The 57671-nt window shown below is 73.0% G+C and carries 46 protein-coding genes and 1 pseudogene (1 of these 47 only partly in view); 17 read left to right on the top strand and 30 right to left on the bottom strand.

Annotation, left to right across the window (positions count from 1 at the left end; genetic code table 11):
- Positions 1-3013: the 3' portion of an FxSxx-COOH system tetratricopeptide repeat protein gene (fxsT, locus tag ACGFYU_RS06815; RefSeq protein WP_393826189.1), read on the top strand. The gene continues 677 nt to the left of window position 1, outside the view; 3013 of the gene's 3690 nt are visible here — the last part of the coding sequence; the start codon falls outside the window, past its left edge; its stop codon occupies positions 3011-3013.
- 105 nt (positions 3014-3118) lie between these two features.
- A complete protein-coding gene (locus ACGFYU_RS06810; RefSeq protein WP_393826188.1) occupies positions 3119-4132 on the top strand; it encodes a hypothetical protein in 1014 nt (337 codons plus the stop codon).
- On the opposite strand, the gene ACGFYU_RS06805 is transcribed toward ACGFYU_RS06810, so the two are convergent.
- The 4 genes from ACGFYU_RS06805 to ACGFYU_RS06790 form a co-directional block, all read right to left on the bottom strand.
- Entirely contained in the window at positions 4107-6443 is a 2337-nt protein-coding gene (locus ACGFYU_RS06805; RefSeq protein ID WP_393826187.1) for a hypothetical protein, read from the bottom strand. The genes ACGFYU_RS06810 and ACGFYU_RS06805 overlap by 26 nt on opposite strands.
- Positions 6444-6514: 71 nt before the next feature.
- Positions 6515-7624, bottom strand: coding sequence for an ATP-binding protein (locus ACGFYU_RS06800; RefSeq protein WP_393826409.1), 1110 nt, complete (start codon positions 7622-7624; stop codon positions 6515-6517).
- Positions 7625-7626: 2 nt separating this feature from the next.
- Positions 7627-8598: a hypothetical protein gene (locus ACGFYU_RS06795; RefSeq protein WP_393826186.1), complete on the bottom strand. Its 972-nt coding sequence runs from the start codon at positions 8596-8598 to the stop codon at positions 7627-7629.
- A gap of 96 nt (positions 8599-8694) precedes the next feature.
- Positions 8695-9981 (bottom strand): hypothetical protein, encoded by a 1287-nt coding sequence (locus ACGFYU_RS06790; RefSeq protein ID WP_393826185.1) that lies wholly within the window; start codon positions 9979-9981, stop codon positions 8695-8697.
- 397 nt (positions 9982-10378) lie between these two features.
- Here ACGFYU_RS06790 and ACGFYU_RS06785 point away from each other — a divergent pair, with 397 nt between their 5' ends.
- Positions 10379-13414, top strand: coding sequence for a carbohydrate binding domain-containing protein (locus tag ACGFYU_RS06785; protein WP_393826184.1), 3036 nt, complete (start codon positions 10379-10381; stop codon positions 13412-13414).
- Positions 13415-13697: 283 nt separating this feature from the next.
- On the opposite strand, the gene ACGFYU_RS06780 is transcribed toward ACGFYU_RS06785, so the two are convergent.
- The 3 genes from ACGFYU_RS06780 to ACGFYU_RS06770 all read right to left on the bottom strand — a co-directional run bounded on the left by ACGFYU_RS06780 (position 13698) and on the right by ACGFYU_RS06770 (position 17076).
- Positions 13698-15377 (bottom strand): carbohydrate binding domain-containing protein, encoded by a 1680-nt coding sequence (locus ACGFYU_RS06780; protein ID WP_393826183.1) that lies wholly within the window; start codon positions 15375-15377, stop codon positions 13698-13700.
- A 275-nt stretch (positions 15378-15652) separates the two neighbouring features.
- Complete coding sequence (locus ACGFYU_RS06775) at positions 15653-15955, bottom strand: DUF1876 domain-containing protein (protein WP_393826182.1); 303 nt, start codon at positions 15953-15955, stop codon at positions 15653-15655.
- Between the two features lie 11 nt (positions 15956-15966).
- Positions 15967-17076, bottom strand: a complete 1110-nt coding sequence (locus ACGFYU_RS06770) for a mechanosensitive ion channel family protein (protein WP_393826181.1) — start codon at positions 17074-17076, stop codon at positions 15967-15969.
- Positions 17077-17422: 346 nt separating this feature from the next.
- Between ACGFYU_RS06770 and ACGFYU_RS06765 the strand changes: the two genes are divergently transcribed.
- Entirely contained in the window at positions 17423-19729 is a 2307-nt protein-coding gene (locus tag ACGFYU_RS06765) for a family 20 glycosylhydrolase (protein WP_393826180.1), read from the top strand.
- 66 nt (positions 19730-19795) lie between these two features.
- On the opposite strand, the gene ACGFYU_RS06760 is transcribed toward ACGFYU_RS06765, so the two are convergent.
- The 5 genes from ACGFYU_RS06760 to ACGFYU_RS06740 form a co-directional block, all read right to left on the bottom strand.
- A complete protein-coding gene (locus tag ACGFYU_RS06760; RefSeq protein WP_393826179.1) occupies positions 19796-20110 on the bottom strand; it encodes an antibiotic biosynthesis monooxygenase in 315 nt (104 codons plus the stop codon).
- Between the two features lie 50 nt (positions 20111-20160).
- A complete protein-coding gene (locus tag ACGFYU_RS06755; RefSeq protein ID WP_393826178.1) occupies positions 20161-20940 on the bottom strand; it encodes a 3-hydroxybutyrate dehydrogenase in 780 nt (259 codons plus the stop codon).
- 66 nt (positions 20941-21006) lie between these two features.
- Complete coding sequence (locus tag ACGFYU_RS06750; RefSeq protein WP_393826177.1) at positions 21007-21708, bottom strand: class I SAM-dependent methyltransferase; 702 nt, start codon at positions 21706-21708, stop codon at positions 21007-21009.
- A 157-nt stretch (positions 21709-21865) separates the two neighbouring features.
- A complete protein-coding gene (locus ACGFYU_RS06745) occupies positions 21866-23107 on the bottom strand; it encodes a glycosyltransferase (RefSeq protein ID WP_393826176.1) in 1242 nt (413 codons plus the stop codon).
- A 42-nt stretch (positions 23108-23149) separates the two neighbouring features.
- The gene (locus ACGFYU_RS06740) at positions 23150-23692 is read right to left on the bottom strand and encodes an FABP family protein (protein WP_393826175.1); all 543 of its coding nucleotides are present in this window, start codon (positions 23690-23692) and stop codon (positions 23150-23152) included.
- A 142-nt stretch (positions 23693-23834) separates the two neighbouring features.
- Here ACGFYU_RS06740 and ACGFYU_RS06735 point away from each other — a divergent pair, with 142 nt between their 5' ends.
- Entirely contained in the window at positions 23835-24962 is a 1128-nt protein-coding gene (locus ACGFYU_RS06735) for a cation diffusion facilitator family transporter (RefSeq protein ID WP_393826174.1), read from the top strand.
- 9 nt (positions 24963-24971) lie between these two features.
- Entirely contained in the window at positions 24972-25631 is a 660-nt protein-coding gene (locus ACGFYU_RS06730; RefSeq protein WP_393826173.1) for a DUF2278 family protein, read from the top strand.
- Here the strand turns inward: ACGFYU_RS06730 and ACGFYU_RS06725 are convergent, their stop codons facing one another.
- Positions 25632-25880, bottom strand: a complete 249-nt coding sequence (locus ACGFYU_RS06725; protein WP_393826172.1) for a DUF6296 family protein — start codon at positions 25878-25880, stop codon at positions 25632-25634.
- Between the two features lie 102 nt (positions 25881-25982).
- A complete protein-coding gene (locus ACGFYU_RS06720; RefSeq protein WP_393826171.1) occupies positions 25983-26603 on the bottom strand; it encodes an L-threonylcarbamoyladenylate synthase in 621 nt (206 codons plus the stop codon).
- Positions 26604-26986: 383 nt separating this feature from the next.
- Between ACGFYU_RS06720 and fusA the strand changes: the two genes are divergently transcribed.
- Positions 26987-29059, top strand: coding sequence for an elongation factor G (fusA, locus tag ACGFYU_RS06715; protein ID WP_393826170.1), 2073 nt, complete (start codon positions 26987-26989; stop codon positions 29057-29059).
- 41 nt (positions 29060-29100) lie between these two features.
- Positions 29101-29373: a hypothetical protein gene (locus tag ACGFYU_RS06710; RefSeq protein WP_393826169.1), complete on the top strand. Its 273-nt coding sequence runs from the start codon at positions 29101-29103 to the stop codon at positions 29371-29373.
- Here ACGFYU_RS06710 and ACGFYU_RS06705 read toward each other — a convergent pair.
- The 3 genes from ACGFYU_RS06705 to ACGFYU_RS06695 form a co-directional block, all read right to left on the bottom strand.
- Entirely contained in the window at positions 29330-29776 is a 447-nt protein-coding gene (locus ACGFYU_RS06705) for a hypothetical protein (RefSeq protein ID WP_393826168.1), read from the bottom strand. The two genes, ACGFYU_RS06710 and ACGFYU_RS06705, sit on opposite strands and share 44 nt — an antisense overlap.
- Before the next feature lie 292 nt (positions 29777-30068).
- A complete protein-coding gene (locus ACGFYU_RS06700) occupies positions 30069-31136 on the bottom strand; it encodes an amidohydrolase family protein (protein ID WP_393826167.1) in 1068 nt (355 codons plus the stop codon).
- 34 nt (positions 31137-31170) lie between these two features.
- Positions 31171-32472: a cytochrome P450 gene (locus ACGFYU_RS06695; RefSeq protein WP_393826166.1), complete on the bottom strand. Its 1302-nt coding sequence runs from the start codon at positions 32470-32472 to the stop codon at positions 31171-31173.
- 185 nt (positions 32473-32657) lie between these two features.
- Here ACGFYU_RS06695 and ACGFYU_RS06690 point away from each other — a divergent pair, with 185 nt between their 5' ends.
- Positions 32658-33218 (top strand): hypothetical protein, encoded by a 561-nt coding sequence (locus ACGFYU_RS06690; protein ID WP_393826165.1) that lies wholly within the window; start codon positions 32658-32660, stop codon positions 33216-33218.
- A gap of 247 nt (positions 33219-33465) precedes the next feature.
- On the top strand, positions 33466-34245 hold the full coding sequence (locus ACGFYU_RS06685; protein WP_393826164.1) for a polysaccharide deacetylase family protein: 780 nt from the start codon (positions 33466-33468) through the stop codon (positions 34243-34245).
- Between the two features lie 27 nt (positions 34246-34272).
- Here the strand turns inward: ACGFYU_RS06685 and ACGFYU_RS06680 are convergent, their stop codons facing one another.
- Complete coding sequence (locus tag ACGFYU_RS06680) at positions 34273-34686, bottom strand: hypothetical protein (protein WP_393826163.1); 414 nt, start codon at positions 34684-34686, stop codon at positions 34273-34275.
- 113 nt (positions 34687-34799) lie between these two features.
- Between ACGFYU_RS06680 and ACGFYU_RS06675 the strand changes: the two genes are divergently transcribed.
- Positions 34800-35465, top strand: coding sequence for an MSMEG_1061 family FMN-dependent PPOX-type flavoprotein (locus ACGFYU_RS06675; RefSeq protein WP_393826162.1), 666 nt, complete (start codon positions 34800-34802; stop codon positions 35463-35465).
- Between the two features lie 17 nt (positions 35466-35482).
- Positions 35483-36454: a TAXI family TRAP transporter solute-binding subunit gene (locus tag ACGFYU_RS06670; protein WP_393826161.1), complete on the top strand. Its 972-nt coding sequence runs from the start codon at positions 35483-35485 to the stop codon at positions 36452-36454.
- Here ACGFYU_RS06670 and ACGFYU_RS06665 read toward each other — a convergent pair.
- The 4 genes from ACGFYU_RS06665 to ACGFYU_RS06650 form a co-directional block, all read right to left on the bottom strand.
- Complete coding sequence (locus tag ACGFYU_RS06665; RefSeq protein ID WP_393826160.1) at positions 36433-37875, bottom strand: ATP-binding protein; 1443 nt, start codon at positions 37873-37875, stop codon at positions 36433-36435. The genes ACGFYU_RS06670 and ACGFYU_RS06665 overlap by 22 nt on opposite strands.
- Positions 37872-38600: a response regulator transcription factor gene (locus ACGFYU_RS06660; protein WP_393826159.1), complete on the bottom strand. Its 729-nt coding sequence runs from the start codon at positions 38598-38600 to the stop codon at positions 37872-37874. Before ACGFYU_RS06660 ends, ACGFYU_RS06665 begins: the two co-directional genes overlap by 4 nt.
- A gap of 71 nt (positions 38601-38671) precedes the next feature.
- Positions 38672-40048 (bottom strand): MFS transporter, encoded by a 1377-nt coding sequence (locus tag ACGFYU_RS06655; RefSeq protein ID WP_393826408.1) that lies wholly within the window; start codon positions 40046-40048, stop codon positions 38672-38674.
- Positions 39997-41367, bottom strand: a complete 1371-nt coding sequence (locus tag ACGFYU_RS06650) for an MFS transporter (protein ID WP_393826158.1) — start codon at positions 41365-41367, stop codon at positions 39997-39999. The genes ACGFYU_RS06655 and ACGFYU_RS06650 overlap by 52 nt, the downstream gene beginning before the upstream one ends.
- Positions 41368-41470: 103 nt before the next feature.
- Here ACGFYU_RS06650 and ACGFYU_RS06645 point away from each other — a divergent pair, with 103 nt between their 5' ends.
- The gene (locus tag ACGFYU_RS06645) at positions 41471-42484 is read left to right on the top strand and encodes an ArsR/SmtB family transcription factor (RefSeq protein ID WP_393826157.1); all 1014 of its coding nucleotides are present in this window, start codon (positions 41471-41473) and stop codon (positions 42482-42484) included.
- An 85-nt stretch (positions 42485-42569) separates the two neighbouring features.
- Here ACGFYU_RS06645 and ACGFYU_RS06640 read toward each other — a convergent pair whose 3' ends face one another.
- The 3 genes from ACGFYU_RS06640 to ACGFYU_RS06630 form a co-directional block, all read right to left on the bottom strand.
- A complete protein-coding gene (locus ACGFYU_RS06640; RefSeq protein ID WP_393826156.1) occupies positions 42570-43499 on the bottom strand; it encodes an alpha/beta hydrolase in 930 nt (309 codons plus the stop codon).
- 82 nt (positions 43500-43581) lie between these two features.
- Positions 43582-43761, bottom strand: a complete 180-nt coding sequence (locus ACGFYU_RS06635) for a DUF4345 domain-containing protein (protein ID WP_393826155.1) — start codon at positions 43759-43761, stop codon at positions 43582-43584.
- A 72-nt stretch (positions 43762-43833) separates the two neighbouring features.
- A complete protein-coding gene (locus ACGFYU_RS06630) occupies positions 43834-45699 on the bottom strand; it encodes a protein kinase (protein ID WP_393826154.1) in 1866 nt (621 codons plus the stop codon).
- A 220-nt stretch (positions 45700-45919) separates the two neighbouring features.
- Here ACGFYU_RS06630 and ACGFYU_RS06625 point away from each other — a divergent pair, with 220 nt between their 5' ends.
- Complete coding sequence (locus ACGFYU_RS06625) at positions 45920-46546, top strand: DinB family protein (protein ID WP_393826153.1); 627 nt, start codon at positions 45920-45922, stop codon at positions 46544-46546.
- 125 nt (positions 46547-46671) lie between these two features.
- On the top strand, positions 46672-48006 hold the full coding sequence (locus tag ACGFYU_RS06620) for an LCP family protein (protein WP_393826152.1): 1335 nt from the start codon (positions 46672-46674) through the stop codon (positions 48004-48006).
- Here the strand turns inward: ACGFYU_RS06620 and ACGFYU_RS06615 are convergent.
- Together ACGFYU_RS06615 and ACGFYU_RS06610 are read right to left on the bottom strand one after the other, a co-directional pair.
- On the bottom strand, positions 47981-48991 hold the full coding sequence (locus tag ACGFYU_RS06615) for a hypothetical protein (RefSeq protein ID WP_393826151.1): 1011 nt from the start codon (positions 48989-48991) through the stop codon (positions 47981-47983). The genes ACGFYU_RS06620 and ACGFYU_RS06615 overlap by 26 nt on opposite strands.
- 1 nt (position 48992) lies before the next feature.
- Positions 48993-49418 (bottom strand): hypothetical protein, encoded by a 426-nt coding sequence (locus ACGFYU_RS06610; protein ID WP_393826150.1) that lies wholly within the window; start codon positions 49416-49418, stop codon positions 48993-48995.
- Between the two features lie 142 nt (positions 49419-49560).
- Here ACGFYU_RS06610 and ACGFYU_RS06605 point away from each other — a divergent pair, with 142 nt between their 5' ends.
- On the top strand, positions 49561-54003 hold the full coding sequence (locus tag ACGFYU_RS06605; protein WP_393826149.1) for a CHAT domain-containing protein: 4443 nt from the start codon (positions 49561-49563) through the stop codon (positions 54001-54003).
- Positions 54004-54026: 23 nt separating this feature from the next.
- On the opposite strand, the pseudogene ACGFYU_RS06600 reads toward ACGFYU_RS06605, so the two are convergent.
- From ACGFYU_RS06600 to ACGFYU_RS06590, 3 genes and pseudogenes are all read right to left on the bottom strand, one after another.
- A pseudogene (locus tag ACGFYU_RS06600) lies at positions 54027-55432 on the bottom strand (MATE family efflux transporter).
- A 4-nt stretch (positions 55433-55436) separates the two neighbouring features.
- Positions 55437-56465 carry a cysteine synthase family protein gene (locus ACGFYU_RS06595; RefSeq protein WP_393826148.1) on the bottom strand — a complete coding sequence of 343 codons (1029 nt, stop codon included), beginning with the start codon at positions 56463-56465 and terminating at the stop codon, positions 55437-55439.
- A 36-nt stretch (positions 56466-56501) separates the two neighbouring features.
- The gene (locus tag ACGFYU_RS06590) at positions 56502-57290 is read right to left on the bottom strand and encodes a hypothetical protein (protein ID WP_393826147.1); all 789 of its coding nucleotides are present in this window, start codon (positions 57288-57290) and stop codon (positions 56502-56504) included.
- Between ACGFYU_RS06590 and ACGFYU_RS06585 the strand changes: the two genes are divergently transcribed.
- Positions 57270-57536 carry a hypothetical protein gene (locus ACGFYU_RS06585; protein WP_393826422.1) on the top strand — a complete coding sequence of 89 codons (267 nt, stop codon included), beginning with the start codon at positions 57270-57272 and terminating at the stop codon, positions 57534-57536. The genes ACGFYU_RS06590 and ACGFYU_RS06585 overlap by 21 nt on opposite strands.
- The last annotated feature ends 135 nt before the right edge of the window (positions 57537-57671 follow it).

Here is a 57671-nt window from a genome sequence, read left to right as displayed (position 1 = left end):
GCTCGCCGACTGGCTGCTGGCGCGCCGCACGGCACGGTTCACCGACGCCACCGTCGTCCACTTCCCGCGGCACGCCACCTGGGCCGCCTGGCTGCGGGAGCGGCTCGGCGAGCAGGGCGTTCGGACCGAGCTGCGCCGGGGGGACATCTACACGGGCGAGAGCCCCGAGCCCGGCCGGGCCCTGCTCTTCCTCGCCCCGGGCGACGCGGACGACACCCTCCTCGCCCAGATCGGCGCGCTCAACCACACCGACGTACGGATCGTGCTCGTCGACGAACCCTTCCCCAACGCCGAGGCGGCGCACCACGAGCGGATCGACCTGCGCGAGGCCTCCGAGGGCGAGGCGCTGCGCGTGCTGTACGCGGGCCTCGGCCTCGGCCCCGCCCGGCCCGGCGAGGGCGCCGCGGGCGCCCGCTTCCCGCGCCTGCCCGCAGCCACCAACGTCGCCGCGCGCAACGGGAGTTTCGCCGACCGCGACGACCTGCTCACCACCCTGGAGGAGGAGCTGTGGCAGGCCGGCCACGAGGGCGCGGGCCTGGTGCTGCACGGTCCCAGCGGCTGGGGCAAGAGCGAGACCGCCCGGGAGCTGTGCCACCGCTACGGCCCCGGTTACGACGTGGTCTGGTGGGTGCGTTCCTGGGATCCGGACCGCGTCCGCCGGGGACTCGCCCGACTGGCCGCCCTCCTCGGCGCGCCGGAGGACCGGCGCGGCGCGGTGGCCGAGGACGACGGCGTCTCCCGCCTCCTCACCCGCCTTTCGCGCCCCGGCACGGACTCGCTCAGCTGGCTGATCGTCTACGACGGCGTGACGGACCCCGCCGAACTGCGGGGCCTGCTCCCCGTACCGCACGAGCGGGGCCACCTGCTGATCACCAGCAGGAGCCGGCCGGTCGAGCGGCGGCGGGACGACCGCCCGCCGCACCTGACGGCCTTCCCCATGAGCCCCCTGACGGCCGCCGAATCCCACGCCCTGCTGGGCGAACGCGTCGCCGAGCTCACCGCCGAGCAGGTCCAACAGGTCGGCAGCGTCGTGGACTTCGTCCCCCTCGCGCTCCAGGTGGCCGCCCGCTGCCTCGCCGAGCGGGCCGCCGCCCACCGCCGCGACGACCACATGACCCAGGAAGCCTCGGTCCGTGCGGCCGTCGCGGACTTCTGCGCCGCCTACCGCACCGCCAAGACCGAACTCCTCGCCGAGACCGCTGCCGTATCGCCGGTGGCCGTCGTGGTGCGGGTCGCCCGCCGGGTCGCGGAAGGCACCCCCGGCGCCGCCGCCTGGCGGGGCGAGAGTGCCGAACGCGACGCCCTGGGCTGGCTCCTGAGCGCCGCCTCCCTCCTCACGGGCCGCGGCATGGGACTCGATCTCCTCCGCTCCCGCCGCATCCTGTCCGAGCTGGCCCGCGACGACCTGGCCGGACCGGGCCGGCCCCCGGCCGGCACCCTCCTCCACCGGCACCCCGACGAGGTGCAGCTGCCCGACGAGCACATGGTGAGCGTCGCCCTGTGGGCGCTGGCGCAGGTCGGCCTGCTCGACGTCGACTTCGACAACAGGGAACAGCCCCTCGCACAGCACCACGCGCTGCGCGACGTGATTCGCGACGCCATGGACCCCGCCGAGCGGGCCCACGTCGAGTCGGTGCTGCGCGGTGTGCTCGCGGAGTACGGACGGCGGGACGAGAACCTGCCCCCCGACTGGGCGCGCGAGGTGTACTCGCTGCGCCTGTGGGAGGACACCCGGCCCCGGGTGCGCCGCTCACTGCTGCGCCACCTCCAGGCGCTCGCCTCCCGCGGCGAGGCCGTCGACCTCGCCCGCCTCCTCGACATCGCCGACCGGGCCCGCGCCTGCTGGTGGCAGGAGGGCGACGAGCACACACCCGAGTACCTGCGCCTGCTCAACTTCATCGCCCGCGCCCACCGCCTGCGCGGCTCGTACGGCAAGTCCCGGGAGATGTCCCAGGAAGCCCTGCGCGGGCACCGCAGGCTCCTCGGCCTCATGCACCCCCGTACGCTCCTCTCGGCCGACTCGTACGCCGCGACCCTGCGCACACTCGGCCGGTTCGACGACGCCCTGATGCAGTCCAGGCCGACCGTGGAGGGCCTCACCCTGCTGCTCGGCCCGCAGCACCCCGCCACGGTCCAGGTCGAGCACAACCTCGCCCTCACGGAGGCGCTCACCGGGCGGATCGCCGCGGCCCTCGGACGGATGCAGGAGCACTTCCGCCACCGGCAGGCCGTCGGTGGCAAGGACGACCCGGACGCCTGGCTCTCGGCCGATCTCCTCGCCTACCTGTACCGGGCGACGGGGCGCGACGGAGAGTCCCAGGACCTGCTGCGGCAGCGCCTGCGCAGGCACGGCGACACCTGGGACCAGGCACGTCTGGTGACGGAGGTGGGGCTCGCGGTCAGCGAGCGCCGGCTCGCCGACGGGTTCCCCGCCGCCAAGGACCCCCGCTACGGCTTCGAGATGGCCTACGAGCGGGACCAGCGCGCTCTGGAGAAGTTCGTCCGCCGCTTCGGGGCCGACCGCTACGACACCCTGCGCTGCCGGTTCAGCCTTGCCGCCGACCTGCACGCCCTTGGCAAGGCGGAGGATGCCGAACAGCAGGCGCGCGCGTGCGGGGAGGCGCTCGCGGCCCGGTTCGGCGTGGGCCACCCCTGCACGGCGCTGAGCGACGTCCGTCACGGCGTGTACCTGCGGGCCACGGGCGACCTGGAGCAAGCCGAGTCGACGGGCCGTGTCGCTCTCGACCGGCTCACCCACAAACTCGGCCTGGCCCATCCGTGGATCGCCGCCGCGGAGAACTCCCTCGCCGCCACCCTCGGCGCGGCCGGCCGCGGCGAGGAGGCGGTCGCCCTCGCCGACGGCGCCCTGGCCCGGCTGCGCGACCTGGGAGTCGCCCACCGACCGGACGGCCGCCGGGTGCGGGCGCACCACGCGTGGCTCACCGGATCCGAGAGCGCCCGCCCGGTCCCGGCTTCGGGCTTCGACATCGACCTGGAGCTGCCGGAGCTGTAAGAAGCCGTACGGAGGGGTACGAGGTCGTTCAGGCTGTCGCCCCGACAGTCGTCAGGCATCCGCCAGGCATCCGTCAGGCAGTCGTCGAGCGAAAGGCGAGCGCACGTGACAGCCCCCGCGCAGCAGCGCACCGAGATCCTGAAGGAATCCCACTGGACCGCGCAACGGCACGGCCGGATAACGGAGTTGTGTCAGGAGGCGGTCGCCTCGAAGGGATCCGGGATCCGTTCGCTCTCGCACTACAGCAACGGCATCCTCGACTTCGTGGTCTGCCGCACCGAGCGGGGCCCCCTCAGCAGCATGGTGGCCGAAGCCGGCGACGAACTGCAGGACGAGTCGCTGCCCGGCAGCCGGCTGCTGCTGTGCACCCAGGACCTGGGCGGGATCCTGCGCCCCCTGGGAACCGGAGACCTGATGCGCACCGTCGTCGCCAACGCGGGCGGCGGGCTCTGGGGCGGGCGGGTCAAGCCCGGCGAGTTCCTCGCGGGGCTCACCGAGGAGGCCGCGAGCGTCGAGGCCATGGACACCGCGATGAACACCCTCGTCACCCGGCTCCGTACCGAGGTGCACCTGCTGCCGGACGAGCTGCCCGGTGGCAGCCCGGCGGCCGCGCCCGGTCACTCCACCGAACAGGTGTGCCCGCGCGTCGACTTCGGAACGGCCGCCCAGCCGGGATCCGTCGACGAGGAGCGGCTGCGTCATCTCCTGCAGGGCCACCTGAACACCACCGACCTCCAGTACGCCGCCTACTACCGGGACTGGACCCTCGTGTGCGTCGGCGACGTCTTCGACGCCTCCGAACTCGGCCCGCGCTTCCTGAACGTCAGTGTGCGCAGCCGGCGCAGCGCCTACCGCGACCTCTCCCAGCGGCTGAGCGGGCACCTGAGCCGTCTCACCGACGCCCTGCACCTGGTCGCCCCGCCGGAGCCCGGCGGCCCGCCCGTCGACCGGCTGGTGCTCGACGTGCAGGAGGGGGCCGTGTACGTCACCTGGACCTCGCCCAGCGAGTTCGTCGTCGGTGTCACGCTCGACCAGCCGCAGGTCGGGAACGCTGACACCAGGCTGAACCAACTCGCCCGTGCGCTGGGCGAGATCACGACGCGGCAGCCGTCACGCTGAGCGTGCCCCACACCTCCTCCGCGAGGGCCTCGACCGTCCGGGCCGCCGTACGGGGGTGCGGGGGGCCCGCGCTGCCCAGCAGGTGCACGGGTAAGACCTCGACCGCGTACTCGTACTCCCGGCAGATCCGCCGCAGTTCGCCCAGCCGGTCCTCGACCGTCGCCCCCGACACGGCGGTGCGGAGCCAGGCGGAGACGGATCCCCGGAAGTTCTCCGTCAGCGCCCGTACGAGGGTGGCGCAGCCGAGGGCGCCGAGTTCCGCCGGTGTCCCGGCGGCCGGTTGCTCCGAGGTCCCCTTGGCCAGGCGGCGTTCGATCGTGTTCCGGGTGATGACGTCCAGGACGGTGAGGGCCTCCTGGAAGTGGCTCCGTACCGGTGCCGGCAGGTCGGCGGCCGCCGGATCCGGCGCGGGCGCAGCGGGGGGCCGTGCGCCCACCGGCTGCGCCACCGTCTCCTCGTACGGCGCCACGGCCCCCGAGCGGGGCCGCACGCCCCACGAGGCCACCTCGCGGCGCAGTTCGGCCAGTTGGGCGGACTGCTCCTCCAGGCCGCGCCTCACGCGCTCGCCCAGCCGGACCAGGCTCTGTTCCTGGCGTACGTCCGTCAGCCGCCTGTCGAGTTGCAGCAGTGCCGTGTCCACGCTCTGCGCGAAGTCGTCCTGCCGGTAGACCAGGGGCCGTGAGCCGATCGCGCGCCCGAGCCGGTCCTGCATGGGGTTCGAGACGTAGCCCCTGACGACGAGGAGGGCCTCGAACCGCGCCGGACGCACCGCGTTGCGCAGACCGTGCACGTGGGCGACCACCCGCTCCACGTCGCCGGCGACGAGGACGGAGTCGGTGAGGATCACCGCGAGGTAGGCGTCCGGCGCGGGGGAGAGCCAGTACAGCACCTCCTCCGGGGTGTCCGGAGGGGACGAGCGGCGCGCGGGGACCGGGTCGTGCGTCGCGATGCGCCACTGCCCGAGGTCCAGGGCGGCGTGCACGTCCCGCGCGACCTGAAGGCGGGAGACCCTCTCGTGCAGTTCGCGCACCGCCGACAGCACCTTCGCGGCGGTCACCTCCCGCACCGCCCGGCGCTCGCCCTCCTCGCTGAGCTGCCAGGCCTGGCGGCAGGTCTTGAGGACCTCGCGGGGCACCCCCTCGGTCAGCTCGTACAGCAGGCGCAGCGCCTCCGGGCCGAACGGTCCCGCGGGCCGGTCGGCCGTCGTGCCGGAGCCGCCGCCCGCCGCGACGTAGGCCGCCACCAGCCGTCCGGTGTCCTGTTCGTCGAGACCGGACGGCCACAACTGGACCACCCGCTCGTGCACGCTCGGCCGCAGCTCGCGCAGCCCCCGAGGCGAGACGCAGAACACCAGCAGACCGCCCCGGCTCGTGTAGATGTCGACGAGCCGTTCGAAGGCGTCCACGAAGGCGCGCCGGATCTCGTCCGGCCAGTCGAGCACCTTCTCCAGGGAGTCCATGAGCAGTGCGTACGGGCGGCCCACCCGGCCGTGGAGGAAGCCCTGCACGGCCAGCGCGTCGAAGACCCGGTGGATGCCGGCCGTCGCCTGTTCCGGTCCGCCGGGTCCTGCCGAAGGGCCGATGGCCTCGGTGATGCCCCGCTCGCGCAGCGGCTCGGCCGGCTCGCCGCCCCTGAGCCATTCCCAGACCATCCGGGTGAACGGCGGCTCCTGGAGGAGGGCGAGGGCGATCGCGAACCGGCGGTGCTCGGTGACCTCGCCGAGCGTGCCGAGCAGATGGGTGTGGATGATGGTGGGGTCGTAGCGCAGTGCCGAGACCACCTTGCCCGGGTCGAGGGTGCGGTCCCGCAGTCCTGCCGAGACCTCGTCGAGCGGCCCGAGACGGGGATCGCTGCCCTGCGCGTCGACGCGGTTCGCGGTCACGTACGCGTAGTAGTCCCGGACCAGTTCCTCGAACGCGCGCCGCCCCTCCGGGGTGTCGCCGGGGCCGCGCAGGCGGTCCCGGTACATCCGCCCCATGTCCTGGGCCGGCTCGTCGGCGATCCACATCGCCGGGCCGTCCGGCTGCCCGGCGAGCGTGGCGTACACCTCGCGCAGGGCGTGGCTCTTGCCCAGACCGAACCGGCCCACCAGGGCGATCGCCCGTCCCCTGCGGCCGCCGGCCGGCCGTTCGGCGAGATAGTCGACGACCAGGTGCGAGAGCTCGTCGAGGATCGGCGTCCCGATGGTCGCGTTGCCCGAGTCCGCCGCTTCGACCGGTGCGTCCCCGAGGTCGGCCGCGGGGCCGAGGCGCGCGACGGGGATCAGGGGGAAGGGATTGTTGTGCCAGATGTCTCCACTGTCTGGGGCCACGGCGGCACTCCTCGTGTTTTCCGATTGCGGTCGATCCGAGCGGGGGACGGGGGCTCAGTGCGGGAACGGGATCAGGAGTCGGGAGCGGGGCCGGCCTGACGGGGCGGACGGGGTGGATCGCCCGGGGCGGGACCGGGTTCGGGGTGTGCGCGCAGGGCCTCGCGCCGAAGCCCCGGGATGTCCAGCGGGCTGCGGCCGGCCGCGTGCCGGTCCAGTTCGTGGGTGGTGACGCGGACAGGTCGGCCGTCGCGTATCTGGCCGGCGGCCACCGCGTGGCAGGCCTGCCGCAACTCCCGTACGTCGGCGGGCTGCCAGACGCTCGGGGGCAGGTCGTCCGGGTCGGGATGCGCCGCGCGGGCACCCTGGCTGAACTTCGCGGTGTCCCCCGGCTTGAGCCCGCCGAGCATGAGATGGGTGACGGCGTCGTTGGGCAGCAGCGCCTCGATCACCTCGCCCGCCGTCGCGACCGTCTCGTGGGAGATCTCGACGAAGAGGACGATCCGGCTCTGCGCGGCGGTCAGACAGGTGTCGAGGAACTGGGTCCGCAGACCGCCCTGGTCGGTCCAGTCGATGTGCGGAACGACCACGAACAGCAGCGAGTCGTGCTCGGCCAGCACGGTGCTGATCCTGCTGAACGCCTTGAACGGCCGCTCCTCGGAGATCGAGGGGTCGAGCTCCAGGGCCGGGAAATGCGCGCGCAGCGCGGCGATGACCTTCTCCCGGATGTTGGCGTTGATCACCGCGGCGGACGCAATCTCGCCGTTCTCGTCCCTGCTGATGGGGCGGCCGTTGTTGCCGTAACCGGCGGTCATCGCCACGATGTGCTGCGCGATCGGGAGCGGGTTCCCGGCCGCCTCGGCGTCACGGCACATCTGTGCGATGCGCTGCTGCGCCAGGTAGATGCAGTGGTGTATGAGGGTGGTCTTGCCCATGCCCCGGGGGCCGGTCACGACCACCAGACTGCCCTGGTCCACACCGGGGTTGATGACGTCGGCAAACCTGCTCAGGGCCTCGTCGAAGCGCTGCAGCTGCTCCTCCGCGTGGTCCACGTCGACCCACTGGTGCACGTGGTTCTCGTCCTCCCACGCGATCAGGGGGTGGTCGTCCCGCGGCGGGGGCTTCGGGAGGCCCCGTTTGGTGACCGGTACGTGCACGGCGTACGGGTTGCGGTGGATCGGCATGATCACGCGGTCACCTCCGGTGCGGCGCCGGCCGAGCGCTCGCGCAGCGCACGCCATCTCCAGTACGGCGCACGCCGGTTGATCTCCATCACGGCGCGCGGTTGTGTCTCCACCGACTGCCACACCTCCTGGCCGAGCCGGGTGCGATCCTCCGTGCCGAGGACTCCGCCGCCCTGGGCGGCCGGCAGCGGACGGATCAGGGGAAGTTCTTCGGCGAGCCGCCGGGCCGCCGCACGCCGGGAGGCGGGCCCGGACACCTGGGTGAGGACGCCCCGCAGCGCCTCGCGGGCGGTGGCCACCGCGGCGTGGTCCGCCCGGGGGTCGCTCTCGTAGGCCGCCAGGTACTCGCGCACCGCGGTCCGGTAGAGCGCCTCGTGGCTCACCAACTGACGGCTGAGCTGGCGCCGTTCGGACGACACGCGCTCGGAGAACTGGCCGCCCAGGGTCAGCAGCGCGCCGGCCGCCAGCAGGGGCAGGGACTTGAGGAACGTCTGGAACCAGCCCTCCTCCGGTTTCGCCTCGGCCGCGGCGCCCGGGGAGTCGGACGCGGCGGCCATCAGTGCGGAACAGGCCCGTCCGAAGTCCTTCTTGCGGCGCTCCGCCCACAGCTCCGGCGTCATGCTGCCGACGTCGGACACGACGGGCCGGACGGTCCCGTCGAATGTAGGGCCCGGCCGGAGGAAGCCGAGGCGGGTCGCGGCGGTGACCAGGTCCGCGCGGTGCGCGGCGTCGAGGCAGTACACGAGCTGCGCGTCACGCTCCTTCGGACCGCCGGGCGCGGTCCCGGCGTACGCGGGCGTGCCGACGGCGGCCGCGGCGGCCAGCAGGACGAGTACCGCCGCTGCGGCCCTGCCCGGCCCGTACCGTGCGGCTACGGCGCGCCCCGGTCGGCCCGGCGGGCGGCCGGGCGCGCCGCGCCGCGGGTGGCCGCCGCGCGGCGATGCCAGTGGACCGTGCCCCCACCCCTGCCTCATGCGCACTCTCCCCGTCCGGCTCACCGCCCTGTGCGGCTCCTCGTCTGACTCCCCGTGTGCCGGTCCCTGGTCCCCGGCACACGCCCGATCCGCGTGTCACGCCGGGGAATGCCCGTTCGGCAACGGCTCCGACGCCGGCCCGTCCCCCGCCAACACCCCCAACCTCAACGGCTCCTGCGGAGATTTCTCCTCGTGAGGGAGAGGACGCTCCTCGCCGGGGTCGAGTTCCTCGCCGGTTTCGCGTTCCTCCCCGCCGCCCCGCCCCCACCAGGGGCGCGGCGGATGTGCCCGCAGCACCTGCGCGGTGCCGTGCAGCAGGTTGACGGTGATCACGGCGGGCCCGACGGTCGCGACCGTGCCGGGGAAGTCGCGTTCCAGGGTGAGGGCGATGAGGACGGCCGTGATGCCGTTCTGCTGGCCGAGTCCGAGGGCGATCCGGTCCCGCCGGTCCAGGCCGCGCACGAAGAGCGGCATGACCCCCAGCGCCACCACGGCCTGCGCGCCGAACGCCGCCACGCCCAGGACGAACCCCGGCAACAGGTCCACCCCCTGCGCCAGGAACAGGCCGAGCGCGAGGAACGCGGCCAGGAAGGCGCAGCCGACGGCCCGGTCGAGCGCCTTGTCGAACGCCGCCGTGCGCAGGAGGAGACCGGCGACCGCCACCGCGAGCATGAGCATGTTCGCCGCGGCGAGCACCAGCATCGCCACGACCAGCAGACCCGCCAGCGCCACCCCGGCACGCCGTCCCGACGGAGAGGAGGGCAGCCGCGGCGCGGCCCTCCGGCCGGCCCACCACAGCAGCGACACGCCCCCCAGCAGCGCCGCGTTCATCGCGAGACCGGTCGCGTAGCCGCCCGCGCCGCCCCCCGCGGCCGCCGGCGCGCCCTCGTGCCCCGCCGCCGTATAGGCGTAGCCGGCGACGTACAGCGTCAGCAGTACCGTCATCGGGTCGTCGAACGACGCCCAGGCGGACAGCAGGGACCGGGCGCGCGGGGACATGCGTCCGCCTCTGCCGAGCGCGGCGACGGACAGGGGGTCGATCTGGGCCACCGCGATGCCGAGCACCACGTACTCGGGCCGCCCGAACGCCACCACCATCACGCCCGCGATCAGCGAGGCTTTGAGGACGACGCCGAGCGTCACGGCCGCCAGGACACCGGGCAGGTCCTCGCGCAGCGCCTTGAGGTCGATCCCGTACGTGCTCCCGAACAGGCCGATCGCGAGCAGCAGGCCCGCGCCGAAGACGTAACCTCTGGTGCCGACCAGCGCCGAGGGATCGGCCGCGAGGCCGACGACCACGCCGATGATCAGGGTGCCCACTCCGCCGGCCACGATGCCGGGCACGGATTCCGGCAGTCGCCAGGGCAGCACGCGCTTGGACATCGCCACTGCTTCTCCCCCCTCCTGGCGCACGAATTCCGCCCCCGGGGCCTTCCGCTCCATGGGGCAGGAGAATCGTAGGGGTCGCGAGTACCGTATCGAAAGCCGGACTCCAGCCTCTCGTACGGGAGTTGACCCTTACTCCATATGGGTGTGGCCTGGAGCGGCGCGCGCCGGAACCGCCCCGCGCGGCCCTGCTCTGAGGGTGCCCGTCCGTGGACGCCGTCGAACGCGCGCCGGCCGGTTGGCTGATTCGCCGTCCGTGTCGCAGGTCTTTACGCCGCTGTCACGCACCGGTAGCTTCCGCGATGCAAGAACTTGCAGGAAATTCCTGGCAGTTCTTGCATGCGTGCCGCCCCATCCCCGTGTGGCGGCAGCCTCCCCCCACTTGGAGCCGCGCATGAGACGCACACCCCCACGCATCGCGGCGGTGTCCGTGCTGCTCGCCCTGATCCCGGTGCTTCCGAAGCCCGGCGACGCACGCATGGAACCGGCGGCCGCGGTCGCGGACACCGCGACGGTCTTCTACTACACGAAGACCAAGGCCTGGACGACGTACAACCTGCACTACGCCCCCACCGGCGGCCCGTGGACGACCGTGCCGGGCGTGGCGATGGAACGGGCCTGCACCGACTGGGTGAAGAAGACCGTGGACCTGGGCTCCGCGGCCGGACTCCAGGCCACCTTCAACAACGGCACGGGCACCTGGGACAACAACGGCGGCGCCAATTACGCCCTCGGAACCGGGAATATCGCCGTCAAGGACGGGGTCGTCACCCACAGCGACCCGTGCGCGGACACCGGCGGCCCCGGCAACTCCGCGACCGTGTACTACTACACCGGCACCGTCGGCTGGTCCGCCTACAACCTGCACTACGCCCCCGCCGGCGGCCCCTGGACGACCGTGCCGGGGGTCGGGATGGAGCCGGCCTGTACGGACTGGGTGAAGAAGACCGTCGACCTGGGGACCGCCACCGCCTGGCAGGCCACCTTCAACAACGGCAACGGCACCTGGGACAACAACAACGGCTCCAACTACCCGCTGAAGAGCGGCCTGACCACCATCCGGAACAAGGCGGTCACCGCCTCGGCCGCCGACCCCTGCGCCGCCGCCGTCCCCGACACCCGGGCGCCGACCGCGCCCACCGGGGTCACGGCGAGCGTCACCGACACCTCCGTCGTGCTGTCCTGGAACGCCGCCACGGACGACACCGCCGTCACCGGCTACCAGGTCACCCGCACCGGCGGCAGCCAGGGCACCGTCGTCGCCGACACCGCCTCCACCGTCCGCACCGACACCGGGCTGGACGCCCGTACGGCCTACACCTACGTCGTCCGCGCCCGCGACGCCGCCGGGAACGTCTCCGCGGCGAGCACCACCGTCACGGCCACCACCGGCGACAGGCCCGTCGTCGAGAGCGGCCGGCCGCTGGGCGGAGATCCGCGCAAGGACCCCATCTACTTCGTCCTCACCGCCCGCTTCTACGACGGCGACAGCGACAACAACCGGGGCGGCGGCCAGGACGTGAAATCCGGCAACGCCGCCAACCACGACCCCATGTTCCGGGGCGACTTCAAGGGCCTCGTCGAGAAGCTCGACTACGTCAAGGCCCTCGGCTTCTCCGCCCTGTGGATCACCCCGGTGGTCCTGAACCGGTCCGACTACGACTACCACGGCTACCACGGTTACGACTTCTACAAGGTCGACCCGCGCCTGGAGTCCGCCGGCGCCTCCTACCAGGACCTGATCAACGCGGCCCACGCCAAGGGCATGAAGATCTACCAGGACGTCGTCTACAACCACAGCTCGCGCTGGGGCGCCAAGGGCCTGTTCACACCCACGGTCTACGGGGTCCGCGACGCCCAGTGGAGCTGGTACTACGACCGGAAGCAGGACGGCTTCGAGTACGACGGCCTGACCGTCGACCCGGTCTCCGGCAGGTCGTACTACAACGGCGACCTCTGGTCCACGACCGCTCCCAGCGGAAACACCTGCGTCAACTGGGGCGTACCGACCGGCGGGAAGAGCGCCGAGGGCTACACCGTCTACAACTGCCAGTGGCCGAGCCCCACCTCCGGCATGTTCCCGAAGGCGTACTACCACCAGTGCTGGATCGGCAACTGGGAGGGCGAGGACTCGCGCTCCTGCTGGCTGCACGAGGACCTGGCCGACTTCAACACCGAGTCGGCTCCCGTGCAGAACTACCTCATAGGCGCGTACGACAAGTACATCGACATGGGTGTCGACGGCTTCCGCGTCGACACCGCCGTGCACATTCCGCGCAGCACGTGGAACCGCCGCTTCCTGCCCGCCATCCAGCAAGAGGTGACGGCGAGGTTCGGTGCGGACAAGGCCCGGGACTTCTTCGTCTTCGGCGAGGTCGCGGCCTTCGTCAACGACAAGTGGAACCGAGGCTCGGTCAACCACTCCGCGCAGTTCTACACCTGGAAGGAGCGCAAGGAGTACAGCGCGGACGACGCCGCGGCCGCCTTGGAGCAGTACACCTACGAGGAGCAGCTCGGCACCGGCGGCCAGCCGACCTCCGACAACGCCTTCCTGCACGGGAACAGCTACCACGCCCCGGACCACACCCGGTTCTCGGGGATGAACATCATCGACATGCGCATGCACATGAATTTCGGTGATGCCTCCAACGCCTTCAACAACGGCCGCGATTCCGACGACTCCACCAACGACGCCACCTACAACGTCGTCTACGTCGACAGCCACGACTACGGCCCGAACAAGTCGAGCACCCGCTACGCGGGCGGCACCGACGCCTGGGCCGAGAACATGTCGCTGATGTGGACCTTCCGCGGCATCCCGACGCTGTACTACGGCTCGGAGACCGAGTTCCAGGCCGGGAAGCAGATCGACTGCGGACCGACCTGCCCGCTCGCCACCACCGGCCGCGCCTACTACGGAGCAGGCCTCGAAGGCAGCGTCACCGCCTCCGACTTCGGCACGGTCTCCAGCGCGTCCGGGGCGGTCGCCACCACCCTGGCGCAGCCCCTGGTCCGGCACGTCCAGCGACTGGGCCAGATCCGCCGCGCCGTCCCCGCGCTCCAGATCGGTCAGTACTCCACCGAGGGCATCTCCGGGGACATGGCCTTCAAGCGCCGCTACACCGACCCCGGGAGCGGCGTCGACAGCTTCGCGCTGGTCGCGGTGACCAACGGGGCGACGTACACCGGCATCCCCAACGGCACGTACCGGGACGCCGTAACCGGTGACGTGAAGACCGTGGGCAACGGAACCCTGAGCGTTCCCAGCCGGGTCCCGGTGGCTCCAGCCGGTGCAACCGGTCGACGCCGGGGTGGGTTTGGCCGCCGTGGCGTCAGGCTTCCAGGTGACCACGCCGCTGTGCCGGATGCGGGCGGCGGCCTGCGCCTCCCGCTGCATCCGGGTCCGCAGGTCGGCCAGTTCGGGTGCTGAGGCGTCGGTGTAGGCGCGCAGGATCTTGACGGCGACCTCGCGGCCCAGCAGTTCGTCGACCGCTCGGGCGACGACTCCCATGCCGCCGCGGCCGACCATCGCGGTCACCCGGTAGCGCCCCCCGAGCATCTTGCCGATCAGCTCGCCGTCGTTCGCTTCACCCGCTGGCACCGCACGCTCCGTTCCAGAACCACTCGTCGATCGACCGCTTGGAGGGGTCAAGAGTAGAGGCTTGATCACGGAGGAGTCGCGCGGCCCCGAGCGGGGCCGCGGCGCGCGTCGTTCAGCCGGTGAAGCCGGCCGTGAGGGAGGTGAACTGCCAGTCGCTCTGCGCGATGCCGGAGCAGGACTCCTGCAGGCCGCCGCCCGGGCAGCCGCGGTCGCGGTTGACGGACCAGAAGGCCAGGCGGGCGATGTGGTGGGAGTTGGCCCAGTCGCGGATGTCGGTCCAGTTCTGGATGGTGGTGGTCTCCTGGGTGTCGCTGATGCCGTTCATCCCGGAGATGCCGATGTGGGCGTAGGCGGTGGCGTCGTCCCACCCGAAGGTGGACTTGAGCTTGGTCTTGAGGCCCTCGGTGGCACTGACGGTGCTCGCGTACATGTCGGTGGACGCGTTGCCGAAGTCGAACGGCATGATGGTGAAGACATCGATGCCGGCGTTCAGCGCCCTCGCCCGCTCGATCAGGCGGTTGCCCCACGAGGTCGGGCCCGTGGTGCCGGTGCCGAAGGTGAGGATCGTCCTCAGGCCGGGGTTGTTCTGCTTGACGATCTTGAGCGCGCCCAGGATCCGGTCCTGGACGACGGCGTTCTCGAACTCGTCCGTGTTCTCGATGTCGACGTCGACGGCCTTGAGGCCGTAGGCGTCGATGACCTTCTGGTAGGCGCCTGCCAGGGCCTCGGGGGTGGAGCAGTTCGGGCCGAGCTTGTTGCCCTGCCAGCCGCCGATGGACGGAACGATGTCCCCGCCCGCCGCCCGGATCGCGTTGATGGTGCTCTGGTCGACGCCCCCGGTGAGGGCGCGCTGCCCGTCCCAGGCCGGGTTGCACCCGCCGGAGGAGAGGATGAACGCCATGGTGAACCACTTCGCACCGGTCGCGTTCATCACCGTCGTCGCGCTCGGCGGGTTGCCCCAGCCGAGGTAGAGGTAGGGGGCGGCCTGCTTGAAGCCGGTCGGGGGAGTGGTCGTGCCGTCGGTGGTGACGGTGAGGGAGTCGGAGGCGGCCGAGGTGTTCCCCGCCAGGTCGCGGGCGCGGACGGTGAAGGTGTACGAGGTGTTGGCGGTGAGCCCGGTGACCGTCGCGCCGGTCGTGGTGGACGTGGCCACCTTCGTGCCGCCCCGGTAGACGTCGTAGCCGGTGACGCCGACGTTGTCGGTGGAGGCCGCCCAGGAGAGCGAGACGCTGGAGGAGCTCTTGCCGGTGGAGGTGAGGCCGCCGGGAGTGGTCGGGGCGGTGGTGTCGGTGCCGCCCCCGGGGCCGTCCAGGCTGATGTCGTCGGCGTAGTACGTGCCCTGCCCGTACCAGCCGTTGAGGTAGATCTCGGCGCTGGTCTGGGAGGCGCCGGTGGTGAAGGAGAGGGTGAGCTTGGAATAGCCGGCGGCGGCCGGGGTCCAGGTGGAGGCGCCGCCCGTGACGCCGAGGTACACGTAGTTGCCGCGTACCCAACTCGACAGCGTGTAGGTGGTGTTGGGCTGCACCGAGACCGTCTGGGTGCACTTGGCGTTGTCGCTCGAACTGGCCGCGCCGGCCAGCGCCTTGCCGCCGCCGTGCACGGGCGAGCCCACGACCGAGCCCAGGCCTCCCGTACAGGACCAGCCGTTCAGCGTGCCGGTCTCGAAGTCGCCGTTGGTGAGGAGGTTGGCTCCGAACGCCGAGCCGGGGGAGGTCAGCACGGCCGCTGCGCCGAGGACGGCGGCGCCGAGCCCGCAGGCCAGGCGCGTACGGGTATGGGTGCGGGTACGCAAGGGAGTACCTCCGTGGGGGAGAGGAAGGCAGCGCGGACGGGGACTCTGCCGCATACCGAATGCCGCGAGGGTGTGGGGCAGTTGATGCCGTGACCGCTCTTTGGCCGGGAACCTATTGCTCCGGATCACCCGCCGTCAATAGGTCTGGACCAATCCGGCCGGCGTGGCGGAATCCCACGCGATGAGCGCGCGTTTCAACCCCCCCTCGGGGGGCGCCCCACGCTGCGCTGCGTCACCACCGGGGCGCCCTCCGCGACCATCCCCTCCGGAGCGGCCTACTTCGCCGACCCCAGGTCCTCCGGCCAGCCGTATCCGGTGCGCGGCGGCTCCGCTACGGCGCCCACCGCCGCCAGATCCCGGTCGGCGGCCCGCATCAGCTGCCCCGCCAGGTCCCGCATCGCCCGGCTCGCCGCCAGCTCGTCACCGATTGCGGGGATCTCCACGTCCTGGGGGTTGCAGCGCGCCTTGCCCTGCCCGACCAGCTGCGTCTTTCCCGTGTCGAGCACCGCCCGGGCCTTGGTCGTGCCGTCCTCCTCGGTCAGGTAGACGCCCACCTTCCACTCCTCGGCGTGTGTCATCGCGCGCCTCCTCACACCCCGGTACCTCTGTTCCTGGCTGCTTCCAGGATCCCCCCGTGCGCCCCGTCGCGCTGGTGCGGGACCGGTGCGGCGGCCGACGGCTGGACCGAGACGGTCCGGGTGGGGGCCGGGATGGAGATGCCCTCGGCCCGGTACCGCCGGTGCAGGCGCTTGATGAACTCGTGCTTGATCCGGTACTGGTCGCTGAACTCGCCCACCCCCAGGATCACGGTGAAGTTGATCCTGGAGTCGGCGAAGGTGTGGAAGCGGACGGCGGCCTGGTGATCTGCGACCCCGCCCGTGACGTCCGCCATCACGCTGTCGACGACGTCGAGGGTCACGCGCTCGACGTGCTCCAGGTCGCTCTCGTAGCCGACGCCCACCTGGACCAGGATCGACAGCTGTTGCTCCGGCTGGGTGAAGTTGGTCATGTTCGTCCGCGCGAGCCGCCCGTTGGGAATGATCACCAGGTTGTTCGACAGGTTGCGTACGACGGTATTGCGCCAGTTGATGTCGACGACGTACCCCTCCTCGCCGCCGCTGAGCCGGATGTAGTCCCCGGGCTGCACCGTCTTCGAGGCGAGGATGTGCACCCCCGCGAAGAGGTTCGCGAGGGTGTCCTGGAGTGCCAGGGCGACCGCGAGACCGCCCACCCCGAGGGCCGTGAGCAGCGGAGCGATGGACACGCCCACGGTCTCGAGGGCGACCAGCACGCCCATGGTGAGCACGACGATGCGCGTGATGTTGACGAAGATGGTGGCCGATCCGGCCACCCCCGTACGGGACTGCGCCAGGGACTGCACCAGCCCCGCGACGACCCGGGCCGCGGTGACCGTGGCGATGAGGACGAACAGGGCGGTCAGGGACTGGTTCACGACCGCCGTCACCCGATCGGTGAGAGGCAGCGCCGAGGCCGCCGCGGCGGCGCCCCCGATGACGGCGCCCCAGGGCGCGAGGGTACGCAGCGCGTCGACGATGGCGTCGTCCCCGGTCCACGCCGTGCGGCTCGCGTGCTTGCCCAGCCACCGCAGGAGCGCCCGCAGCAGCACCCCGGCCACGAGACCCGCGGCGAGCGCGATGGCGGCCACCACCCAGTCGTGCAGGACGAGGTCCCGGGTCACAGGATCCCCTCCGGGCGGAGGAGGGCCGGGGATCCGGCGAGGGGCGTCGCCGGCCGCCGTATGTGCTGTGTCGTCACCTTGTCACCTGTCAGATCGTGCTGTGCGGAGCTCCGTTCGGACGCGTGTGCGTACGCACCCGAATCGGGCTGCCATCCTGCCCCATGGGCCCGGGCGCGCCGCAGGTGGGCCGGTGCCACGCCGTTCCCGGCCCGCCCTCGGGCCCGCGATCCTGCGCTTTCCTGCGTGCGGAGGCATCGTTTCGAGCATCTATTGACACGAAGTCGGCGCTGCGCTGGACTGGTGCCCCCCACACGCTCCGCGCGGCCACACCCGGCTGGAGGCAGCCATGCGTCTGCTCAGATCACTGATCGCCACCGCGTGCGCGGTGTTCGCACTGGCATTACCCGGCGTCTCCGCCGGACCCGCGCAGGCGGCCGCCGGCCCGCCGCAGACCGTCCCGGCGCTGCGCCAGTGGACGGCCGGCACCGGTACGTACACCTTCACCGCCGCCACCCGCGTCGTCGTCGACCCCGCCTACACCGCCCAACTCTCCGACGAGGCCGCCACCTTCGCACAGGACCTCGGCGACCTGGCCGGGCGATCCGTGGCCGTCGTCACCGGCACCCCCGCCGCCGGTGACATCGGCCTCACCCTCGGCGACTCCACCCTCCCCGCCGAGGGCTACCGGATGACCGTCGCCGGAGCCCTCACCCTGCGGGCCGGGACCGACACCGGCGCGTTCCACGGCACCCGCACCGTCCTCCAGCTCCTCCACCAGTCCGCCTCGGTACCGGCCGGGACGGCGGTGGACTGGCCCGCCAAGGCCGAGCGCGGACTCATGGTCGACCAGGGCCGGAAGTTCTTCACCGTCGACTGGCTCAAGCAGCACATCAAGGAACTCGCCTACCTCAAGCTCAACTACTTCCACTTCCACCTGTCGGACACCTTCGGGTTCCGCCTGGAGAGCTCCACCCACCCGGAGATCGTCTCCACCGACCACTACTCCAAGCAGGACATCGCCGACCTGGTCGAGCTCGGCCGCAAGTACCACGTCACCATCGTCCCGGAGATCGACACCCCCGGGCACATGAACGCGGTCCTGGCCGCCCACCCCGAACTCAAGCTCAAGAGCAGCTCGGGCGCGGTCAGCCCCGACTTCATCGACCTCTCGCTGCCCGCCTCGTACGCCCTGATCAAGGACCTGATCAACGAGTACCTGCCGCTGTTCCCGGCCCCGTACTGGCACATCGGCGCCGACGAATACGTCACCGACTACGCCAAGTACCCGCAGCTGCTCAGCTACGCCCGCGCCCACTACGGCGCGAGCGCCACCGCCAAGGACACCTACTACGGGTTCGTCAACTGGGCCGACGACCTGGTGCGGGCGGGCGGCAAGACCACCCGGATGTGGAACGACGGCATCAAGTCCGGCGATGGCACGCTGCGCCCCCACCCCGGCATCATCGTCGAGTACTGGTACACCTACGGCCTCACGCCGCAGCAGCTGGCCGACGCCGGCCACGTCGTCGCCAACGAGTCCTGGACCCCCACGTATTACGTGCTCGGCGGCGCGAAGCCGGACACCAAGTGGATGTACGAGACCTGGACCCCGGACCGCTTCGAGGGCGGCAACACCCTCTCCGACCCTGCGAAGAACCCCGGCTCCGTGATCCACGTCTGGTGCGACAACCCCACCGCCGAGACCGAGGGCCAGATCGCGGCAGGCATCATGTACCCGCTGCGCGCGTTGGCCCAACAGACCTGGGGATCACCCAAGTTGACCACGGCCTACGCCGCCTTCACCCCGATCGCCGCCGCCGTCGGGCACAACCCCGCCTGGCCCGGCCTCGCCCAGCCGGGCAACCTGGCCAAGGGCCGCCCGACCACCGCCTCCAGCACCGAGACCTCGAACTTCCCGGCGGCCTCGGCCACCGACGGCGACCCCGCCACCCGCTGGTCCAGCGCCTACGCCGACCCGCAGTGGCTCCAGGTCGACCTCGGCTCCACCCAGAGCGTCAGCCGCGTGGTGCTGCGCTGGGAGGCGGCGTACGGGAAGTCCTTCCAGATCCAGCTCTCCGACGACGCCGCGACCTGGCGCACCGTCCACTCCACCACCACCGGCACGGGCGGGGTCCAGGAGCTCACCGGCCTGACCGGGTCGGGCCGGTACATCCGCGTCCTCGGCACGCAGCGGGGCACCTCGTACGGCTACTCCCTGTACGAATTCGAGGTGTACGGAGGCCAGTTGAGCGGCACCCGCACCCTGACGGCGGCCGGCAAGGCACTCGACGACCCGGCGAGCTCCAGCGCGTCCGGCACCCAGCTGATCACCTGGACCCCGCACGGCGGCCCCAACCAGCAGTGGCAGCTGACCCTCAACGGCGACGGCACCTACACCCTGGTCAACGGCGCCTCCACGCTGTGCGCGGACATCGCCGGCGGTTCGACCGCGGCGGGCGCCACCGTGGTCCAGGCGACCTGCAACGGCGGCGACAGCCAACGCTGGAAGACGACCGCGGCGGGCTCCGGCGGCTATTCGGTGGCCAACAAGAAGAGCGCCCTCCTGCTGACCACCGCCTCCGGCACCGACGGCGCCCTGGTCACGCAGCAGCCGGCCAACGGCTCGACGTACCAGCTGTGGCAGATCGCCTGAACCGCCCACGCCCGCACGCAAACCGGCCGGCCCCGGGCACCCGCCCGAGGCCGGCCGCTGGGGATCCTAGTCGTTGATCGCAGACGGCTCGGGCTCGGCGAGCATGTCGTCGACGATCTCCAGCCGGGTCTCGGGGAAGCGTTCCTCGATCGCCCCGCTCATCATGGCCGCCCCCTCCGGATCGGGCATCGCGCACCGCTCGCGCGCCTCCGCGTCGGGCCACCGCGCGTAGGCCACCCACGTGCCGTCGTCCGCACGGTGCAGGCGCGATCCGTAACTTCCGCACCGCGCGTGGATGGCCGCCGTCACCCGGTGCCACCCCTGGACGAACTGCTGCTCCTTGCCCTCGTGAAGGCGCCACCGGTAGATCACTGCGAACACGCCGCGATTCCCCCTGTCCTGTTGCTCGTTCGTCCGACCCTAGGCGATCTTCACTGGGCGCCCCAACCGCCGTCGAGCGGGATGGACGAGCCGGTGACGTAGCCCGTGTGCGGACCGCAGAGCCACACGGCGACTGCCGCCACCTCCTCCGGTTCGATCAGCCGCTTGATCGCGGAGCGCTTGAGCAGCACATCGGTCACGACGTCCTCGGGAGCGATCCCGTGGGCCTCGGCCTGCGAGCCGATCTGGCGCTCGACCAGCGGAGTGCGCACGTAGCCCGGGTTGACGCAGTTGCTGGTCACGCCGTGCGCGGCGCCCTCGATCGCCGCGACCTTGCTCAGGCCCTCCAGTCCGTGCTTGGCGGCCACGTACGCCGACTTGAAGGCGCTGGCCCGCAGTCCGTGCACGCTGGAGATGTTCACCACCCGCCCCCACCCGCCCGCGTACATGTGCGGCAGGCACTGGCGGAGCAGCAGGAACGGCGCGGTGACCATCACCCGCTGGATCAGCTCGAAGCGGTCCGGCGGGAAGTCCTCGATCGCCGCCACGTGCTGCAACCCGGCACTGTTGACCAGGACGTCCACCTCGGCGGGCAGCGCGCGGACGGCCTCGGGATCGGCCAGGTCCACGGCGTGGGCACGGCCGCCGATGGCCTTGGCCACGTCCTCGGCCGCGTCCGCCTCGATGTCGGCCACGTGCACGAGAGCCCCGGCCGCGGCCAGCGCCGCCGCGCAGGCCCGTCCGATGCCGCTGCCGCCCCCGGTCACCAGCGCGGTGCGTCCGGACAGGTCCACCGGCGCGGCGGGAGCCACGTGAAGTTCGCTCGTCATGGCGGGAACGTAAGAGACGCACGCCGGGGCGGCCCACGTGTGCGGACACCACAGTCCCGGGCCGGTCTATGGCAGGGGCCGCCATACGCGCAGCAGGTCCGGCGGCAGGTCGCCGGTGAGGACCAGGCCGGCCTCCGCGAGCTCCTCGCACAGCGTCTCCCGGGCCAGCGGCCAGAGCGGGAAGGACTCCCGGGCCCGGCGCAGCACCCGCCCCTGGCGGCACACCACATAGCTGTAGTCGCAGCGGATCCGGCCGTCCTCGGCGTAGGCGATCACCTGCCCGCTGTAGGTGTCCATGCCCAGCCGCACCTCGCCCAGCGACCGCCGGGCGGGACGCGCCGGGAGTCGCGCGGGCGGGCGGTCCAGGAAGAGCAGCCCGCCCGGCACCAGCACATCGGCCAGCGCCCGCCACAGCGCGCGCCGCTCCTCGGGAGGCAGGCCGGCGGCCATCCGCAGGCAGACCGCGAGATCGGCCTGGCCGCTGAGCGACAGGTCGAGAGCCGAACAGGCGTGTACGGTCACCCGGTCCGCGGCGGATCCGCCGACGGGCGGGTGCAGCCGGGACAGCAGCACGGACCGCATCGCCGCCGCGGGCTCGACGGCATGCACCGGCACGCAGGAGGCGCCGATCAGCACATCGGTGACCAGCCCGGTCCCCGCCCCCACCTCGACGATCCCGACCCGCGCCGCACCCGCCGCCCCGGCCAGGGCCAGCGCGTGCCGGTGGTACGCCCGGGAGTGCAACAGGTCGTAGAACTCGGCCGACACGGCATACGCCTCACCCCGCCCTCTGCCGTTCGGGCGGTGCTCCGGCGGCGCTGCGTACGGTGCCGGTCGTGTGTCCACGCGTCGGTCCATCAAGCCATCATCACCCGGCGCCGCCCGTCCCACGAGCCCCCGATTTCGGCCACCGGCCCCCCACGCCCTAGCCGAGCCGCTCCAGCGCCGTCAGGACGGGGCCCGCGCCGTCCTCCCGGGCGAGGGTGGCGGCGAGGTCGCGGGCGTGGGTGGCGAGGGCGGGGGTGCCGGTGGTCGTGGTGAGCGCGGCGGCCAGGCGGGGCGCGGTCAGGTGTTGGTGGCGGAGTGGGGGACCGGCCACGCCCAGGGCGGTCAGGCGGGCGGCCCAGAAGTGCTGGTCCAGCTGGGCCGGGACGGGGACGGCCGGGATCCCGGCGCGCAGCCCGGCCGCGGTGGTGCCGGCGCCCGCGTGGTGCACCACGGCGGCCGTGCGCGGGAACAGCCAGTCGTGCGGGACCTCCCGTACGGTCAGCAGGTCGTCGCCCTCGGCGTGCAGGCCCGACCAGCCCGACTGGACGATGCCCCGGAGCCTGGCCCGCCGCAGGGCCTCGGCGATCAGGGCGCTCAGCCGCTCCGCGTCGGCGGCGACCAGGCTCCCGAAGCCGACGAACACCGGAGGCGGCCCGGCGTCGAGGAAGTCCAGCAGCCGCGGATCGGGCCGCCAGCCGGGGTCGGTCGCGGGCCACCAGTACCCGCAGACCTCGTGGCCCGCGGGCCAGTCCGCCGGCCGTCCCACGACCCGCGGGCTGAACCCGTGGAGGACGCCGCGCCCGCGCGGCAGCCCGAGCGGCCCGCCGAACCGTCGCGGCGCCAGCCCCAGCTCGCGGCGGAGCGCGCCCACGGCCGGCGCGAAGATCCGGTCGGTGGCGGCCCACAGGGCCTGCGCCGCCACCCGGTTCCCGTACGGGCCGAACGACCGGGCCCCGATGACCAGCGGCGGGAAGGCCGCCGTCGGCTCGATCGGCTGGAGGGGGACGCCGAGCGTCGGCAGCGCGAGCGCCTCACCCAGCGCCGAGCACATCGGCTCGGTGAGCGTGGAAGCCAGCAGTACGTCCGCGCCCTGCCGTACGACGTCCACGACGCCCTGCGTGAGCCGGGGCATGAACTCCCGCGCCATGCGGATCACCCGGGCCATGGCCACCGGCGGGCTGACCGCCCTGGCCAGCCCCTGGCCGGCCGAGGAAGCCAGCTCCGCCCGCGGGTCGACGGGCAGGCCGCGGAAGCCCAGCCCGTGGGCCGTCACCGCCTCCTCGAAGCGCGTGTGGGTCGCGAGCACCACCTCGTGGCCCGCGGCACGCAGCCGCACTCCCAGCCCGGTGTACGGGGCGACGTCACCCCAGGATCCAGCCGTCACGATCAGTACGCGCACGACGACAGGATGTCACGTCACCCCGTGCGGAGTCGCCCTCCCTCAGGACTCCCGCCGGCGCAGGTGCGTCGTGAGGTGGTGCTGAAGCGGCTGTCCGACGGCGGCCATGTCGTGGGTCACCGTCATCTCGCCGTCCCGAAGTGCGTAGTGGCGCCGGGTGGCGGTGACCTCTTTGGCCAAGGGGGTCAGCGCGACGTCCTTGGTCTCGATCTCGATCTCCGTACCGGAGACCCGTCCGACGTACGTCTCGACGATGCCGGTGGGGTGCGCGAGCACCACCTCCAGGGACGCGTCGGGCGTCACCCGCCACCACCCGGCCTCACGTCCCGCGGGCCGCACGGGCGCCCCGGACTCGTCGACCAGCCACGCGCGCGCCTCGTACCGCAGGAAGGGACGGCCGTCATGGCTGAAGGTGACCTCCTGCTCGTACCGGAAGTCCCGTTCCAGGGTCGGGTACTGGCCCTGCCCCCGGCCGTGCCAGCGCCCGATCAGGGGCAGCACCGGCGTGAGCAGTGGATGCGGATCCGGCCCCTCGCCGAGGACGTGGCTGTCGGGGTACGGATTCTCCTGCACCGACTCAAACACTGTTCTCCCTGCCTGTTTTCGCCTACTGCCGCGCGGCGCGAAGCCTAGCGCCTCCCCCGGGTAGTTGCGAGGACATCGCACCTGGCCACAGGGCGTATGACGGTTGTAGCCGCAATGGGATCCGTGTGCCACGGTGGGTCGCATGGAGGGGAATCGGCACACACACGGCCACACCCACGACCCGGCTCACCACCACGACCACACCCACGCTCAAGGCCACACCCACGCGCACGACCACACCCACGCGCACGACCACACCCAGGGCCACGGCGGCAGCCACCCGCACGGCCACCGCCACGCGGTCGTGCCCCACACCCACGTCGCCGCCGACAAGGTCGACGCGGCCATGGAGACCTCCCGCGAGGGGATGCGCACGCTCTGGATCTCCCTGGCCGTCCTGGCCGTGACCGCCCTGCTCCAGGCCGTGATCGTCGGCCTGTCGGGTTCGGTGGCGCTGCTCGGGGACACGATCCACAACGCCGCCGACGCACTGACCGCCGTCCCGCTCGGGATCGCGTTCCTCCTCGGGCGGCGGGCGGCCAACCGCCGCTATACGTACGGCTACGGCCGCTCCGAGGACCTGGCCGGCATCGTCATCGTGGCGACCATCGCGGCCTCGGCCGCCGCTGCCGCCTACGTGGCCGTCGACCGGCTGCTGCACCCCCGCGAGGTCACCCACCTGTGGGCGGTCTGCGTGGCCGCCCTGATCGGTTTCGCCGGCAACGAGTGGGTCGCCCGCTACCGCATCCGCACCGGCCGCCGGATCGGATCCGCCGCGCTCGTCGCCGACGGACTGCACGCCCGTACCGACGGATTCACCTCCCTGGCCGTCCTGTTGGGGGCCGGCGGCTCGGCGCTCGGCTGGCGGGCCGCCGACCCCGTCGTCGGCCTGCTGATCACCCTCGCCATCCTGCTGGTGCTGGGGGACGCCGCCCGCGAGGTGTGCCGCCGCCTCATGGACTCCGTGGACCCGGCCCTCGTCGACACCGCGGAGTCCGCGCTGCGCGCCGTGGACGGCGTACTGGGCACCGGGCAGGTGCGCATGCGGTGGATCGGCCACGCCCTGCGCGCCGAAGCGGACATCGTCGTCGCCCCCGACCTCACGGTCGTGCAGGCGCACGAGCTGGCCGTGGCGGCCGAGCACGCCCTGATCCGCGCCGTCCCGCGACTGACCGCGGCCACCGTCCACACCGACCACCCGCCCCTCGCCCACCACGCGGAAGCGGAGATCCCGGCGAGTCACGGACCTGCGCCCGGGCCCGGTGGTTGACTGGACGGCATGCCGCTCGAAGACTACGGCGTGCTCTCGGGGACGCTGCACCGCCACTTCCGCGACCAGCCCGACTCCCAGGGGCGCTGGTTCCACGTCAACCTCGAAGTCGACGCGCCCGCCGGGCGGTACCGGTGCGCCGTCGACGTGGACAGCAAGCAGTCCGCCACAGGCGTCCAGTGGAAGGTGTTCACGCTGGCCGCCTCCGTGCTCGAACCGGCCTCCACACTGCCGCCGGGGTACCACTATCTCTCGATGACCTCGGGCTCGGGCGCCATCGACTACCTCCGCCACCCGGCCTTCGTGGACCGCCCCGGCTGCCTGTTCGTCCGCCGCCCGCCGACCTGGCTGCAGAACCTCCTGGACCGGCTGCACCCGCCCCGGCCGTGGGTCTCGGGATCCAACCTGGAGGCCGCCCAGGCCCTGGAGACGATCCTGCTGCCGGGCCGTCCGATCATGGTCTTCGGCGAGCCCTTCGACGAAGGCCTCGGCATGCACAACATCCACCAGAACCAGGGCGATCCGTACGGCAGCCAGTGGTGGGACGACAACGGCGTCTGGCAGGACGGCGCGACCCTCACCCGGCGCCCCGACGGGCGCTACGACGTGTTCCTCAACAAGTTCTCCAGCCAGGCCGACCACACCGACGGCGCCGGCCACCCCGTCTAGTCAGGACGCGGGGCGCCGCGCCCGAACGGGTCGGGGCAGGGCCTGATGGGCGCCCGAGGCCAGTATCCGTACCTCGCCCTGGTCGCTGATCTCGGCCCGGATGATGCCGGTCTCGTCGGCGTAGACGGGATGGCCGCCCGGCCCCGTCTGCTCGGTGCGGGAGACGACGACGACGTCGGCGGCCTCCGCACCGAGCTCACCGCCCTCGAACACCAGCTCGTAGCGATCATCCTCGGCGTCTTCGCCCACCACGTACCTCCTGCTCCCCGTGTCGCGTCGTACCAACGTGCCCCATGGGCGCCGATCACGAGCCGCACCACGCGGCACCGGGGGTCCGACCGGGGTACGCGACTACTCGAACCGGGCGGTGTCGCCCGCACCCCGGCGGACGATCTCCGCCTCGCCGCTGGAGAAGTCGATGACGGTGGTCGGCTTGGTGCCGCAGTCCCCCGAGTCGAGCACGACGTCCACGAGGTGTTCGAGCCGTTCCTTGATCTCCCACCCCTGGGTCATCGGCTCCTCCTCGTCCGGCAGCAGCAGGGTGCTGGAGAGCAGCGGTTCGCCCAGCTCGGCGAGGAGCGCCTGGGTGACGACGTGGTCGGGGATCCGGACGCCGACCGTCTTCTTCTTCGGGTGCTGGAGCTGGCGCGGCACCTCCGCCGTGGCCCGGAGGATGAAGGTGTAGGGGCCCGGCGTCGCCGCCTTGATCGCCCGGAACACGTCGTTGTCGACGTGCACGAACTGGCCCAGCTGTGCGAAGTTCTGGCACACGAGGGTGAAGTGGTGCTTGTCGTCGAGCTCGCGGATCGACCGGATCCGGCTGATGCCCTCGCGATTGCCCACCTGGCACCCCAGGGCGAAGCAGGAGTCCGTCGGGTACGCGATCAGCCCGCCGGAGCGGATGCTGTCCGTCACGTTGCCGATGGTGCGGGGCTGGGGATTCTCAGGATGCACATCGAAGTACTTCGCCATCCGCCGAGCCTACGGGATCGCGAGCACGCACCTCGGACACGGTCCGCCGGAATAATCCCGTGCCCCGGGAGGGCTCCGCTCCCTACACTCGCCACACGCGCTGCCGACCGGGCACCGCGTGCCTCATGCGGAGTTGACGAAGAGAAGGGGAACAGGCCATGTGCACCGACCGCACCGTCGCCTTCGTTCCCCCGTCCCGGTACGACGTGATCCCGGTGTCTCTCGGCGAGCGGTGCCGGCTGCGCGGCCGTCACCGCATGCCCCTGACGCACCTCTAGGGTCCGTCCCGTCCCACGCGTGTTCACATGACCGGTGGGACGGGCGGGCCTGCCGTCCGGGAATCGCGCTGCCCCCTTCACTCGGCATTCGAAAGGCCTAGGGCCATGCGCACCAACGAGCGACCGCTCGCCACCACTTCCCTCACCGCCGTCCGCAACCTGGGCATCCTCGCCCACGTGGACGCCGGAAAGACCACGATCACCGAACGCGTCCTGTTCGCCACCGGCACCATCCACAAACGCGGTGAGGTCCACGACGGAACGACCGTCACCGACTTCGACGCCCAGGAACGCGACCGCGGCATCACCATCTTCGCGGCGGCCGTCAGCTGCACCTGGGACGGGCACCGCGTCAACCTGATCGACACCCCGGGGCACGTCGACTTCGCCGACGAGGTCGAGCGGTCCCTGCGCGTGCTCGACGGGGCGGTCGCGGTGTTCGACGCCGTCGCCGGCGTCGAGCCGCAGAGCGAATCGGTGTGGAGGCAGGCCGACCGGCACGGCGTCCCGCGGATCGCCTTCGTCAACAAGCTCGACCGGGCGGGCGCCGACCTCGACACGGCGGTCGCGTCCATCCGGCAGCGGCTGGGCGCCGTCCCCCTGGTGGTCCAACTGCCCATCGGGCGGGAGGACGGCTTCACCGGTGTCGTCGACCTCGTCCGGATGCGCGCGCTGATCTGGCACCCCGGCTCCGACACGTACGAGACGGGGCCGGTCCCCGAGTCGCTGCGGGAGGAGGCGGACCGCCGACGCCGGCTCCTGGAGGAGACGGTGGCCGAGCTCCACGCCGACGCACTGGAGGAGTTCTGCGCGGCCTCCGCACTGACCGGGCCGACCCTGACCCGGGCCCTGCGGGAGCTGACCCTCGCCGGGCACGGTGTGGTGGTGCTGTGCGGCTCCGCGTACCGCAACCGCGGTATCGAGCCGCTGCTGGACGCGGTCCTCGCGTACCTGCCGTCGCCCGCCGACATGCCCCCCGTACGCGGGACCGTCGACGGCGCGGAGCAGGAACGCGCCCCGGATCCGGCGGAGCCGTTCACCGGCCTGGCCTTCAAGGTGACGGCGACGCCGACCGGGCGGCTGACCTACCTGCGCGTGTACGTGGGCACCCTCCACAAGGGCGCCTCCGTGGTCGACGCCGGTACGGGACGCACGGAGCGGATCGGCAGGATCCTGCGGGTCCAGGCGGACCGGTACGAGGAACGGGAGGAGGCCGTCGCCGGTGACATCGTCGCCGTGATCGGTCTGAAGGCCGCCCGGGCGGGCACGACCCTGTGCGCGCCGGGTGCTCCGCTGCTCCTCGAACCGCCGACCGTGGCCGAACCGGTCGTATCGGTGGCGGTCGAGGCCCGCAGCAACAGCGACACGGGCCGGCTCTCGTCCGCGCTGGCGCGGCTCGCCGAGGAGGATCCCTCGCTGGCGGTGCGCTCCGACGCGGAGACGGGACAGACCGTGCTGTCGGGGATGGGCGAACTCCATCTGGAGGTCGCGGTGGAGAAGATCCGCCGGGGCCACGGGGTGGAGGTCGTCGTGGGCCGGCCGCAGGTCTCGTACCGGGAGACCGTCGTGCGGGGCGTGACCGGTCTGGTCTACCGGCACGTCAAACAGGACGGTGGCGCGGGCCAGTTCGCGCACGTCGTCATCGATGTCGAGCCACTGGAGGAGGTGGGATTCGAGTTCCGCTCGACGGTCGTCGGCGGCCGCGTGCCCCAGGAGTACGCGCGTGCCGTCGAGGCCGGCTGCCGCGATGCCCTCGCCGAGGGACCACTGGCCGGGTTCCCGGTGACCGGGCTGCGGGTCACGCTCACCGACGGGGCGACCCACTCCAAGGACTCCTCGGAGATGGCGTTCCGCGCGGCGGGCCGGTTCGCGCTCCGCGAGGCGCTGCGCGCGAGCACGGTCGAGCTGCTGGAGCCGGTGGTGGAGGTCACGGTGACCGTCCCGGAGGACGGCGTCGGGGGAGTCCTGGGTGACCTCGCGGCCCGCCGCGGCCGGGTTTCCGGTTCCACGACCGAGTCCGGAACGGCGGTGATCACGGCGGCAGTGCCGCTGGCCGAACTCTTCGGCTACGCGTCCCGGTTGCGCGGCCGCACGCAGGGCCGCGGCACCTTCACCACCCGCCCGGCACCCCTCGCGGCGGTACCGCAGTCCGTCGCGGCGGCACTCCTGGAGCGATAGCCCGGAGCCGCCCCCGTCCGCCCCGCCCCCGCCAGGGCGGGGTGGGCGGGGGCTCGGCCGCGCGGGCGGACGTGCAGCTCCAGGCCGACGGTGCGGCGGGCCGCAAGCGGCCGCGGCACCCGGAGGCCGGGCTGCTCACCCCGGACTTCGAGACCCTGCACGTCCCCGCCTCGCCCGCCGAGACGACGGGCCTGGTGGTCCACGTGTTCAGCGCCGACGAGGGCCCCCCGGAGGCCGCCGCGCTCGCCCGGCCGGCCGGTCCCGCCCTCCTCAGCCCGGGTAGGGGATCGAGCCCAGCGGCGGGCAGGGGATGAGCCTGGTGTCGGCGCCCGGGCGTGCGACGAAGGCCCGGGCCGCGGCGGCCTGCTCGCGCTGGGATTCCAGGGAGTCGGCGTCCCAGGCATCGCGCCGGGCGCGGTCGTAGTCCCACGAGTCGTCGATCAGACCGAGGCTGGTATTGCCGGAGCTGCGCTGGAACTCCCACTTCAGGGCAGCCTGTTGGAGCGCGGTCCGGGTCGCGGCGAGTTCGATGCGGGTGATCAGGAGCCCGAGGGTGTCCGGTTCGCGGGTCGGCATGGGGGCCTGCGGGAGCAGCGACACCCCGGTGTCGAGGCGGCCGATGTTGTCGATGCTCGCTCTCGTCGCGTCCTCCGACATGATCTGCATTTCCCGGTGCAGCCAGAAGAGCTCGTCGAGGTCGGCCGAGGTGATGCGCATCCGCTGATACAGGGCCTGGAAGCGGGGGTCGTGGTGCAGCGGACGTATGGGGGCCGTGTGAAGCGCCAGGCAGTCGTTGAAGCCGGCCGCCACCGCGGCGTCGAGGTGGAAGATGGTCTGGTCCGCCTGTCCGCGGGCGAGGGCCAGCCCCCCGAGGCTCGCGTGGCCCGCGGCGACGAGCCACGTGCCGTCGGGGCCGAGCGCCGCGGCGCGCGCGACGACGTCGTGGAAGATGGAGCTCCTCGGACCTCGGCGGTGCAGCGGGACTTCACCCCCGCAGGGTAGGCCGCCGTCAGACGGTCGCCAACTGCGGGATCAGACGCAGGGCGTTGTCGTGGTAGATCCCCTGGAGCTGCTCCGCCGTGAAGGCCGGGTCGCGGTCGAGGGCGGGGAGCGCCAGCTCCATGACCGTGTCGGCGGGGGCCGCGGGCCAGTCGGTGCCGAAGAGGACGTGGTCGGCGGGCACGTGGGTGAGGAGGGTCGCCGCGGCCGCCATCGGGCCGGCCGTGTCGTAGTAGAAGCGGGGCAGGTGGTCGCGGACGGCGGCCGGGTCGATCGGCGGGTCGCAGAACCGCCCGAGGGCCTCGATGCGCGGAGCGATGTACGGCAGGAACCCGCCCGCGTGCGGCAGGATGACCGAGATGTTCGGGAAGCGGTCCAGCGTCCTCTTGCTGATCATGTTCACGGCGGCCCGTGTGGTGTCCAGCAGGAAGTCGCACAGGAAGTTCGGGATGCCGGGTACCGTCGCCGCGCCGGGCGGACCGCCGGGGAGGTTGTGCGGATGCGTGTCGACCACGGCGGACAGCTCGTCCAGCTCGTGGAACACGCGGTCGTAGGACGGATCCCCGAGGTACACGCCCCCGTGGTTGGCCGTCACGTTCACACCGACGGCGCCGAGCTGCCCGAGCCCGCGCCGCACGGCCCAGGAGGACGCGTCGAGGTCGTCCAGGAACAGCGGCACGTAGAACGCGAACCGTCCCGGATGCGAAGCCGCCACCTCGATCATCGACTGCAGCGTGATGTTGATGGCTTCGCGCAGCTGCGCCGACGAACGGTAGCGCGCCGGCAGCATGGGCTTGAGGACGGCCGTCGAGATGCCGGCCCGGTCCATGAACCGGACCGAGGTCTCCAGGTCGAGCCGTGCCCACGGCGGCAGTTGCTGCGGCTTGATCAGCTCGTGCCGTTCGGCCCACTCGCGCCATTCCGGGGCGCAGAAGTGGTGGTGCATGTCGATCTTCGACTGGGCCGCGTGTCGTTCGACCGGTGTCGGGGTCGAATCCTCCCGCACCAGGGAGAGCCGCGGCTCCTCCTCCGGTGTTCCCAGGAGGCTCAGTCTGGAGGTCTGCGAAGCGTCCGGCATGCCGAATCCACCGCCCGTCGGGTCTGGTTTGCTGTCAGGTGGCCACGGAGGCCATCGGCGCGAGATCCCCGTCCGGCCGCGACGGATCCAGCACGAGCCGGAGTTGTTCGAGACCCCGGAAGGCGGCCACCGGCCCCTTCAGCCACGCGCCCTTGCTCTCCTCGGCGTCCGCCAGCTCCATCCGCGGGAACTCCCGCAGGAGACAGGAGAGCGCGATCTCGAGTTCGAGCCGCGCCAGCGGCGCCCCCAGGCAGTAGTGCGTTCCGTGTCCGAAGCCCAGGTGCATCCCGTGGAGGCCCTCGCGCGTCACGTCCAGCACGTCGGGGGAGTCGAACTTCTCCGGGTCCCGGTTCGCCGAGGAAATGGCGATCTGCACGAGGGAGCCCCGGGGGATCGCCGTCCCGCGGATCTCGGCGTCCTCGGCCGCGTACCGGAAGGTCGACGTCTCCACCGAGCCCTCGAACCGTACGAGTTCCTCGACGGCCCGCGGAATCAGCAGCGGGTCCCGCCGGATCATCTCCAACTGCGCTGGATGCAGGAGCAGATCGAGGACGGAGTTCCCGATCTGGTACGCGGTGGTCTTGTGCCCGGCGAAGAACAGGACCCACAAGGACGAGACCAGATCGGCGTCGTCCAGCGCCTCGTCCGCCTGGATGAGGTCGCTGAGGAAGCAGTCCGACGGGTGCTCGCGCGTGTACGAGATGAGCCGCGCCAGCCGGCCCTGGAGCCACTCCTGCGCCGCCTGGAGCTCCGCCCGCATCCGCGGATCGAACCGGGCGCGCGTCACCACCGAGAACTGCCCCAGGATCTCGGGGCGGTCCTCCTCCGGGATGGACATGAGCTCGCACAGGACCGCGATGGGCAGCGGAAAGGCGAACGTCGACATCAGGTCGACCGTGTTGCTCTTCGCGCACTCCCGCAGCAGGCCCTCGGCGATCTCGGTGACCCGCGGCCGCATCGCCTCCACCCGGCGGGGCGTGAAGGCGCCGCGCAGGACGCGGCGCAGACGCGTGTGCCGGGGCGGGTCCGAGAAGAGCACGTTGTCGTCGAGCGCGTCGAAGAAGCTGCCGTAGACCGCGTGGTAGGTATCGAGGGCGCCGCGCATGTTCTTGCTGAAGCGGGGGTCCGAGAGCGCGTCCCGGGCGTCGTCGTAGCGGGTGATGAGATAGGTGTCGACCCCGTGCCGAGGCGTCAGCGGGCACACCGGGGCCTGTTCGCGCAGTGCGGCGTAGACGGGGTGCGGGCACGTACGGTACTCCGGCGCCCCGGCGGCCACCGCCGACACGATCGCGTGCAGCGCTGCCCCGCCGCTCGGTGCCGCCTTCTCCTGCGTCATGTTCCGCACCCTCCGTGACACTCGCGGTCTGCGGACACACCGGTTCCCTGGCGGAGCGGACCGCGAAACCCCCCTGGCTCGATCGAGTGAGCCCGCGTCCGCCGTCCGGTCCGGCCGCGTGGCGGGCGCGCGGAGCGGGGGGACAGGCTGCTGGTGCCGCCGCACACGCAGCAAGGAGTCCGCGCATGGTCCGTAGTCTCGCTCTCGTCCTCACCACGGCCGCCTCGCTCGCCCTGGCCCCCGCCACCACCCCCGCCGCCCGCGACGACCCCGGCGCGGCCGTCGCCGCCCGCGCCCTCACGTACCGGGCCACCGCCAGGTATCAGGTGCACGACAACGCGGTGCGGGACGGCTACGTACCGGACAAGTACTGCGTCGCCGACCGGGCGGGATCGGGCGCGCTCGGCTACCCGCACTTCAACCACGCGTACGACAACTCCCTCGACCCGGCCAAGCCCGCCGCGCTGTACTACGAGGACGACGGACACGGCGGCAAACGCCTCGTGGGGGTCCAGTGGCTGGTCTACGACCGGGACCAGAAACTCACGACGGACGACGACCGGCCCACCCTGCTCGGCGTCCCCTTCACGGGCCCGCGGCCCGGCAACTTCCGCGGCCAGCCGATCCACTACGCCCTGCACCTGTGGCTCTGGAAGAAGAACCCCCGGGGCGATTACGAGGCCTTCAACCCGGCGGTGAAATGCCGCCCCGGCACCACCCGCCCGCCGGCGGGCGGGGCGGCGTAGACCAGGGCCACCACAAAAGGGTTTGACGGCCGTCGGCGCCCGGCGGTCGGATGGCAGCCCATGAGCACAGGACAGACGCGGCCCGGCGCGCACGCCGTCGACACCGCTGAACGAGGGCCCCTGGGAGCGCTGTGCCGGGCGCGGGGCGTCACCCGACTGCGCGGCGCGGGTTGCGCGTGCCGCCCGGCACGCACGCGCATAGTCGGGGCGGGCCCGTGAGCGCGGTGCCGTGGCGGAGGGAGTGACGGTGACGGATGTCGGACGCCGTACGGTGATGGCGGCGCTGGTGGCCCTGGGCCTCACCCCCCGCGCCGGAGCCGTGGCGGCACCGCGGCGCCCCGCCGGGCGGCCGGTACCGTCCGGGACGAAGGACGGTCCGCGCCCGCCCGCATCGCTCCTCGGCACCGAGATCCGCCGACTGCCCACCACGGACAAGGCCATCGCGCTCACCTTCAACGCCGCGTGGGACGACAGCGGAATCGACACCGTCCTGGCCGAGCTACGGCGCCGGAAGCTGCCCGCCACCTTCTTCCCGACCGGCGAGTTCGCCGAGGCCCATCCCGCGGCGCTGCGGACGATCGCCGCCGAACACGGCCTCGGCAACCACTCCCACAGCCACCCCTATTTCGACGACCTCGACACCGAGGAGCGGGCCGAGGAGGTACGCCGCGCCGACGCGGCGATCCGTACGGCCTCCGGGGCCGAGCCCCTGCCGTTCTTCCGCTTCCCCTACAGCGCCACCAGCGAGGATTCCATCGCCGACGTCAACGACCTCGGCTACGCGGTCATCGAGTTCACCACCGACACCAACGGCTACCTCGGCCCGGACGGCGGCGTGACGGTGGACGTCGCCGTCCGGCGGGCCGTCGACGCCTTCGCCCCCGGCGCGATCATCCAGATGCACGTGGGCGGCGAGGGGGACGGCGTCGTCACCGATGCCGAAGCCCTGCCCCGGATCATCGACGCGGCCGAGTCGGCCGGCTACGGGATCACCGACCTCCGCCGGTTCCTGGGGCCGGCGCGGTGAACGGACAGGGGACGCCCACCGCACGGTTCACGGCATGTCGGGCGGCGGGCCGGAGAAGGCCGCGATCACGGTGAGGATGAAGAACGCGAGGGCCGGTAGGAGCAGGAAGACCCCGGCCGGGATGGGCCGTCCGCCGAACCGCTCCGCCCACTCCGTGTCCTCCGCACTGCCTCCGAGGTACCCCCGCGCCAGCGCCGCGACCCCCGCCGCCGTCTCCGGATCCGCCTCCGGCAGTTCCATCAGGGCCGCTGCGAGGGCATCGGCCCGATCCGGCGCGAAAGGTTCGCGTTCAAAGGCGAGCAGGTCCTCCCGCCGCTCGGTCGGCAGCCGTTCGAGGAGCAGCTCCCTCAGCCTGCGGGCAACCGGAGACGGAGCATCCGGATCCTCCGCCAGCAGGGCCACCACCTTGCGGGCCGTCTTGCCGTAGTCCCCGGACGCCATGGCCAACCCCCTCCGACCGCCCCCCCAAGACCCCCGGGCGGCCTCGCCACGTCAGTATCACCGCCCGACCGCCCCCTGAACCCCGCCGCGGCCGTCGTATAGATTGCGTGCACGTGACAGCCACCCCGCTGCCGAACGGCCGCATATTCGACGCCCTGCAGTCCACCGCCGTCCAGACCACGGCCGAGCTGCGCGCACTTTACGAGGACCCCAGCGAGCTGGTCCGCCGCAAGGCCGTGGACCGCATCCACGAGGTCGCCCGCGCCGTCATCGGACGCTCCTCGCTGGTCTTCGTCGCCACCGCCGGCGCCGACGGCAGCTGTGACGTGACCCCCCGGGGCGGTCCCGCCGGATTCGTCTCCGTCCTGGACGAGTTCACCCTCGCCATCCCCGACGCCACCGGCAACAAGCGGCTGGACAGCTCCCACAACATCGTCGAGACGGGCCGGGCCGGTCTGATCTTCGTCATCCCCGGCCGGGCGACGACCCTGCGCGTGAACGGCAAGGCGTGCGTCTCCAGCGACGCGCGCCTGCTGGAGCAGCTCCAGCCGGTCGGCAAGCCGCCGCGCAGCGCCATCGTCGTGGAGGTCGAGGAGGCCTACCAGCACTGCCCGAAGGCCCTCCTGCGGGGCAACGCCTGGAAGCCGGAGCGGTGGCTCGCCGAGGACGCCGTCCCGAGCTCCGCCGAGGTCACCCTCTCCCACCTGAACCTGCCCGGCCTGACACTGGAGCAGATCCGCGAGCAGGAGCGCGAATCGCTGCTCCGCCGCTACGAGTGACCGTGGCTGGCACGGGGGTGAGCCGCCGACGGGCGCTGGGCGCCGGACTCGGCGCCGTCGGCGCCGTCGGCGCGGCCGCCGCGGCGCTGGCCGGATGCTCGGCCGACTCCGGCCCGGTGTGGCGCCTGCGGCTGGCGACCGGCCCGGAGGGCGGCCCGTACAACGCCTTCGGGCAGGCCCTGGCGCAGGCCGTCGCCGCGAGCGGCCACCGGCTGGAGATCGTTCCGGTGAGCACCGCCGCCAGCGTGAACAACCTGCGGAAGCTGGCCGACGGCTCCGTCGAGCTGGCCCTGGCCATGGCGGACGTCGCCGAGGACGCGGTACTGGGCCGCGAGCCGTTCTCCCGGCCGGCCGCCGTGACGGCGCTGGCCCGGGTCTACGTGAACTACACGCACCTCCTCGCCCCGGCGGCCGGCCCGGTGCGGTCGACGACCGATCTCGCCGGCCGTCCGGTCGCGGCCGGCGCGGCCGGATCCGGCGTGCAGGTGGTCGCCGCACGGGTACTGCGGGCGGCCGGCCTCAGCGGCGGCCCCGCACCGGCGGACGAGCGCCAACTGGGCCTCGCCGCATCCGTACAGGCCCTGCGCGAGGGCACGGTCGACGCCCTGTTCTGGTCGGGCGGCGTGCCCACACCGGCGCTGTCCGGGCTGGCGGGCGAGCTGCCGCTGCGCTTCGTGCCACTGGACGGCTACGTCGGCGCGCTCCGCGAACGCCACGGCCCCGTCTACACGGCGGTCACCCTTCCGGCCGGGGTGTACGGGCTCACGGAGCCGGTGGGAACCATCGGGGTCGGCAACTACCTCCTGGCCCGGGACGACGTACCGGCCGGCGCCCTACGCGCGCTGCTCCAAGTGGTGTTCGACCGCTGGCGCGACCTGCTGCGGGGGGTGACGGCCGGTGCGCGCCTGGAGCCCCGCTTCGCCATCTCGACCGGAAAGGTGCCGCTCCATCCGGGCGCGGCCGCGTACTACCGGTCGGTGTACGGCTGAGCGCGCCCGTACGAGAGCGGCAGCCGGAGCTCGACGACCAGGCCGTGAGGGGAGTTGGCGGCGACGTCGAGCAGGCCGCCGCTGATCCGGGCGATCTCGTCGGCGATGGCCAGCCCCAGCCCGCTGCCGCGCACGTTCTGGTGCTCGGGGGAGCGCGCGAAACGCCGTAGCAGCAGCCCCAGTTGGTCCTCGCGTACGCCGGGACCGTCATCGGCGACCCGCACGACGGCCCACCCGTCCGCGCCGCGCCTGGCGCTCACCTCGACACGGCCGCCGCGCGGCACGAACTTGACGGCGTTGTCGAGGAGCGCGTCCAGGATCCGGCCCGCCGCGTCGGGCAGTGCGCGCACCCGCAGCTCGTGCTCCGCCGCGCCGGCCCCCGTCGGCTCCAGCTCCAGGCCGGCGTCGAGGAAGACCGGGGTCCAGGCCTTCACCCGCTCCCGCACCGCCCGCGACACGTCCTGCTCCTTCGGCTCCGCCGTGCCCGACTCCACCCGCGCCAGGGCCAGCAGGCCGTCGAGCAGCTCCTCCAGGCGCTCCGCCTCGTCCAGGGCCCGGGTGTGCTCGGCCCGGCCCGGTCCGGGGGCGACGTACGGCTCCACGTTCTCCAGCTGGAGCACCAGGGTGGCCAGCGGGTTGCGCAGCTGGTGGGAGGCGTCGGCGACGAAGTCGCGCTGGCGGCCGATGGAGTCGGACACGGCCTCCGCCATGGTGTTGAAGTGCTGCCGCAGATGGCGCAGTTCCGGCGGTCCGGTGCCGGAGACGGCCCGCGTCTGGAGGCTGCCGGCCGTCAGCCCCTCCACCGCCCGGTCCAGGTCGAGGAGCGGGCGCATCAGCCAGCGCGAGATCCCCGCCGCGACCAGGGCCGCCGCCGCGAAGGCGGCCAGCGCCCCGGCGGCGATGAGCGACCAGCGGACCGTCACGTCCCGGCGGGCGGCGTCGGTGGGTACGGCCATCAGGACGGCCCCGCTGACCCGCTCGTCCCGGCCCACCGGCTCGGCGAGCACCACGGTCGACGGGCCCCAGGGGCGCACGGTGGGCAGCCGGTCGGTGGAGCGGCCGGTGAGGGCCCGGCGGAGCGAGTCCGCTGCTTCGGAGGCGGTCTTCGAGGCGGTCTTCGAGGCGGGGTGGGCGTCGGGCCCCGTTCCGGCCCGCGCGACCGTCGTGCCCGCCGTGTCGACCACGACCACCCCGGCCCCGTACAGCTGGGCGTACCGGCCGATCTCGGCGGTCAGCTCCGACCGGTCCGCGTCGGTGCGCATCCGCTCGGCGAGATCGGCGAACCGTACGGCCTCCGAGCGCCGCTGGAGCAGCAGGTGCTCGGTCCGCCCCCGCGCGTACGCGTCGGCCAGCGGGAGGCAGAGCAGCAGCGCCGCGGCCCCCATGAGGACCATCAGCACGGCGAGGAGCCGGCGTCTCACGGGGCGCCGTCCCGGTCCTCGCGCGGGGCGGGGCAGCCCAGCTGGTAGCCGAACCCGCGGACGGTGCGCACCAGCCCGGAGCGCCCGGTCTTGGCGCGGATGCCCGCCACGTGGACGTCCAGGGAGCGGGAGGCGGCGAGGAAGGCGTCACCCCAGATCCGGTCCAGGATCTCCTCGCGGGAATGCACCTCGTCCGGGCGGGCGGCCAGAAAGGCGAGGACGTCGAACTCGCGGCGGGTCAACCGGACTTCGTCGCCCGCCACGGTGACCGTACGGCCCGCCAGATCGACCTCGACGTCCCCGGTGCGTACGGGAGTCCGCTGGCCGGGTTCGGAGGGGGCGGCGCCGGACCGGCCGGACGGCGTGTCCGTCCGGCCTGTCCGGCGCCGTACGGAATCGATACGGGCCATCAACTCGGCCATCCGGAACGGCTTGACGACGTAGTCGTCGGCGCCGGCCCGCAGCCCCTGCACGATGTCGCGCTCCTCGCAGCGCGCGGTCACCACGATCAGCGGCGCGTCACAGACGGTCCGCAGCCGCCGCAGCAGCTCGATCCCGTCCAGGTCGGGCAGGCCCAGATCCAGCAGGACGAACTCGGCCTCGCGGACGTACCGCAGGGCGTCCAGGGCCCGGGCCACCCGGCGGACGGTGTGCCCGCGCTGGGCGAGGGCGGTACTGAGCGCCTGGGCCATGCGGTCGTCGTCCTCGACGAGAAGCGCGTGCACCGGCAGCCTCCTCGCGACCTGACCCTCAACCTGAACCCGACCCGTACCGAGGGACAGGTTACCGGCGCGGATCAGCGCGCGGCCGGGGAGGCGGCCGCAGCCGGCCGGCCCTCGCCGGTGGCGGCGTCGGCGTCGGCGTCGGCCTCCGCGCGGCTGAGCGCGGCGTTGCGGGTGTCCGGCATCAGGACGTAGGTGACGAGGGAGACCAGCGCGCACCCGGAGACGTACCAGAAGAACATCCGCTCGTGGCCGCTGTCCTTGAACCACAGCGCCACGTACTCCGCCGTGCCCCCGAAGAGCGCGTTGGCGATCGCGTACGGCAGCGCCACGCCCAGGGCCCGCACACGGGTCGGGAACAGCTCGGCCTTGACCGCCGCGTTGATCGAGGTGTAGCCGGTGACGATCACCAGGGCCAGCAGGGACAGCCCCAGCGCGGACCAGTACGAGGAGGCCGACCCGAGGGCGGTCATGATCGGATACGTCCCGACGGTGCAGCCCACGGCGAAGGTGATCAGCAGGGGACGCCGCCCGATCCGGTCGGACAGCATTCCGGCGAAGGGCTGGAGCACGGCGAAGAGGGCGAGGGCGGTGAAGCTGACGAGTGTCGCCGTCGTCTTCGCCATGCCCGCGCTGCCGACCAGGTACTTGGTGAGGTACGTGGTGTACGTGTAGTAGGCCACGGTGCCGCCGAGGGTGAGCGCCATGACCAGGCCGGCCTGCCGCCGGTGCTCCCACAGGGCCTTCAGCGTGCCGCGCGTGCCGTCGTCGTGGGCGTCCTCGCCCGAGGACTGCTCCTTGAACGCGTCGGTCTCCTGCAGCCTCCGCCGCAGCCAGAAGACGACCACCGCGAACAGCGCGCCGAAGACGAAGGGGATGCGCCAGCCCCAGCTGCTCAACTGGGCGGTGCTGAGCGTGTGCTGGAGCGTGATCAGGATGCCGAGGCCGAGCAGCTGGCCGCAGGTCATCGACACGTACTGGAACGACGAGCCCAGTCCGCGCCGGTCGCGGGCCGACGCCTCGGTGAGGTAGGTGGCGCTGGCCGCGTACTCGCCGCCGATGCTCAACCCCTGGAGGAGCCGCGCGAGGAGCAGTACGAGGGCGCCGAAGTAGCCGGCCTGTCCGTAGGTCGGGGCGACGGCGATCAGCAGGGCGGCGACCGACATCATGGTGACGGTCAGCGTGAGCGCGCTCTTGCGGCCGTGCCGGTCGGCGGCGCGGCCGAGGATCCATCCGCCGACGGGGCGCATCAGGAAGCCGACCGCGAAGATCCCCGCCGTGTTCATCAGCTGCGTGGTCGGGTTGTCGCCGGGGAAGAAGGAGTCGGCGAAGTAGATCGCGAAGCTGGCGTAGACGAACCAGTCGTACCATTCGACGAGATTGCCGAGCGACCCGCCGATCAGGGCGAGACGGCGCTTCTTTCGCTCGTCCCCGGGTGGCGTTTCGGGCATGACGACGGACGAGGACATGGCGGCTCCAGACGGAAATCCCTGATGCGAGAGGAGTACTTCCCCAGCCCCCCGCGCTGGGGAAGTCCCCCAGAGCATGCGTGCGCCGCCACGGACGGACAAGGTCGGGCAGCCAGATCTAACGTTCCGCTAAGGAAAGGCCGGTGGCGCGGGAACAGGTGGCGGACCAGAGCGGCCGCCGCGAGCAGGGCGATCAGCGCGCACACCGCCGGCCAGCCGAACGCCGTGTGGGCGCGGACGCCGAGCCAGGATCCGGCGGTTCCGCCCAGGTACGCGCAGGTCATGTAGGCGGTGTTGAGCCGGCTGCGGGCGTCCGGGCGCAGGGCGTAGACCCGCGCCTGGTTGGCGACCATGCCCGACTGCATGGCGACGTCCAGCAGCAGGGTGCCCGCGGTCAGCGCCGCCAGGCCCACCGCACCGCCGACGCCGCCCACCACGAGGACCGCGGCCGAGGCGAGGATCCCGAGCAGCGAAACCAAGTTCACCGGGCCCGGCCCGTGGCGGTCCACCAGGCGCCCGGCGAGCGGGGTGCACAGCATGGTGGCCCCGCCGACGAGGGCCAGCAGCCCGATGGCCTCGGCCCCCAGCCGGTATGCCGGGCCGGTCAACAGGAGGGCCAGGCTGGTCCAGGCGGCAGAGAACCCGCCGAAGGCGGCGGCCTGGTAGAGGCAGGAGCGGCGCAGCTCGGGCTCGGAACGCAGCAGGCGCAGCGGTTCGGTCAGGAAGCGGGCGTACGGTTCGCGGGCGGCGGCCGGGGTGGCGGCCGGCACCGCGTACGCCATGACCACCGCCAGGACGAGGGCCACGACCGAGGCCACCAGGTAGGGGGCGCGCCAGCCCAGCCATTCGCCGAGCGTCCCGCTGAACGTACGGGCCAGCAGCATGCCCCCGGTGGATCCGCTCAGCAGCGTGCCGATCGCCAGGCCCCGGCGGTCGGGCGCCACCAGGCCGGCCACCATCGGGCCGATGATCTGTGCGGCCACCGTGGTCAGCCCGACCAGGGCGCTCGCGGCGACCAGCGGCGGCAGGGAGGGGGCGCAGCCCGCGCCCAGCAGGGCCAGCGAGGTCAGGGAGAGCATGACGACCAGGAGCGAGCGGTGCCGGATCCGGTCGCCGAGCGGCACCAGCAGGACCATCCCGGCGGTGTAGCCGATCTGCGTGGCGGTCACCACCAGGGCGGCCGCGTCGGCCGGGACGTCCAGCCCGGTGGCGATCAGGGGGCCGATGGCCTGCGGGAAGTAGAGGTTGCCCACGGCGACCGCGCAGGTCACGGCGAGGATCGACACCAGTCGGCGGCTCATCCGGACACCTCAGGGGGGAGGTCCGGAAAAGGAGTTGGGGAAGTCATGGAGAGAAGTCCACGGCACCGGCCACACCCTGCCAATTGATGTAGCGTATGGCTTAATGATCAGCTTCGAGCTCGGTGTCGAGGACCTCGCGCACACGCGCTTCGCCCTCTCGCCCCTGGGCGAGACCATGCTGAGCCTGCGGGTGCTGCGCGATCCGGGCCTGTCCGCGCTGCACCTGCCGTGGCGCAGGTCCGTGCTGGCCCGGCTCGGCGGTCTGGACACCGGCCTGTTGATGTCCCTGGTGGCGGACCGGCTCACCCTCCCGGACTTCCTGACCCCCCGGCCGCCGTCCTTCGAGCCCGCCTTCGAGGAGGAACTGGCCGTCGTCCGCCGCTCCCCGCCCGACCTGGTACGCCGGGATCTGCTGGCCGCGCACGCACCGGATACGCTCCCCGAGCCCCTGCGCGCGGCGACCGCCGCGGGGGCCGCGCCCGTCACCGCGCTCCGCGACAGCCTCTGCGAACTCCTGTACCGGTACTGGGAGATCGCCGTCCAGCCGGTCTGGCCGCAGATCCGGCTGGTGGCCGAGGCCGACATGACCTACCGGGCACGGCAACTGGCCCGGGGCGGCACCCGGCTGCTCTTCGCCGACATCCACCCCCGGGTGACCTGGGAGGACGACGGCTCCCGGGGGGTCCTGCGCATCCACCGGACCATCGGCACCTTCCACGCGAAGGCCTCCGGCCGGGGGCTGCTGCTCGTGCCCTCCGTGTTCGCCCACAAGCCCGCGCCGCCGGTCGGCCCGGAGGAACCGCCCCACGTGCTCTACCCGAGCCGCGGCGTGGCGACGCTCTGGGGCCCGGAACCCTCCCCGGACGCCTCCGACCCGAAGGGCGCGTCGGCCCTCGTTCCGCTCCTCGGTGCCCCCAGGGCCCGGCTGCTGGGCCTGCTCGCGGAACCCCTGGCCACGATCGAACTCGCCCGCCGCCTACGGGTCACCCCCAGCGCCGTCTCCCAACACCTGCGCGTCCTGTACGCCGCCGGCCTGGTCACCCGCGCCCGCCAGGGCCGCCAGGTCCTGTACCGCCGCAGCCCCCTCGGCGACCAGCTGGCCGCCGGCCGCCCGTAGCGATTCCCAGGAAGCGGCCGCAGCCGTCCGCTCGGCCTCGCAGGCCCGGCAGGCCCTCATGGCGGTGGCCGGCCCGGCGTAGGCGCTAGCCGCGCAGCAGGGCGCCGAATTCGGCGATCATCTCGGTCACCGCGGCGTCGGCCGCGCTCGATCTGCTGTCGAAGCCGAGGAAGCCGTGGATCAGCCCGGGGTAGAGGTGCTGGTGCACCCGGACACCGGCGGCGGCCAGGGCCTCCGCGTACGCCAGCCCCTCGTCGCGCAGCGGGTCGCAGTCGCCGCAGCCGATGACAGCCGGTGCGAGGCCCGCGTGGTCGGTGGCGAGCAGCGGGGAGACCGGGACGCGCCCGCCGGCCGCGGAGTCCTCGCCGAGGTACATGGCGATGTCCCGTTCGACCTCGGCCGTGGTCAGCAGGTTCCCGGTGGCGTTCTCCGCGAGCGAGGCGTGCGCGCGGCCGGGGCTGAGGTCGGTGGCCGGGTAGGCCAGCAACTGGGCGGCCAGCGGCCGCCCTTCGTCGCGGAAGGCCAGCGCCACCCCGGCGGCCAGGTTCCCGCCCGCGCTGTCGCCCGCCAGTCCCAGCACCCCGCCGCCGAAGTCGCCGAGGTGGTCCTCGACGTGGGTGGCCACGGACGCGCAGTCGTCGAACGCGGCCGGGAAGGGGAACTCGGGCGCCAGCCGGTAGCCGACGCTCACGACGACGGCCCCGAGATCCCGGCACAGCCGCCTGCACACCCCGTCGTGCGTGTCCAGGTCCCCGACGACGAACCCGCCGCCGTGGAAGAAGACCACGGTGGGCGCCGGGCCTTCCGCGTGCGGCCGGTACACCCGTACCGGGACCCCCACCAGCCGCTGGTCGGCGACCGAGCCGACGTCGAGGGGCGGGCTGGGCGCGACGGCCAGCGACAGGGCTCGGTTCCCCGCCCGCATCTCCGCCACCGACTGGGGTTCGGAGGGCTCAGGCCCGGCCACCCCGAACTCCGCCAGCAACGCCGCGATCTCTGGGTCCATGGTCGGCATGCCCCCAGCATGCCGAGCGAACCGCCCGGCCCCAAGGCCCCCACCCCGGCCGGCCGCCGGATTCACCGCATTGGCAGCGGCTTCAGGCCGGGCCCGGGGCCTCGGTCCGGGCCGCCCGGTGGGCCTTCTCATCGGCGTCCGCGGGCCGGAAGTACAGCGGCGGAATGACCAGTTCGACGACGGTCAGCGCGACCTGGAACCCGTGCGGCCACCCGTGCACGGCACGCGACAGGAGCCGCCCGGCGGCCCCCGGCGGGAACACTCCGGCCGGCCACCGGACCGCACTCGCCCATCGAACAGGGCGCGGCGGAGTGGCCGGTGGCCGTCCCGACGGTCAGGCCTGCCTGGTCCAGCGCTGCGAGGCCTCCCCGCCGCACGTCTTCGTGATCAGGCCGCTGGCCATGCCCAGGTCGAGGCAGCCGCCGCCGTAGTCGCTGCGGAGGCTGCCGCCCGAGCCCGTACGCCACAGCCGGCCGACGTCCTGGGCGCAGTCGCCCACGAAGACGGCCTGGCCGAGGCCGTTGGAGTACAGGCACTGGTGCGTCTGCTGGTTGACGAGCTTGAAGCTGCCGTCCGACGCGCTCTGTACGGTCCAGCGCGCGGTCGGGTCCCCGCAGTCGCGGTAGTCCGAGGCGCCGTAGACCTGGACGATGCACTTGCCGTTGTTGCCGTTGCTGTAGCGGTACGTGCCCGAGGCGGGCGGAGTGGTGGGGGGCTTGGGGGCCGTGGACGTTCCGCTGCCGCCGGAGGGGCCCGTGCCGCCCGCGCCGCTCGGGGTGCCGGCGCCCGTGCCGGTACCGGTACCGGTACCTGTGCTCGTACCCGGTCCGGTACCGGTGCCCGGCCCGGTCCCGGCGCCTCCGGCGGCCGGGGCGCCGCCCGGCCCGCCCTGACCCTGGTTCGCGGCGTTCTCCTCCGGCTTGCCCTGGATCGGCGATTCCCCCGGCGACGCCGCCCCCGAAGGGCTGCCGCCCGCCGTGGACGGCGCCGGGGCGCCGCCCGGTGCCGCGACCGAGGCGGACGGGCCGGCCTGCCCCTTCGCCTGCGGCGAAGAGGCGTACGGCAGGTGCTGGATCGCGAGTGTCGTGCCACCCGCGACCACGACGACGGGGACGACGGCGAGGAAGATACGGGCACGGCGGCTGCGTCCCGGCCGCTCGGCCGGTGCCGTACGGAGCCCGGCCTCGGGCGCAGGCCCGGGCTCGGGGTCCTTCTCCGGAGCCGGCGCCGGAGCCGATGCCGCCTTCCCGCCGGTCAGGGGGAGCGTCGAGTCGTCGATCTCCTGTACGTCCGCGGCGAAAGCGGCCCGTTCGGACAGCCGCTCGGTGATGGCCGCCGGCCACGGCGCGCCGCTGGCCGGGCCGTACCGCGAGGCGCGTTCGAGGAGTTCGGCGGCGGTCGGCCGGCCTTCGGGGTCCTTGTCGAGGCAGGACGCGACGACCTCGGCCAGGTCCGGGTCCAGCTCCCGCAAGGGTTCCAGGTCGGGCTCCTCGTGGACGATGCGGTACAGCACACCGTGCCCCGACTCGTCGCCGAAGGGCGGCTGCCCGCACGCCGCGTACGCGAGCACGGAGCCCAGCGCGAACACGTCCGTGGCGCCGCTCAACCGCCGCCTGCCCGAGGCCTGTTCGGGCGCCATGTAGGCGGGCGTGCCCACGACCATGCCGGTCCGCGTCAACTGGCTCTGCTCGGCGGCCCGCGCGACACCGAAGTCGATGAGGGTCAGCCCGTCGAGGGTCAGCATGACGTTGGACGGCTTCAGGTCGCGGTGCACCATGTCCAGCGCGTGTACGGGGGCCAGGCCCGCCGCCGCCCTGCTCAGCAGCAGCCACAGGGCCTGCGCGGGCAGGGGGCCGCCGTGCAGCTCGACGGCTTCGCGCAGCGTGAGCCCGGGGATGTACGCGGTGGCGAACCACGGGGGCCGCGCGGTGCGGTCGCTGGCAAGCAGCGGAGCGGTGGCCTCCGCGGGCAGCCGGGAGAGGTTGTCGAGTTCGTGCCCGAAACGGCGCACGAAGTCCGCGTCCTCACCGACGACGGAGGACAGCAGCTGCTTGACGGCGACGTACCGGCCCTCGTGGACCCCGAGGTACACCCGCCCCATGCCGCCGGCCCCGAGCCGGCCCGCCAGCGGGATCGACCCGATCCGGCGCGGATCCTCCGCCTCCAGCGGCTCGGCTCCGCTCCCCGTCAGCTCTAACACGTCAGCCCCGTTTGAATTGGAATCAGTTTCTAGAAATCTACCCGATCACGAAGAGGCGGCCCAGGGGGTGCCCGGCAACTACCGCTCCGGGAGCGGGGCTTGTCCCGGCGGAAAATGAGAGGAGGGGAACCGGCGGTTGTGACAGGCTGGCGGGCCGACCATGGGGGTCGGAGGTCCCTCCTCCGCACGCCCACCCGTCCGTCATGCCATGGGAGCGTCAGTGACAGCGCCGCGTCTGGCCCCGCTGCTGCAGCAGTTCGACTTCGCGCGTGAGCGCCTGACCGCCCGTATGACGGGTCCGGTGATGGACAGCGGCGACGGCACGGACACGGCGGTCGGCGGTGCGATGACCGACGAGGAGTACTTCTGGGAGCCGGTGCCCGACTGCTGGTCGGTCCGGCGGCGGGCGGAGGGGCCGGGCCCCCGCGCGACCCTCCTGGCCGGCGCCCCCGCCGGCGACTGGGGACGGGACACCGCGTCCTACCCGCACCCCTGGCCGCCGCCCGTCACCACCATCGCGTGGCGACTGAGCCACCTGAGCGAGATGTTGTCCCTGCGCGCAGAACACACGGCCGGCGGCCACGCCCTCACCCGGGACGACTATCCGATCAGCGGGGACGCGGCCGGTGCGGTCGCCGCCTTCGAAGCCGCCGCCACCGCCTGGCGGAAGGCGCTCTCGGGCGTCGACGACACCGCGCTCGACACCGTCGGCTTCTGCACCTATCCCCACGGCGGTGACCCGGACGAGCCGTTCATCGAGATCGTGTGGTGGGTGAACCAGGAAGTCCTGCACCACGGAGCCGAGATCGCCCTGTTGCGCGACCTGTACCGGGCGCGGCGACCCTGACCTCCTTCGTGAGGGTGTTCCTCCGAACCGAACGGGACGCGCGCCCGCGTGTCCGGGCCGTCCGCCGGTGACCGCCGCAATATCGTCTGGACTCCTCACCGACCTCACCCGTGTCAGGAGCCCTCATGCGTCGCCTCCTGGTCGCCTCCGCCCTGCTCGCGGGGCTCACCGCCGGTTCGCAGCTGTGGGCCCACCCGGGGACCGCCGCGAGGGAATTGCTCGCGGGGGCCCCGTCCCACTCCCGTGGCACCAACATCCTCCTCGTGGGCATCGACAGCCGCGCGGGCCTGTCCAGGGAGGAGATCAACCGCCTCCACGTCGGCGGCAAGGGCTGCAACTGCACGGACGTCATGATGCTGGTGCACCTGTCCGCCGACGCGCGACGGGCGAGCGTCGTGTCCATCCCCAGGGACTCCTACACCGAGTACGCCCCCCACGGACACCCCCGCCACCTCGGCAAGATCAACGGGGCCTTCGCGGACGGCGGCGGCCCCTTGACCGTGCGCACCGTCGAGCAGGCCACCGGCCTGCACGTCGACCACTACCTCCAGACCGACTTCAGCGGCTTCGAGAGCACGGTCAACCGCCTCGGCGGAGCGAAGGTCTGCACCGACAGGACGCTGACCGACGAGAACTCGGGCCTGGACCTCGCACCGGGTACCCACCAGCTCGACGGCCGCGTGGCCCTGCGCTACGCCCGCGCCCGGCACGTCGCCCCGTACTCCGGCGACCTCGGGCGGGTCCGGCGCCAGCAGCGCCTGGTCGTGGAGATGCTGTCGCGCCTCACCGCGGAGAAGGCGTTCGCCGGCCCGTCCGCGGCGCTGCACACCGCCCGTACCGTCCTGCAGTCCGTCACCACCGACAAGAACACCCACCTCGGCGACCTCGTCCGCATCGGACTGATCCTGGGCCGGCTCTCCGCCCGCCAGACCGAGTTCATGACGGTGCCCATCTCCGACTTCGACCACCGGGTGCCGAACGTCGGATCCACCCTCGTGTGGGAGAAGGACCGCTCGCGGGCCCTGTGGGACGCCCTGCGCAACGACCGCCCGTTCACCGGCGACTCCCGCATCCAGCCGCCCGGCGAGGCCTTCGTCGCACAGGCCCCCTCCTCGATGCAGGCCAGGGTCGACGACGCCGAGGTCGCGGCGGCCCTGCGCCGCAACGGCTTCGTCGTCCAGACCGTCGCCGTCGCACCGGGCACGCCCCCGCCCGCCGGCCCGACCGTCATCACCCACGACCCCCTCTACGAGCGCCAGGCCCTCTCCCTGGCCGCGGCGCTCCCCGGAGCGGTCCTGAGATCCGTCGAGGGCCACGGCAGCACCCTCGACGTCGCGGTGGGCGACCGGGGCCGCCGCGTCGTCACCGTCACGCACGACCGCAGCTCGGTCGAGGGGGCAGCGGTCACCGGATCCCGCCTCACCTGCGACTTCCTCATGAAGAAGCCGACGGCCCGGTAGCCGGAGGCCTCGCCCCCAGGAGGACCGGAGGGTGGGCCTGGGCGATGCAGGTGAGGCGCCAGCCCGTGTCGTGGTCGAGGGGGCCGGCGGTCGGCTGGACACCCAGCGTGCGGGCCAGCTCCGGGCCGTGCAGCACGACGGTGGCCTCCAGGAGGAGGACGTAGGCCGCTGTCGCCGCCCTCGTGCGGTGCCGGGCCGTGAGGAGGACGGCGGCGCCGAGGAGCAGGCCGGGCCACCAGAGCACCGCGGTCGCGGCGTAGAGGACGCCCCAGCCCGCCAGGGCGAAGCCGCGGTCCAGGGCGTCGTGCGCGGCGCGGACCTCGGCTCGGGTGCTGTCCGGGAGCGAGAGCCACAACACCGGCCAGACGGCGGCCAGATCCAGCGCGTACCGCTCGCGCAGCCGCGCCGCGAGCGCGTGGAACCGGTCGCCCGTCCACGACGGGCGGTCGGGACACGCGGCGGAGACGCGCTCGCGGCGCTGTCGGGCCGCGCTCAGCGGTGAGGGGGCCGGGTCCGGTGTGGGCCCCGCGGACGGTCCGCCGGCCACCGCTCGGCGGCGTACGGCGGCCCGCACGGCGAGGTCGCGTTCCCGCAGGTACTCCGCGTCTTCGGCGTTCCAACGCCTCCGACGCCGTTCGGTGAGGGCCGCCGCGATGTGCCGGGCCGGGGGGAGCCACTCGCGCCAATCGGCAGCCAGGACCAAGCGGGTCAGACCCGCGCCCACCGCCCTGGCCGCCAGCCCGCCGGCCGCCGCGGCCAGGAGCAGGGCGCCCAGCAGCAGGGCGAGGGAGCCGGCCCGCGGCCGGACCCCCGGTGCCGGCCAGTCGTGGACCCGCTCCACGAGGTGGCGGACGTCGAGCGCATGGTCGTACCCGAGGGTGTTCGCCGCGAGAACGACTCCGACGAACAGGATCCCGGGGAGCAGCAGGAGCGACAGCCAGCGTTCGGCGAGCTTGCCGCCGAAGGCGCCGAGAAGACCCTCCACGTCAGAGCTCCACCGGCTGGAGCGGCACGTCGTCCATCGCGCACCGCGGCACCGCCGTCGCCGTCGAATCCGGGATCCAGGAGTGGGAACAGCGCGCCGACGGGCAGAGGAAGACGATCTCCGCCCGGTGCCCCGCACCGAGGCCCGGGACGTTCGGGGGCCCCGCGGGCGCCCCGGCCGCAGCGGGGAGGTCGCGCCGGCCGAAGACCCCGCGTGCGTCGCCCGCCTCGAGCAGCGCGGTGTCCACCAGGTCGAGGGCGTCGCCCACACCAGTCCCCGTGCGGACCGCCTCCAGCAGGCGCGCCATCGGGTCGCCGGGCCAGTCCCGCAAGAGCATCCGCAGCGAGTCCAGATGGGTGCAGACGTACGACAAGGCCTCCTGTACGGCTTCGACTTCGGATCCGGCCGCGGCGCGTTCGCCCGTCATCCTCGTCCTCTCCGGAGCTGGTCCGGTCGACCGCCGCGCGTGGCTATCCGTGTCCCCGGCCCGTTCATTAGCATCACGTTGCATGGCTTCCCCGCGGGAGGAACCGCGACACCGGTTCCAAAGGCTGCGTACACGACTGGAGTTGATCGCCTCCGGGGGTGACATCAGACGGTCGCTGAAGTTCCGCTCCGCCGAGCTGCGGGCCCTGGCCCGGACCCTCACCGACGGGGCGGACTCCATCGAGTCCCGGGAACTGCTCGGCCGGATCCACTGGTACCGGAGCCTCGCACTCACGCACGCGGGCCGGCGCCACCTCGTGGAGCTCGGCACGCCCCCGACCGCCGAGGCCCGCCGCGAACTGCAGTCCGCCGTCGCGTACGTGCTCCCCGCCGTCCTGGGCGGCCGCGACATCCCGGAGAAGCCCCTCGCCCTGCTGGCCGCCGATGCCGCGATCGACCTCGTCCTCGCCCACCAGAGCCGACTCGGCGCGGACCCGGCGGCAGGCCGCCCCGACGAGTACAGGTTCCTCTGCACGACGTGGGCGAACATCCTGCGCGTGCTGCCGGACGGGCACATCGAACGCCCGGTGTGCCGGATGAACCTGGGGCGGGCCGCCCAACGGGCGTACGAGCTGGACGGGAAGCCCGCCGATCTCGACACCGCCGTCGACGCCTTCGAGGCGGCGGCGGCCGAACTGCCGCCCGGCGACCCCGACGCGCTCACGGCCCGGGTCCTCCTCGGCTCCTGCCTGCGCGACCGCTTCGCGGCCCGCAGGCACGCGCCGGACCTCGACCGCGCGGTCGAGGTGGCCCGGCAGGCGGCAGCGGCGCCCTGGACCGCCGGCCGCAGCAGCCGGATCCTCGACCTGACGGCCGCGCTCGGCACGCGGGCAGGGGCCGGCGGCGGCCGTGCCGAGGACCTCGACGAGTCGGTGACCCTGCTGGAAGGCGTCCTCGACGCGGTGGACGCACTCGATCCGGATCGCCTCCCCGCCCTGGCATCCCTGTGCGCGTGCCTGCGCATGCGCTACGAGCGCACCGGGACGCCGTCCGACCTGGACCGGGCGGTCCGCGCGGGGCGTGAGGCCGTGGACTGCGCCGCGGACGGCGAACCCTGGCTGCCCGCGCGCCTGTACAACCTCTCCATCACCCTGCGCCTCAGGTACGAGAGGTCCGGCCCCGGCGCGGACGGGGACCTCCAGGACGCCGCGGCCGCCGTCGGCCGTTGTGTCGACCTCACGGCCTCCGGGCACCGCGACCGCGTGCCGTACCTCCTGGAGGCGAACCTCGTGGGGGAAGCCGCCTTCGCCGCGTTCGACAGCGACGCCGCCCTGGACTTCCAGATCCGCGTGAGGCGGCTGCTCGTTGCGGAAAACCCGCTGGAGGGACCGCAGCGGGCCTCCCTACGCAGGGAACTCGCCTCGTGGCTGCGACAACGGTTCGAACGCTCGGGTGAGCGGACGGACCTGGACGAGGCCATCGAGGCCTACCGCGCGTGCGTGAGCGAGGCGGGTCCCGAGCACCCGGAGGGCGCACTGATGCGGGCCAATCTCTCCACCGCGTTGTGGCGCCGCTTCGAGCGCGCGGCCCTTCCCGACGACATCGACGCCGCCGTCCAGGCCGCCCAGTCGGCCTACGACGCCACGCCGTGGACGGACGAGGACAAGCGGGAGGAGCGACTGTCGCGCCTCTTCACGGTGACGGTCCTCCAGGTGCAGCGGCGCGCTTTCGACACGGGCGGGTTCGGCGACATCGCCGTAGTGGGCCGGGAGCACGGGGAGTTGCTCCGCCATCTGACGAGGGACATGGGATACGGATCGGCACAGGCCCCCGAGTCCACGGCGCCCGCCTACAGTTCGTACCTGCCCGAAGCGCCCGCGGACGAGGTGGAGCCCCTGCGCCTGGCTCTGTCCGCGGCGGCCGGCAGCGGATCGCACGCCGTGGCGCGGGCGCGCATCGCGCTCGCCGACGCGCTGACCTGGCGGTACGAACACACGCGGGCGGCCGACGACCTGGACGAGGCCATTGAGCTGTACGGGGCGGCGGAACACCCCGAGCGTCTCGGGCTTGCGCTCCGCCGACGCGCCGAGGACGGCCGGGGCAGCCGGCCGGGCGACTGGGAAGCCGCGATCACGGCCCTGCGAGCGGCGATGGAAGGATTCCCGGCACCGGGACCCGCGAGGGCGTGGGCCGTGTCCAGGCTGGCCACGACCCTCCGCTCGTACTTCGACCGGTCGGGCGTGGAAGCCGCTCTGGACGAGGCGATCGCCCTGTCCCGGCAGGCGGTGACCGAGGCCCCGGACGATCCCACGCTGTGGGCCAACCTCAGCAACGCCCACCACACGCGCTACGCCCGGCACCACGATCCGGGAGACCTCGACGCGGCCGTCACGGCGGCGAGGACCGCGGTGGCCTGCGGCGCGGAGAACTCTCCCGGCTGGATCACGTGCCGGGTCAGCCTCGGCACCGCACTGTTCGACCGCTACCGGCTCCACGGGAGCCGGGCGGCGCTCGACGAGGCCATCGAGGCGCTGGGACGGCCGGTCCATCCCGACGTGGTGATGCGCGGCGTCCAGCAGCACAGCCTCTCGAACGCGCTCCGGAGCCGTTACCTCCTCACGGCCGACCCGTCCGACCTCGACGGCGCCATCGACGCGGCCGAACGCTCCACCGGGGGACTGCGCTGGGGAGCCCCCAACGGCGCGGGCCCCTTCGCGAATTTCGCGTCACTGGTCCTCGCCCGCTCGCAGGATGCCGAGGATCCCGACCCGAACGACGTGGTGACCGCCCGCTTCGCCGCCGACATGGCGGTGGCGATCGCTCCGCCGGGCAGCCCGGACCGGGCCTACGCCCTGCTGGTCCTGGGGCAGTGCACCGAGGCCTCACGGGCGCAGGCCCCGGAGGCCGGGGCGGAAGCGGTGGCCTCCTACACGGAGGCCGCCGCGATCGAGGCCGCCCCCGTCGCCACGCGCATCGCGGCCGCCCGCCGCGCCGCCGCCCTCCTGGCCGAGGACGACCCGTACGAGGCGGCCGAAGTGCTGGGCCGGGCCGTCACGCTCCTGCCCGTGGCCGCGTCCCGGCGCCTGACCATCGCCGACCGGCAGCGCGTCCTTCGGGACTACGGGAACCTGGCCAGCGACGCGGCCGGGCTGCGCCTCAACTCCGGCCGAGGGACGACGGGGAGCAGCGTGCTCGAAGCCGCGCTCCAAGTGCTGGAGACCGGGCGCGCGGTGATGCTCGGGCAGTTCCTGGACACCCGTGGGGATCTCGGTGACCTGGAGGCGCGCTTCCCGGAGCTGGCCCTGCGCTTCGTACGGGTACGCGATCTGCTCGACGCCGGCGTGGCCGGGGCTCCCGACGGGCGCCAGTCGGTGGCCGCCGAATTCGCGGAGCTCCTCGGCGAGATCCGCGGCAAGGACGGCTTCGCCGCCTTCATGCGGCCACCCGCGGTGGAGGACCTGCTCCGGGCCGGGGACGCCGGTCCGGTCGTGGTCTGCAACGTCAGCCGGTTCGGCGGCGACGCGCTCGCCGTCCATGACGGCGGCATCACGCGCATCCCGCTGCCCGGCGCCGATCTCCCGGAGGTCGCGGGGCAGGTCAACGCCTTCCACGCGGCCCTGGCCGTCGCGGACTCGCCCCAGGTGGGCCCCGACGCCCGTATCCGGGCCCAGGCGACGATCCGCGGGATCCTGGAGTGGCTGTGGGACACGGTGGCAGGACCGGTGCTGAACGCCCTGCCGCCGACCGCCGAAGCCTCCGGGGAGCTCCCGCGGCTCTGGTGGGTGCCGGGCGGCCTCCTCGGTCTGCTGCCCCTGCACGCCGCCGGCCGCCACGGCGAGGGGAGGTCCGGGGCCGGGGACTTGCCCCCGACCGTCATGGACCGCGTGGTGTCCTCCTACTCGCCGACGCTCCGGGCACTCGTCCACGCCCGCCGCCCGGTCCCCGTCGTGCGGGCGCCCGCCTCGCTCATCGTGTCCATGCCGCACACGCCCGACGCGAACCCGCTGCCGTACGCCGAGGACGAAGCGCTGCGCGTGCACCGGCTGCTGCCCCGCCCCGAGCTGCTCCTGAACCGCACCCCACAGGGCGGGCCGGCGCACGGCGAGCCCACCCTGGAGCGGGTCCGGAGCGGGCTGGGCCGCTCCACCCTCGCCCACTTCGCCTGCCACGGCGCCGCCGTCATGGAGGACCCGGCCCAGAGCCGGCTGCTGCTCCTGGACCACCGGACCACGCCGTTCACCGTCACCGAGCTGACCGGGATGCGCGTCGGCGATCCGGACCTCGCCTACCTCTCGGCCTGCGCGACGGCGTTCAACGGCGACGTCCAGCTGATCGACGAGGCCATCCACCTCGCCGCCGGCTTCCAGATCGCGGGGTTCCGGAACGTGGTGGCCACCCAGTGGAAGATCGGGGACCGCATGGCGTCCCGGGTCGCCGAGTCCTTCTACCGGGCCCTCGGGCCGACGGGAACCCGCCTGCCCGAGGGCGACGCGGCGCGCGCCCTCCACCGGGTCACGCGCGAGCTCCGCGACAGGTTTCCCCGTACCCCGTCACTCTGGGGCGCGTACCTGCACTTCGGCTGCTGAGGGCGGAGGACCTCGGCACCTCGTCAGGCGGCCGCGGTGAGGGCCCGCTCGTGCCGGGTCAGGGAACGGGAGTAGCGGCGCAGGAGGAGGACGGCGGTGGTGGCGAGGCCGGTGAGGAGGCCGAGCCAGATGCCGAGGGTGTCGAGGTTCAGGGCGTAGGCGAGCAGCCAGGAGGCGGGCAGTCCGACGGCCCAGTAGCCGATCAGGGTGATGCGGAAACCGCCCTTGGTGTCGTCGAGGCCGTGCAGCAGCCCGACGCCGATGTTCTGGGCGCAGTCGAAGAACTGGAGGAAGGCGGTGACGACCAGGAGGTGGGCGGCGATGGTGAGGGCCTGGCCGGACCCCGAGCCGGAGTCGATGAAGGGGGCGAGGACCAGCCGGGGGACGGTGAGGTAGAGGAGTCCGACGACGGTCATGACGGCGGCGGCGCAGGCGAGGGCGGTGTTCTTGAGGCGGCGGGCGTCATCGTGGCGGCCGAGGGCGAGTTCGCGGCTGACGTTGATCGAGGCCGCGTGGGAGAGGCCGACGGCGACCTGGAAGACGATGTAGACGAGCTGGTCACGGCCGTGTGCGCGGCGAGGGCGTCGGGGCCGAAGGAGCCGGCCATGAGGGCGGTGAGGGAGAAGAAGCCCGCCTCCGAGCCGTAGGTGGCGGCGATGGGGACTCCGAGGCCGACGAGGCGTTTGACGGTGGCCGCGTCGGCCTTGGTGATGTCGAGGGTGAGGAACGGGGCCAGCTGCTCGTCCCTCTTCGCGCAGACGTAGAGGGCGAGGAAGGACAGCAGGTACACGGTGGAGGTCGCGATGCCGACGCCGGTGAGACCGAGGCTGGGCAGGCCGAAGGTGCCGTGGATCAGTATCCAGTTGAGGCCCGCGTTGACCGCCACGGAGGCGATGGTGATCCGCAGGAGGGCCTGGGGGCGGCGCATGCCGACGGTGAACTGGCGGACGGCCTGGAACCAGAGGCAGGGCAGCAGTCCGGGGGCCAGTGCGAAGAGCATGGTCCGGGTGAGGTCGACGACCCGGGCGTCCTGGCCGAGCCCGGTGAGGGCCCGGCCGATGAGGATCATCAGCAGGGCCCCGGCCGTCCCGGCGAGGGTGGCGACGGCCAGGGCGGCGCGGACTATGCCGCGGACCTCCTCGCGCGCCGTCTCTTCTCCGGGGCCGTCGTCGTCCGCGGCTGCCCGCTCGGCGCGGGCGGCCGCGGCGGCCGTCCGGTTGCCGACGGAGGTGACCAGGCCGACGCCCATGGTGCGGAGCTGGTTGAAGATGACGATGGCCAGGCCGCCGGCGGCGAGTTCGGTGGTGCCGAGGAGCCCCATCATCACCGTGTCGGTGGTGGTCAGGGCCACCTGGGCGAGCTGGGTGAGGATCAGTGGCATCGCGAGGACGCCGAGGGCGCGGCTGTCGCGGAGGAGGGTCTTCAGCATGGGGTCATCGGTTCCCGCGCAGTTTGGTGAGCAGCTCGTCGATGTTCCGCTCGGCCTCGGCGTCGAGGAGACCGCGGTCCCGCATCCACTCGTCGTTGAAGACGGTGTCCATGTACTTCTCCCCGCCGTCGTTGACGAGGGCGACCATGGTGGTGCCCGGCGGCAGGGCGGGCAGCCGGGTCAGGGCCTCGTGGACGACTCCGCCGGCGGAGCCCCCGATGAGGAGCCCGGTACGGGCGACCGCACGGCAGGTGGCGAAGGCCTCCACGTCACCGACCTTGACGCCTTCGTCGATGAGGTCGAAGTCGACGAGGGCGCCGATCTCGGCGCCCTCGGGTGTGCCCGTGCCGGACTGGTGGTAGTCGTGGGCGGGCCCGCCGAAGGCGATGGAGCCCTTGGGCTCGACTCCTATGACGGTGAAGCCCGACACGAGCCTGCTCAGCTCCCTGCCGGTGCCGCAGAGGGCTCCGCCGGTGCCGACGGCGCCGATGAGCACGTCGATCTTCCCGTCGAGGGCCTCGTGGAGTTCGTGCGCGACGGGGAAGTAGCCCACGTCGTTGGCGGGGTTGTTGTGCTGCTCGGTGAAGACCGTGTTGTCCCGGCCGTGGGCCATGTCCTCGGCGAGTTCCTCGCGGGCGGCGGTGGCGAGCTCCGCCGTGCCGTCGTCGACGACGTAGACCAGCTCGGTGCCCAGTGCCTGCATCCCGCGGAGCTTGTCCGCGCAGGCGTGGTGGTCGACGACGGCGGTGAAGGTGTAGCCGCGTTCGGCGGCGATGACGGCGAGCCCGAGGCCGGTGTTTCCGGAGGTCGATTCGACGATCCGGCCGCCGGGGCGCAGCTCGCCGGCCGCCTCGGCGGCGTCGATCATGGCCCGGGCCATACGGATCTTCGCGGTGCCGGTGGGGTTGTACATCTCCAGCTTCAGCAGCAGCCGGCTTCCGGTCTCGGTGGCGGCGAGTTCCAGGAGGGGGGTGCGGCCGATGAGATCGGATACGCGGGAGACCACGGCGGGGCGCTGAAGGGCTCCGGACATCGGTAACTCCAGACGGGTGGGGGAGCGGCGGGTGCGTCAGGTGAAGTGGCGGTCCATGCGCCAGCGCGGGCGCGGCCGGTCGGTGTGGTCGACGACGATCTTGGGCGGGATGGCCAGGTCGTGGAAGGGGGACTCGTTGGAGTCCATCTGGTAGCCGGCGGTGTTCGGGTAGACGAGCAGGTCACCGGTGCGCGGCCGGCGTCGGAACGGGATCTTCCGCCAGGTCGGCATGTCCGATTCCAGGCAGGTGGCCGCCCCGACGCTCGCCGGGAACGTGCCCTCCTCGGCGTCGCGGTCCCGGGGGACCAGGACCGGGTCGGGCAGGTACTCGCTGTTGAACCACTGCTCGGACAGGCTCAGGCTCGTACCGTCCACGGTCAGGATCCGGTACCCGTCGCGCTCCTTGACCCCCTGGATCCGGAAGACCGTGGCACCGGCCTGGTGGAGCAGGGCCCTGCCGGGCTCCAGCAGCAGGGTGACGCCCGCGTCCCCGAGGACCGAGGACAGGGGCGCCCCGTGGCCTTCGGGCCGGGTGGTCAGGAGCGCGGCCAGGGCGTCGGCGCCCGCGGCGGGGGAGTAGTACGGGTAGAAGTCCCCGGTGTGGAACGTCCTGCCCGCGTGGTAATGGCCGCTGTTCTGCGCGGCGAGGAAGCCGTGCCAGCTGTCGGCGTCGGTGTAGCTGATGGGCAGGCCGCCGCCGATGCTGATCCGCGAGGCCTCCAGCCCCTGGACGCGGGCCGTGAGACACCGGTCGACGAGGCGGGCCGCGAGGTCGGCCCGCGGCTGGAGGGCGTAGCCCGACAGGTGGAAGCTGAACCCCTCCATCCGGACCGTGTCACCGGCCCGGACGCACCGTTCCGTCGCGGTGGCCAGCTCCGCCTCGGCGAGCCCGAAACGGCTGTGCGGCTGGGCGGCGGGCAGGACCCGCAGCAACAGATCGAGTACGAGCGCTCGGGCTACCTCCTGTGGGGCATGGCCGACGGCATCGACCTGGCCGCCGCCAAGGTCAAGGGCCTTCCCACGCTGCCCGGTTACGGCCGGGTCCAGCTCGAGAACGTGTGGCTGGCTTGAGGCGCACCACCCGCGAGCCCGCCGTGGGCGCCCCCCCCCCCCCCCGGGGGGGGCCGGCCCCCCCCCCCCCCCCCCCCCCCCCGCCAACACCCCCCCCCCCCCCCCCCCCCGCCCCCACGCAGAGCGGGCCCCGAA

The organism is Streptomyces sp. NPDC048337 (assembly GCF_043201175.1).
Taxonomy (GTDB): Bacteria; Actinomycetota; Actinomycetes; order Streptomycetales; family Streptomycetaceae; genus Streptomyces.
The sequence above is the reverse complement of the archived record's forward strand: the minus strand, read 5'-3'. Positions and strand labels throughout refer to the sequence as shown.

What these genes read in the sequence shown, in the direction of transcription:
- ACGFYU_RS06800 (WP_393826409.1), bottom strand. Translation starts at nt 7,624, where the DNA reads ATGCCGATCCACCGCAACCCGTACGCCGTGCACGTACCGGTCACCAAA.
- ACGFYU_RS06795 (WP_393826186.1), bottom strand. Translation starts at nt 8,598, where the DNA reads ATGAGGCAGGGGTGGGGGCACGGTCCACTGGCATCGCCGCGCGGCGGC.
- ACGFYU_RS06790 (WP_393826185.1), bottom strand. Translation starts at nt 9,981, where the DNA reads ATGTCCAAGCGCGTGCTGCCCTGGCGACTGCCGGAATCCGTGCCCGGC.
- ACGFYU_RS06785 (WP_393826184.1), top strand. Translation starts at nt 10,379, where the DNA reads ATGAGACGCACACCCCCACGCATCGCGGCGGTGTCCGTGCTGCTCGCC.
- ACGFYU_RS06775 (WP_393826182.1), bottom strand. Translation starts at nt 15,955, where the DNA reads ATGACACACGCCGAGGAGTGGAAGGTGGGCGTCTACCTGACCGAGGAG.
- ACGFYU_RS06765 (WP_393826180.1), top strand. Translation starts at nt 17,423, where the DNA reads ATGCGTCTGCTCAGATCACTGATCGCCACCGCGTGCGCGGTGTTCGCA.
- ACGFYU_RS06755 (WP_393826178.1), bottom strand. Translation starts at nt 20,940, where the DNA reads ATGACGAGCGAACTTCACGTGGCTCCCGCCGCGCCGGTGGACCTGTCC.
- ACGFYU_RS06735 (WP_393826174.1), top strand. Translation starts at nt 23,835, where the DNA reads ATGGAGGGGAATCGGCACACACACGGCCACACCCACGACCCGGCTCAC.
- ACGFYU_RS06730 (WP_393826173.1), top strand. Translation starts at nt 24,972, where the DNA reads ATGCCGCTCGAAGACTACGGCGTGCTCTCGGGGACGCTGCACCGCCAC.
- ACGFYU_RS06720 (WP_393826171.1), bottom strand. Translation starts at nt 26,603, where the DNA reads ATGGCGAAGTACTTCGATGTGCATCCTGAGAATCCCCAGCCCCGCACC.
- fusA (WP_393826170.1), top strand. Translation starts at nt 26,987, where the DNA reads ATGCGCACCAACGAGCGACCGCTCGCCACCACTTCCCTCACCGCCGTC.
- ACGFYU_RS06705 (WP_393826168.1), bottom strand. Translation starts at nt 29,776, where the DNA reads ATGCGCATCACCTCGGCCGACCTCGACGAGCTCTTCTGGCTGCACCGG.
- ACGFYU_RS06700 (WP_393826167.1), bottom strand. Translation starts at nt 31,136, where the DNA reads ATGCCGGACGCTTCGCAGACCTCCAGACTGAGCCTCCTGGGAACACCG.
- ACGFYU_RS06695 (WP_393826166.1), bottom strand. Translation starts at nt 32,472, where the DNA reads ATGACGCAGGAGAAGGCGGCACCGAGCGGCGGGGCAGCGCTGCACGCG.
- ACGFYU_RS06690 (WP_393826165.1), top strand. Translation starts at nt 32,658, where the DNA reads ATGGTCCGTAGTCTCGCTCTCGTCCTCACCACGGCCGCCTCGCTCGCC.
- ACGFYU_RS06680 (WP_393826163.1), bottom strand. Translation starts at nt 34,686, where the DNA reads ATGGCGTCCGGGGACTACGGCAAGACGGCCCGCAAGGTGGTGGCCCTG.
- ACGFYU_RS06655 (WP_393826408.1), bottom strand. Translation starts at nt 40,048, where the DNA reads ATGCCCGAAACGCCACCCGGGGACGAGCGAAAGAAGCGCCGTCTCGCC.
- ACGFYU_RS06650 (WP_393826158.1), bottom strand. Translation starts at nt 41,367, where the DNA reads ATGAGCCGCCGACTGGTGTCGATCCTCGCCGTGACCTGCGCGGTCGCC.
- ACGFYU_RS06645 (WP_393826157.1), top strand. Translation starts at nt 41,471, where the DNA reads ATGATCAGCTTCGAGCTCGGTGTCGAGGACCTCGCGCACACGCGCTTC.
- ACGFYU_RS06640 (WP_393826156.1), bottom strand. Translation starts at nt 43,499, where the DNA reads ATGCCGACCATGGACCCAGAGATCGCGGCGTTGCTGGCGGAGTTCGGG.
- ACGFYU_RS06620 (WP_393826152.1), top strand. Translation starts at nt 46,672, where the DNA reads ATGCGTCGCCTCCTGGTCGCCTCCGCCCTGCTCGCGGGGCTCACCGCC.
- ACGFYU_RS06610 (WP_393826150.1), bottom strand. Translation starts at nt 49,418, where the DNA reads ATGACGGGCGAACGCGCCGCGGCCGGATCCGAAGTCGAAGCCGTACAG.
- ACGFYU_RS06595 (WP_393826148.1), bottom strand. Translation starts at nt 56,465, where the DNA reads ATGTCCGGAGCCCTTCAGCGCCCCGCCGTGGTCTCCCGCGTATCCGAT.
- ACGFYU_RS06590 (WP_393826147.1), bottom strand. Translation starts at nt 57,290, where the DNA reads ATGGAGGGGTTCAGCTTCCACCTGTCGGGCTACGCCCTCCAGCCGCGG.